This is a genomic window from Micromonospora sp. AMSO1212t (assembly GCF_008868145.1).
In the GTDB taxonomy this organism is placed as follows: Bacteria; Actinomycetota; Actinomycetes; order Mycobacteriales; family Micromonosporaceae; genus Micromonospora; species Micromonospora tulbaghiae.
Window position 1 is genome coordinate 1 of sequence record NZ_WBKS01000042.1, and the last position, 40,454, is coordinate 40,454.

Annotated in this window: 42 protein-coding genes and 2 tRNA genes; 26 read left to right on the plus strand and 18 right to left on the minus strand. The window is 73.3% G+C overall.

From position 1 onward, the window contains the following. Positions 1-19 precede the first annotated feature (19 nt). Positions 20-1,204 carry an ROK family transcriptional regulator gene (locus F8279_RS13620; RefSeq protein WP_151500119.1) on the minus strand — a complete coding sequence of 395 codons (1,185 nt, stop codon included), beginning with the start codon at positions 1,202-1,204 and terminating at the stop codon, positions 20-22. A gap of 96 nt (positions 1,205-1,300) precedes the next feature. Beyond that, a complete protein-coding gene (locus F8279_RS13625) occupies positions 1,301-1,687 on the minus strand; it encodes a hypothetical protein (RefSeq protein ID WP_091421552.1) in 387 nt (128 codons plus the stop codon). Between the two features lie 267 nt (positions 1,688-1,954). Here F8279_RS13625 and F8279_RS13630 point away from each other — a divergent pair. The 4 genes from F8279_RS13630 to F8279_RS13645 all read left to right on the plus strand — a co-directional run bounded on the left by F8279_RS13630 (position 1,955) and on the right by F8279_RS13645 (position 5,763). Then, positions 1,955-2,027 (plus strand) — tRNA-Asn (locus F8279_RS13630). A gap of 178 nt (positions 2,028-2,205) precedes the next feature. After that, positions 2,206-4,341, plus strand: a complete 2,136-nt coding sequence (locus F8279_RS13635; RefSeq protein WP_151500120.1) for an MMPL family transporter — start codon at positions 2,206-2,208, stop codon at positions 4,339-4,341. After that, positions 4,334-5,569, plus strand: a complete 1,236-nt coding sequence (locus F8279_RS13640) for an NAD(P)/FAD-dependent oxidoreductase (RefSeq protein WP_151500121.1) — start codon at positions 4,334-4,336, stop codon at positions 5,567-5,569. Before F8279_RS13635 ends, F8279_RS13640 begins: the two co-directional genes overlap by 8 nt. A 120-nt stretch (positions 5,570-5,689) precedes the next feature. After that, positions 5,690-5,763, plus strand: a tRNA-Ile gene (locus F8279_RS13645). 1,243 nt (positions 5,764-7,006) lie between these two features. Here F8279_RS13645 and F8279_RS13650 read toward each other — a convergent pair. Continuing rightward, positions 7,007-7,216: a hypothetical protein gene (locus tag F8279_RS13650; RefSeq protein ID WP_139135462.1), complete on the minus strand. Its 210-nt coding sequence runs from the start codon at positions 7,214-7,216 to the stop codon at positions 7,007-7,009. Positions 7,217-7,544: 328 nt separating this feature from the next. Here F8279_RS13650 and F8279_RS13655 point away from each other — a divergent pair, with 328 nt between their 5' ends. Next, a complete protein-coding gene (locus tag F8279_RS13655; protein WP_225853267.1) occupies positions 7,545-7,862 on the plus strand; it encodes a hypothetical protein in 318 nt (105 codons plus the stop codon). Positions 7,863-8,181: 319 nt separating this feature from the next. After that, positions 8,182-8,664 (plus strand): hypothetical protein, encoded by a 483-nt coding sequence (locus F8279_RS13660; RefSeq protein WP_091421536.1) that lies wholly within the window; start codon positions 8,182-8,184, stop codon positions 8,662-8,664. Positions 8,665-8,891: 227 nt separating this feature from the next. Here the strand turns inward: F8279_RS13660 and F8279_RS13665 are convergent, their stop codons facing one another. After that, complete coding sequence (locus tag F8279_RS13665; RefSeq protein ID WP_091421533.1) at positions 8,892-9,683, minus strand: aminoglycoside N(3)-acetyltransferase; 792 nt, start codon at positions 9,681-9,683, stop codon at positions 8,892-8,894. Positions 9,684-9,819: 136 nt separating this feature from the next. Here F8279_RS13665 and F8279_RS13670 point away from each other — a divergent pair, with 136 nt between their 5' ends. Then, entirely contained in the window at positions 9,820-10,326 is a 507-nt protein-coding gene (locus tag F8279_RS13670; protein WP_091421530.1) for a SigE family RNA polymerase sigma factor, read from the plus strand. Positions 10,327-10,957: 631 nt separating this feature from the next. On the opposite strand, the gene F8279_RS13675 is transcribed toward F8279_RS13670, so the two are convergent. Continuing rightward, a complete protein-coding gene (locus F8279_RS13675; RefSeq protein WP_091421527.1) occupies positions 10,958-11,392 on the minus strand; it encodes a hypothetical protein in 435 nt (144 codons plus the stop codon). Between the two features lie 64 nt (positions 11,393-11,456). On the opposite strand from F8279_RS13675, the gene F8279_RS13680 reads away from it, so the two are divergent. Continuing rightward, positions 11,457-12,041, plus strand: coding sequence for a GNAT family N-acetyltransferase (locus tag F8279_RS13680; RefSeq protein WP_091421524.1), 585 nt, complete (start codon positions 11,457-11,459; stop codon positions 12,039-12,041). Positions 12,042-12,047: 6 nt separating this feature from the next. Here F8279_RS13680 and F8279_RS13685 read toward each other — a convergent pair whose 3' ends face one another. Both F8279_RS13685 and F8279_RS13690 read right to left on the minus strand, forming a co-directional pair. Next, the gene (locus tag F8279_RS13685; protein WP_091421521.1) at positions 12,048-13,235 is read right to left on the minus strand and encodes an aromatic acid exporter family protein; all 1,188 of its coding nucleotides are present in this window, start codon (positions 13,233-13,235) and stop codon (positions 12,048-12,050) included. Positions 13,236-13,285: 50 nt separating this feature from the next. Next, positions 13,286-13,753, minus strand: a complete 468-nt coding sequence (locus tag F8279_RS13690; RefSeq protein WP_091421518.1) for an SRPBCC family protein — start codon at positions 13,751-13,753, stop codon at positions 13,286-13,288. An 85-nt stretch (positions 13,754-13,838) separates the two neighbouring features. Here F8279_RS13690 and F8279_RS13695 point away from each other — a divergent pair, with 85 nt between their 5' ends. Continuing rightward, entirely contained in the window at positions 13,839-14,609 is a 771-nt protein-coding gene (locus F8279_RS13695; protein ID WP_151500122.1) for an N-acetyltransferase, read from the plus strand. Positions 14,610-14,669: 60 nt separating this feature from the next. Beyond that, a complete protein-coding gene (locus F8279_RS13700) occupies positions 14,670-17,810 on the plus strand; it encodes a BTAD domain-containing putative transcriptional regulator (RefSeq protein WP_151500123.1) in 3,141 nt (1,046 codons plus the stop codon). Between the two features lie 36 nt (positions 17,811-17,846). Here the strand turns inward: F8279_RS13700 and F8279_RS13705 are convergent, their stop codons facing one another. Both F8279_RS13705 and F8279_RS13710 read right to left on the minus strand, forming a co-directional pair. Next, complete coding sequence (locus F8279_RS13705) at positions 17,847-18,674, minus strand: ABC transporter permease (protein ID WP_151500124.1); 828 nt, start codon at positions 18,672-18,674, stop codon at positions 17,847-17,849. Next, positions 18,671-19,627, minus strand: coding sequence for an ATP-binding cassette domain-containing protein (locus tag F8279_RS13710; RefSeq protein ID WP_151500125.1), 957 nt, complete (start codon positions 19,625-19,627; stop codon positions 18,671-18,673). The genes F8279_RS13705 and F8279_RS13710 overlap by 4 nt, the downstream gene beginning before the upstream one ends. Positions 19,628-19,753: 126 nt before the next feature. Between F8279_RS13710 and F8279_RS13715 the strand changes: the two genes are divergently transcribed. Further along, a complete protein-coding gene (locus F8279_RS13715; RefSeq protein ID WP_151500126.1) occupies positions 19,754-20,137 on the plus strand; it encodes a hypothetical protein in 384 nt (127 codons plus the stop codon). 9 nt (positions 20,138-20,146) lie between these two features. Here the strand turns inward: F8279_RS13715 and F8279_RS13720 are convergent, their stop codons facing one another. Both F8279_RS13720 and F8279_RS13725 read right to left on the minus strand, forming a co-directional pair. Further along, complete coding sequence (locus tag F8279_RS13720) at positions 20,147-20,677, minus strand: SRPBCC family protein (protein ID WP_151500127.1); 531 nt, start codon at positions 20,675-20,677, stop codon at positions 20,147-20,149. A 3-nt stretch (positions 20,678-20,680) separates the two neighbouring features. Continuing rightward, complete coding sequence (locus tag F8279_RS13725; RefSeq protein ID WP_013475589.1) at positions 20,681-20,989, minus strand: metalloregulator ArsR/SmtB family transcription factor; 309 nt, start codon at positions 20,987-20,989, stop codon at positions 20,681-20,683. Between the two features lie 87 nt (positions 20,990-21,076). Here F8279_RS13725 and F8279_RS13730 point away from each other — a divergent pair, with 87 nt between their 5' ends. After that, complete coding sequence (locus F8279_RS13730; protein WP_151500128.1) at positions 21,077-22,006, plus strand: LLM class F420-dependent oxidoreductase; 930 nt, start codon at positions 21,077-21,079, stop codon at positions 22,004-22,006. A gap of 334 nt (positions 22,007-22,340) precedes the next feature. Here F8279_RS13730 and F8279_RS13735 read toward each other — a convergent pair whose 3' ends face one another. Further along, positions 22,341-22,730, minus strand: a complete 390-nt coding sequence (locus F8279_RS13735; protein WP_151500129.1) for a hypothetical protein — start codon at positions 22,728-22,730, stop codon at positions 22,341-22,343. 67 nt (positions 22,731-22,797) lie between these two features. On the opposite strand from F8279_RS13735, the gene F8279_RS13740 reads away from it, so the two are divergent. Further along, on the plus strand, positions 22,798-24,024 hold the full coding sequence (locus F8279_RS13740) for an FAD-binding protein (RefSeq protein WP_151500130.1): 1,227 nt from the start codon (positions 22,798-22,800) through the stop codon (positions 24,022-24,024). Between the two features lies 1 nt (position 24,025). On the opposite strand, the gene F8279_RS13745 is transcribed toward F8279_RS13740, so the two are convergent. The 3 genes from F8279_RS13745 to F8279_RS13755 form a co-directional block, all read right to left on the minus strand. Next, complete coding sequence (locus tag F8279_RS13745) at positions 24,026-25,165, minus strand: site-2 protease family protein (RefSeq protein WP_151500131.1); 1,140 nt, start codon at positions 25,163-25,165, stop codon at positions 24,026-24,028. An 83-nt stretch (positions 25,166-25,248) separates the two neighbouring features. Continuing rightward, positions 25,249-25,455 carry a DUF397 domain-containing protein gene (locus F8279_RS13750; protein ID WP_151500132.1) on the minus strand — a complete coding sequence of 69 codons (207 nt, stop codon included), beginning with the start codon at positions 25,453-25,455 and terminating at the stop codon, positions 25,249-25,251. Positions 25,456-25,468: 13 nt separating this feature from the next. Further along, positions 25,469-26,305, minus strand: coding sequence for a helix-turn-helix transcriptional regulator (locus F8279_RS13755; protein WP_151500133.1), 837 nt, complete (start codon positions 26,303-26,305; stop codon positions 25,469-25,471). 272 nt (positions 26,306-26,577) lie between these two features. Here F8279_RS13755 and F8279_RS13760 point away from each other — a divergent pair, with 272 nt between their 5' ends. The 4 genes from F8279_RS13760 to F8279_RS13775 all read left to right on the plus strand — a co-directional run bounded on the left by F8279_RS13760 (position 26,578) and on the right by F8279_RS13775 (position 27,911). Next, positions 26,578-26,892, plus strand: coding sequence for a DivIVA domain-containing protein (locus F8279_RS13760; protein WP_151500134.1), 315 nt, complete (start codon positions 26,578-26,580; stop codon positions 26,890-26,892). Beyond that, the gene (locus tag F8279_RS13765; protein WP_151500135.1) at positions 26,889-27,143 is read left to right on the plus strand and encodes a hypothetical protein; all 255 of its coding nucleotides are present in this window, start codon (positions 26,889-26,891) and stop codon (positions 27,141-27,143) included. The genes F8279_RS13760 and F8279_RS13765 overlap by 4 nt, the downstream gene beginning before the upstream one ends. A 76-nt stretch (positions 27,144-27,219) precedes the next feature. Continuing rightward, positions 27,220-27,504 carry a hypothetical protein gene (locus F8279_RS13770; RefSeq protein ID WP_151500136.1) on the plus strand — a complete coding sequence of 95 codons (285 nt, stop codon included), beginning with the start codon at positions 27,220-27,222 and terminating at the stop codon, positions 27,502-27,504. Further along, entirely contained in the window at positions 27,501-27,911 is a 411-nt protein-coding gene (locus tag F8279_RS13775) for a PIN domain-containing protein (protein ID WP_151500137.1), read from the plus strand. Before F8279_RS13770 ends, F8279_RS13775 begins: the two co-directional genes overlap by 4 nt. Before the next feature lie 7 nt (positions 27,912-27,918). On the opposite strand, the gene F8279_RS13780 is transcribed toward F8279_RS13775, so the two are convergent. After that, a complete protein-coding gene (locus tag F8279_RS13780; RefSeq protein WP_151500138.1) occupies positions 27,919-28,770 on the minus strand; it encodes an alpha/beta hydrolase in 852 nt (283 codons plus the stop codon). A 139-nt stretch (positions 28,771-28,909) separates the two neighbouring features. On the opposite strand from F8279_RS13780, the gene F8279_RS13785 reads away from it, so the two are divergent. From F8279_RS13785 to F8279_RS13805, 5 genes are all read left to right on the plus strand, one after another. Further along, positions 28,910-29,653, plus strand: coding sequence for an SDR family NAD(P)-dependent oxidoreductase (locus F8279_RS13785; RefSeq protein ID WP_151500139.1), 744 nt, complete (start codon positions 28,910-28,912; stop codon positions 29,651-29,653). Between the two features lie 107 nt (positions 29,654-29,760). Next, on the plus strand, positions 29,761-30,651 hold the full coding sequence (locus tag F8279_RS13790; protein ID WP_151500140.1) for an ABC transporter ATP-binding protein: 891 nt from the start codon (positions 29,761-29,763) through the stop codon (positions 30,649-30,651). A gap of 23 nt (positions 30,652-30,674) precedes the next feature. Continuing rightward, on the plus strand, positions 30,675-31,475 hold the full coding sequence (locus tag F8279_RS13795) for an ABC transporter permease (protein WP_151500141.1): 801 nt from the start codon (positions 30,675-30,677) through the stop codon (positions 31,473-31,475). A gap of 21 nt (positions 31,476-31,496) precedes the next feature. Continuing rightward, positions 31,497-32,651: a sensor histidine kinase gene (locus F8279_RS13800; protein WP_151500142.1), complete on the plus strand. Its 1,155-nt coding sequence runs from the start codon at positions 31,497-31,499 to the stop codon at positions 32,649-32,651. Further along, positions 32,648-33,268: a response regulator gene (locus F8279_RS13805; RefSeq protein ID WP_151500143.1), complete on the plus strand. Its 621-nt coding sequence runs from the start codon at positions 32,648-32,650 to the stop codon at positions 33,266-33,268. Before F8279_RS13800 ends, F8279_RS13805 begins: the two co-directional genes overlap by 4 nt. Before the next feature lie 6 nt (positions 33,269-33,274). Here F8279_RS13805 and F8279_RS13810 read toward each other — a convergent pair whose 3' ends face one another. Both F8279_RS13810 and F8279_RS13815 read right to left on the minus strand, forming a co-directional pair. Further along, on the minus strand, positions 33,275-34,165 hold the full coding sequence (locus tag F8279_RS13810; RefSeq protein ID WP_151500144.1) for a L,D-transpeptidase: 891 nt from the start codon (positions 34,163-34,165) through the stop codon (positions 33,275-33,277). 73 nt (positions 34,166-34,238) lie between these two features. Then, the gene (locus F8279_RS13815; RefSeq protein WP_151500145.1) at positions 34,239-35,684 is read right to left on the minus strand and encodes an alpha-amylase family protein; all 1,446 of its coding nucleotides are present in this window, start codon (positions 35,682-35,684) and stop codon (positions 34,239-34,241) included. Between the two features lie 236 nt (positions 35,685-35,920). On the opposite strand from F8279_RS13815, the gene F8279_RS13820 reads away from it, so the two are divergent. The 4 genes from F8279_RS13820 to F8279_RS13835 all read left to right on the plus strand — a co-directional run. Further along, positions 35,921-37,582: a ferric reductase-like transmembrane domain-containing protein gene (locus F8279_RS13820; protein WP_225853268.1), complete on the plus strand. Its 1,662-nt coding sequence runs from the start codon at positions 35,921-35,923 to the stop codon at positions 37,580-37,582. After that, on the plus strand, positions 37,579-39,045 hold the full coding sequence (locus F8279_RS13825) for an NADH-quinone oxidoreductase subunit NuoF family protein (RefSeq protein WP_091421442.1): 1,467 nt from the start codon (positions 37,579-37,581) through the stop codon (positions 39,043-39,045). The genes F8279_RS13820 and F8279_RS13825 overlap by 4 nt, the downstream gene beginning before the upstream one ends. A gap of 16 nt (positions 39,046-39,061) precedes the next feature. Further along, complete coding sequence (locus F8279_RS13830; protein WP_091421439.1) at positions 39,062-39,658, plus strand: redoxin family protein; 597 nt, start codon at positions 39,062-39,064, stop codon at positions 39,656-39,658. Continuing rightward, on the plus strand, positions 39,655-40,454 hold an 800-nt coding region (locus tag F8279_RS13835; protein WP_151500146.1), incomplete at its 3' end, for a cytochrome c biogenesis CcdA family protein. The genes F8279_RS13830 and F8279_RS13835, both read left to right, overlap by 4 nt.

The window sequence follows — 40,454 nt, forward strand, 5'->3', positions numbered from 1 at the left end:
TGTGAATAAGAGACGGGGGCTAGCGGGCGGCGTAGGACTGGGTGCTGACCAGGTGGGCTGCGCCGATCAGGCCGGCGGTGTCGCCCAGGTCGGACAGGACGATCGGCATGCTGCCGGTGGCCAGCGGCGTGGAGCGCCGGTAGACCACGCCCCGGATCTCGGCGAGCAGGACCGGCCCGATCCCGGCCGGCGCGCCGCCGATGATCACGATGGCCGGGTTGACGAAGCTGACCAGCCCGACCAGCACCCGCCCGAGCCGGCGGGCGGCGTCGCGGACGAGCGTCTGCGCCGCCGCGTCGCCCTCCGTCGCGGCCGCTGCCACGTCGGCCACCGACAGCGTCCCGGCCGCCGCCAGCCGGTCCGCCAGCGCCGTCGAGCGCCCGGCCCGCGCGGCGGTCACCGCCTCCCGCACCAGTGCGACATCCCCGCAGTACGCCTCGACGCACCCGTTGTTGCCGCACCCGCAGAGCGGCCCGTCCTCGGTGAGCTGGAAGTGGCCGATGTCGCCGGCCCCGCTGGCCGCACCACGGTAGAGCGATCCGGCGAGCACCAGTCCGCAGCCGATCGCCTCGCCCAGCTTGACGTAGAGGAAGTCGTCGAACGGCCGGCCGGTGCCGGCGTGCCGTTCGCCGAGGGCCATCGCGTTGGCGTCGTTGTCCACCTGCACCGGGCAGCCCAGCTCGGCGGCGAGCGTGTCGCGTACCGGGAAGCGGTGCCAGCCGGGCAGGGCCGGCGCGGAGACCGGCGAGCCGTCGCGGACCTCGACCGGCGCGGGCAGCGCGACGCCGACGCCGGTGAGCGACGACAGTCCCGCCTCGACGCGCAGCTTGCCGAGCAGTTCGACGATGCGCCCGACCACCACGTCCGGGCCGAGCCGGACGTCCACCGGCTCGTCGTGCCGGGCGAGCGGGTTCAGTTCGCCGTCGGTGAGCGCGACCCGCAGGAGGCCGTCGCCGACGAGCACCGCGCCGAACCGGACCTGCGCGCCGACGCGCAGCAGCGACGACCGGCGGCCGCCCCTCGACGCGGCCGGCCCGGCGCTCTCCACCAGGCCGAGCGTGGTCAGCCGGTCCACCTCGGCGGCGAACCGGGCCCGGGGCAGGCCGAGGAGGTCGGCCAGTTCGACCCGGGAGCGTGGGCCGTCGTCGCGCAGCAGACGCAGCAGCCGCGCCTGATCCGCCGTCTCCGGTCCGACCATCGGCATGTGGTCACCTCCCCACCGAGAATGTGCCACATCCGTGCCCGCGCAGACGGGAGCGGGCCGGTCACCCGGAGGTGACCGGCCCGCTGTCCGCTTGCGTCAGAGCGTGTTGCCGGTGGACGGCTTGCTGCTCGTGCCGGTCGTGGCCGACCCGGTCGAGCTGGTCGAGCCCGTGCCGTTGGCGCTGCGGCTGCCGACCGCGGCCGGCGTGCCGGCGAACGGCTTGTCGGCCTCGGTCATGCCCTGCTTGCCGCCGTTGCCGGTGGCGAGCTTCTCGCCGATCTTGGTCTGCCCCAGCTTGTCCTTGCCCTCTGAGTAGAGCCGGGTCGCCTGGGCCTGCGCGACCCCGGCCGCCTCCTGGACGGTCGGGTGGTCGAGCACCTTGCGCCCGCGGACCACCAGCTCCTCGTACTTCTCCCGGCCGGCACGGGCGCCCAGGACGAATCCCGCAGCCAGCCCGCCAAGAAACATGATCTTTCCGCGCATGGCGGCTCCTTCCGTACCTGACGCTCTCGCCGGTCTCCGCCGGTTCGGCGGAACGACCGTCTCGCGCCTGCGTTCTCTGTCGACGGCTAACTACCCATCCTGCTCTCCGCTCATGCCTCCCTGTGCCGAGATGACGATTTGTCCGTAATTCTGGCGCGTCAGCCGGTCAGGTCCGGTCCGGTAACCCCCTGGCGCGCCACCCCCCGATGTCCTGTACTCTTGTCCCCGTCGCACGGAGCGGAGAGATCCGGACCGAGCGGTGCACGGTCCCCTGTAGCTCAATTGGCAGAGCAGCCGGCTGTTAACCGGCAGGTTATTGGTTCGAGTCCAATCGGGGGAGCTTCACTACGCGTTCACGCCCGTCGGCATCGCCGGCGGGCGTTCGTCGTTCCCGTGCCCCGGTATGTGCTCCGGCTGCCTGGTTTCCGCCCGCGGGTCACCGTTCGCCCGGCAGGATGGTCGGCGTCGACCTAGACTCCCGCTGCGTCGATTGATGCGTCGATTCGAGGACGGTGGAGATGGCCGCAGGACGCAGCCGCTGGACCGCGACGCTGATCGCGGTGGCGGTGGTGCTCGGCTGGCTGGTCGTCGGCGGCATCGCCGGCCCCTACTCCGGCAAGCTCGGCGAGGTCTCCACCAACGACAACGCCTCCTTCCTGCCGGCCGACGCCGAGGCCACCCGGGCGCAGGACCTCGCCGCCGGATTCGTCGACCGGGAGACCACCCCGGCCCTCGTGGTCTACGAACGCCCCGGCGGCCTCACCCCGGCCGACCAGCAGCGCATCCAGGCCGACGCGGCCCGCTTCGCCGAGGTGCCGGGCGTGGTCGGCCCGCTGCCGCCACCGGTCGTCAGCCAGGACGAGCAGGCCGCCCAGGTGATCGTGCCGATCGACAGCGCCGAGGGCGAACAGGTCCGGTCCGTTGTGGAACGCCTGCGCGACATCGCCGGCCCGGACCGCGACGGACTCACCGTCGACGTGGCCGGACCCGCCGGGCTGCTCGGCGACCTGATCGAGGTGTTCAGCGCGATCGACGGGCCGCTGCTGCTGGTCACGCTCACAGTGGTGCTGGTCATCCTGCTCGTCGTCTACCGCAGCCCGGTTCTCTGGATCTTCCCGCTACTGGCCGCCGGGATGTCGTACTCGCTCGCCGCCGTCTTCGTCTACCTGCTCGCCGACCACGACATCGTCAAGCTCAACGGGCAGGCGCAGGGCATCCTCACCGTGCTCGTCCTCGGCGCCGGCACCGACTACGCGCTGCTGCTCATCGCCCGCTACCGGGAAGAGCTGCACCGGCACGAGCGCCCCTGGGACGCGATGCGGACCGCCTGGAAGGGCGCCGCACCGGCCGTCATCGCCTCCGGCGCCACAGTCATCGTCAGCCTGCTCTGCCTGCTGCTGTCCAGCCTCAACTCCAACCGGGCGCTCGGCCCGGTCAGCGCCGTCGGCATCGCCGCCACGCTGCTGGTGATGCTCACCTTCCTGCCCGCGTTGCTGGTCCTCGGCGGCCGCTGGGCGTTCTGGCCCCGGCGACCCCGGTACGACCAGGCCGACCCGCGCACCGAACACGGCATCTGGGGGCGGATCGCCGGCTTCGTGGCCCGGCGCGCGCGTACCGTCTGGGTCGTCACCGCAGTGGTGCTCGCCGCCCTCGCGATCGGGGTGACCCAGCTCGGCGCCACCACGCTCGGCCAGTCCCAGCTGTTCACCCAGCGCACCGATTCGGTGGCCGGGCAGGAGGTCATCGACAGGCACTTCCCGGCCGGCACCGGCAGCCCCGCCACCATCTTCACCACCCAGGCCACCGCGCGGCAGGTCGCCCAGGCGGCGCAGGGCGTGCCCGGGGTCGCCTCGGTGCTGCCGCTCGGCCAGCGGGGCGAGAACGCGCCGCCCGACCCGGACTCGCCCCCCAAGGTGGTCGACGGGCGGGTCCAGCTCGACGTCACGCTCGCCGACCCGCCGGACAGCAACGGTGCCGAGCGGACCATCCGCGACCTGCGCGAGACCGTGCACCGGGTACCCGGCGCCGACGCCGTGGTCGGCGGCTTCACCGCGATCAACGTGGACACCGCCGACGCCTCGGTACGCGACCGCGACGTCATCATCCCGGTGGTGCTGCTGGTCATCGCGGTCATCCTGGCCCTGCTGCTGCGCGCCCTCGTCGCACCGGTGCTGCTGATCGCCACGGTGGTGCTGTCGTTCCTGGCCACGCTGGGCCTGTGCGCGCTGCTGTTCCGGTACGTCTTCGACTTCCCCGGCGTCGACCAGTCCTTCCCGCTGTTCGCGTTCGTCTTCCTGGTCGCGCTCGGCATCGACTACAACATCTTCCTGATGAGCCGGGTCCGGCAGGAGTCGGTCCGCCGCGGCACCCGCGCCGGTGTGCTCGCCGGACTGGCCGTCACCGGCGGCGTGATCACCTCCGCCGGCATCGTGCTCGCCGCCACGTTCTCCGCGCTCGCCGTCCTGCCGCTCGTGGTGCTCGTCGAGCTGGGCGTGGCGGTTGCCGTCGGCGTACTGCTCGACACCATCGTGGTCCGCTCGCTGCTGGTGCCCGCGCTCGCGTACGACATCGGGCCGAAGGTCTGGTGGCCGGGCCGGTTGTCGCGGTCGCACCGCGAGGGCGACCGCGCCGGGGCGGGGGTGGACCGTGCCTGACACGGACGTGGTGGTCGTCGGCGGCGGCCTGGCCGGTCTCGCCGCCGCCCGGCGGCTGCACCGCGCCGGGGTGCCGTGGCGACTGCTGGAGGCGGGCGACCGGCTCGGCGGGCGGGTCGCCACCGACCGGGTCGACGGGTTCCTGCTGGACCGGGGCTTCCAGGTGCTCAACACCGCCTACCCGCGGCTCACCGGCCTGGTCGACGTCGGCACTCTCAAGATGGGCTGGTTCACCTCTGGCGTGCTGGTCCGTCGCGGCGACCGGCTGGAACGCCTGGTCAACCCGCTGCGCGAACCCACCGGAGCGCCCGGCACGCTCACCGCGGGCATCGGCTCGCTGACCGACCGGCTGCGGTTCGCCGCGCTCGCCGCCGGCTACGCCACAGTGCCGGTCGGGCGGCTGCTGGACACGCCCGAGACCAGCGCGGAGAAGGCGCTGCGCCGGGCCGGGCTCTCCGACGCGATGATCGAGGAACTGCTCCGGCCGTTCCTGTCCGGCGTGCTTCTCGACCGCGAGCTGGCCACCTCCAGCCACGTCCTCGCCGTCGTCATGCGCTCCTTCGCCCGCGGCCGGATCGGCCTGCCGGCGGACGGCATGGCGGCGCTGCCCCGGGCGCTCGCCGCGCCCCTGCCCGCCGAGCTGATCGAGCTGAACACCCCGGTCACCCAGGTCGCGCCCGGCCGGGTCCGCACCCCGTCCGGCGAGATCACCTGCCGCGCCGTCGTGGTCGCTGTCGATCCGCCGGCGGCGGCCACGCTGCTGCCAGGGCTGCCACGGGTACGCATGCACGCGTACACCACCTACTACCACCGCACCGACACGGCGCCGCTGGACGAGCCGATCCTGCTGCTCGACGGCGACCGGCGCGAACTCGTCGCCAACACGGTGGTGGTGAGCCGGGCCGCGCCCACGTACGCGCCCGACGGCGAGCACCTGATCGCCACCTCGGTGGTCGGCCCGCAGGCACCGCCCGAACCGGTGATCCGGCGCGAACTGGACCGCCTCTACGGCCGCCCCACCGCCGACTGGACCCACCTCACCACAGTCGCCGTGCCGGACGCGCTACCCGCCGCACCGCCACCACAGGGCCGGCTGCGCAAGCCGGTGGCGCTCGGCGACGGCCTGTACGTGGCCGGCGACCACCGGGACAGCCCGTCCATCCAGGGCGCGCTCGCCAGCGGATGGCGTGCGGTCGGCGCGGTCCTCGCGGACTTGCGGCGCGGGTGAGCCATCGGCGGGTAGCGCGTTGTTATCCTCGCGTTGCCCATCGTGCTGTCGCGGCCGTGTTTCCGCCCGGTAGGTGGTGGTCCGCGCAACGATCGGCGGGTTACGATCCGGCGCGGTCACGGGGCGGTAGCTCAGCCGGTTAGAGCAGGGGACTCATAATCCCTCGGTCGCGGGTTCGAACCCCGCCCGCCCCACTACCCGTTTTCCGTGGTCGGCCATGCCGGCGGCGCCTTCCTGGGAACTTGGCGGGTCGGTTCCGTCGCACGGGACACCGATACCTAGCTGTACTTGCGCCGTCTGCCCCCGCGACCGAATTGTGAGCGGTAGGCAGGTTGCCCGCGCAACCCACGTGCCGCCGACGAAGGCCAGCCACTGAGATTGGTCGTCGACAGGTGCGCAGGCGCGCACACGGGCGCGCACGGCTGGCACCACTGACGAGCCCCATCCGAGACGCGCCCTGTCCTCCCAGCCGGATGCCACCCGAAGATCGACCACTGCGCCGCCGCGTACGACCAATCCCCATTTGGCGAACAGCCGGGCTGCCGGGTCCGGTTGCCCCGATTCCTCTGCTTGAAGCACCGGCCGGTCAGGTACCGCGACGTCCTCTCCCACGAGCCGATAACCCGCCGGCGGTTCCTGCATCGCATCGATCGATACAGTGCATGACTCCTGCCTGGCGCTCACGTCAGTTGACGGGGACGCGCTCGGGTCAGTACCCAGAGATGCAGTTGGTGCGGGTGGTCGGGCCTCACCCTGGCCGGAACCACTTGAGGACGTACAGGCTGCTGGCGTCACCATCAGGCAGACGCTGAGCGGCCACCACAACATGCGGCTGGTCCATCGCACGCGCGTCACCTCCTGGACGGCGAGGCCTTCGTCGGTTAGGGCGCGACCCGTGAAGCGTCACCGTACCGAAAGGCGGGATGCGTTCGATGCCGCCCGCCCTGCCACGCGAGACGCCCTGCTCAGCCGAGCTACCAGTACCTGCCGCAGGTCGGCTCGAGCTTGTCGACCGCGCTCTCCAGGTCGCCCGTGTCGCTCGCCACCTTCACGAGCCCATCCGCATTCGAGAGCGTGGGCTTGATCGAGCGGCGCGGCCACACGCCGACGGTGAGCAGCGTCGCGCGACCGCCACGCAGAGCCCGAACCGTCGTACCGTCACGTCGTATCCCATCTCGCGATCTTGCGGGAGCGTGACGGCACATCACCGAGTGACTGATCGGTCCTCAAGCGTCTCGGGCGCGAAGGGGCCTGTGGGATGCCATCAGTCAGGCGATCGGCGAGGAGGCGGTGGAGAAGATCGCTGCGGCAGTGCCGCCGTTCCCGGACGCCCCTCCCGAAGACGTGAGGCGGCTTCGGTGGGAGCTGTCAGCTCGGCGGAAGGCGCGCGGTAGGTAGCCGGCTCTCCCGCGGACGGGCTGGATGGAAGCGGTCGAATCAGTGATCGGGCAGGGCGTACCAGCGGCCGGCCCGTATCTCTCGCAGTTCGCCCAGCTCGGACAGGTGGACGCATGCCGTACGCAACTCCTCGACCGAGGGGCGCGCGCCCGACTTCCCGTCCAGGAAGCGCGTGATCCGCCAGGCGTCGAAGGCCTCGGCGCCGTCGACCAGGTCGACGTCGACCTCCTGGCCATGCTGATCCGTCATCCGGCAGCCGGCCCCATGGACGGAGTACTCGATACCCGTGCTCGACGTGCCCTCCCGAGGCATCGTTCGCGTATGCCTCACTGCCGCCATCAGATCCGAGACGCATCCGAGATCCGCGTACGCGTCGAGCAAACGCGACCGAATGCGCTTCAGAGCGGCTGCGTAGCCTCGGACTCCTTCGATCGCTGACTCGGCGGGATCGTCCACCTGATCAGTATTCCCGTCTGTCAGCCCGTAGCGTGCCCGTCGGCACGGACGCCAGGGCCAGGCAGCACGGCCCGTCGGGTGCGCTCTTCCTAACTCGTGCTTGCTTCGGCATGCTGATCGAATGGAGAACCTGCACGTGTCGGCGCCGCTCGCTCTGCACCTGTACTGCAGAGTCGACGTCCTGGTCACCAACGCGGAGGCTCTCACCGATCGCGCAGTCGCCGAGCTGCGGGACGCGGATGTCGACTGGTCGACGGAAGACGACGACCTCGAATCGGCGGTCGGAGAACTGCGCGGCAGCGTCGCCGACTCACTCGGGGCGATGGTCGACATCAGCCGCCTGATCGAGGGAGTCCCCGGAGTCGAGTTCCGAGGCGGTTGGTGCCGGGCCGAGCCGGGCCCGCCGCGGGAGATCCCCGCTCCTGAGCGCCGGCAGTAGGCGGCAACCGCGTCGCCGGAGAGTGTGGACGGTCTCTGCCCCTTCCGTCCGGCCCCGATCAGAAAGGAGTACGGCAAGCCTGACAGCTCTCCGCCCGGTCTACGCTTCCGGCGCGATGCCGTCGGCTTCCCACTGTTCGCGCCGGTTGCTGACAGCGGGCACTTCGAGCCGAACCCAAGGGACCGCTAGGAAGCGGCGAGCCCGAGCGCTCAGGCTGGACGGCGCGTCAGCGGGTCGCCGCACGAGCGCAGCCCATTCGATCGCCTTCGCGCACGGGCTCGGCAGGAACCGACCGTCCCCGACGGTGTAGAACTACGCCGTGGACCCATTGGTGCTCGGTCGTGCCCTCGACGAAATGTTCGACCAGGCGCTCGTCTACCACGGGTTCACCGATTACATGCGGGACTACGAGGCCATCGTCTACGTGACTGCGGATCCTCGCACCGGGGTGGCGCCGAAGTATCTGCGTTACCTGTTCCGGTACTGCGTCGAGGCGCGCTGTCGGACCTCAGTGGCGCCGTCGACGTGGCGCGAGTCGCTCGACGACCGCCTGACCGACCACCGGACCGGAGTCGACCTGGAAGGCTATGTCTGGGGCGTGAAGTGGCAGTCGCTCTATCCGGGTGCCCGGATCGTGGAGGAGTCGCCGGCGGCTCAGCGCTGGGCTGAGGCGATCGGGCTTGAATTCCACGAGGTGCGGATCGAGACCAATACCCACGACCTCACGCTGCTGTTCTCGGACCTACAGGTCGGTGAACCGCCGCCGGGGTACCGTCCGTTCGCTGTCGACCAGGACGGCTAGACGTATTCGGCGTGGCGTGGCGTCCGCGAGATGGTCGTCTTCGAGCGCTACGTCCGGCAGGTCGAGAACCGCTCGCCGGCCTGGGCAATGAGCTGCCCGATCGGAGATCGGTGACGGGAGCCGCGTGGACCCACCTCTGCCCGGCGGAGTGGGATCTACGCCAACCCCGCCGTAACCCCCTTCGCTCCCAAGCCGGACTGAACAAGCGCTCCGTCGCGGTGGGGCGGTCACTGCTCGCGGTTTGCGGCCATCCAGGCGGTGGCGAAGTCGACCAGGGCGCGTTGGCGCATCAGCCGGGCCGTCGCGCCGCCCACCCGGCCGGTCGTCGTGGCGCCTGTCGCCTCGAAGTCGGCGCCCAGCTGGTGGAAGTCGTCCTCGTCGGTGACGACGTCGGTCCACGTGCTCCACCGGCTCGTTCCGTCCGGCAGCCGTACCGCCGAGCCCGTCACCGCCCGCGGCGCCGCCGCCTGCCGCCATTCCGCCAGGTGCAGCGAGGTGTTGGAGCTGTGGTCGCAGCCGAGCAGCAGCACCTTGCCGTCGAGCCGGTACACGGCGCCCAGCGGGGAGTGCTCGCCCAGCGCGTCGTCGAGTCGGTGGCCCTCGACGATGTCGGCGGCGTGCGCGCCGAGCGCGGCGAAGGACACCTGCGGGTGATTGCTGCGGCGGGCGCCCGGCCAGGTGCGTACCGTCTCGGCGACCGCGCCCATCCACCGGCTCGGCGTGCGGGCCGGGTCGAAGCCGGGCGTCTGTTCGCGGATGACTGGCCACCACGCCTCGGGTACGGGCGGATGCCGCCACCCGGCCGGGTCCGTGTTGTCCGGCGTGTGCGTCGGCACGACGAGGGTGCCCTCCGGTCCGAGCGCGTCGAGCAGCGCCCGGACCACCGCCTCGGTGCCACCGGCGACGAACCCGAGACTCCGGTACGACGAGTGCAGCAGCAGGACGTCACCCGGGACGATGCCGAGCACCCGCAGGTCGTACGCGAGCGAGCTGACGGTGTGCGGTGCGGCCTGGTCCACGCGGCGCAGTGTAGGCGGGGCCGAGCCTGCACCGGGGACTGTGCCCGCGCCCGCGGAAACCGATTCGCCGATCTCGGGATAGCGGCGGCGTCCCCGCGCGTCTGTCACTGGTGAACGAGGAGACGAGGGTGGTGCGGTGGACGAGGACGAGCGGGCGGTGCTGGCCGAGTTCGTGGCGAGCCGTGCGCCGGCGCTGATACGGGTCGCCTACCTGCTCACCGGTGATCGAAGCAGCGCCGAGGATCTGTTCCAGTCGGCGCTGTCGAAGATCATTCCGAAGTGGCGGAGCATTCGGCACGCCGACCCGGAGGGCTACCTGCGTGCCGTCATGTACCGGGAGCAGGTGAGCTGGTGGCGGCGGTTGCGTCGTCGTCGGGAGTCACCGGTCGGCGTGCACGAGCCGGTGGTGGCCGACCCGGCCGGCGGTACGGATCTGCGGCTGGCGTTGCGGGCGGCGCTGTGGCAACTGCCACCGGCGCAGCGCACCGTCGTGGTCCTGCGCTACTACGAGGACCTGCCGGAGGCCCAGGTCGCCGAACTGCTGGGCTGCTCGGTCGGCACGGTGCGCAGCCGGACCCACCGCGCGGTCACCCGACTGCGTCAGATCCTGCCGGACAGCGAGCTTCTGGAGATGCAGCGATGAGTGATCCGTTCGAAGGTCTGCTCCGCTCCACCCTCACCGACATAGCCGAGGAGGCACCGACTGTGCGGGACTCATTGACCAGGGCGGAACGGCGTGCGCGCAGCCGTCGACGCAACACGGTGGCGGCGGGCGCGGCGGGCATCCTGGCGGTGCTCGTGATCGGGGCGCCGTTCGCCTACGCCAGCCGGGGCGAGGACACAGTGATCTCGCCGCAGCCGGGCACGAGCGTCCCCCAGCCGGACCGGAGCGAGCCCGTTCCGGCCCCGCCGGCCGTGGCGTCGCCCGTGCCGATCAGCCCGGAGGACCCGACCAGGCCGGACAGTGCGGTCCCGGCACCGCCGGGCGTGGCGTCGCCTGTCCCGGCGGACCCGGCGGACCCGGCGGACCCGGCGGACCCGAGCATGCCGGCCAGTCCGGTCCCGGCTCCGCCGGACACGCGGTCGGACGACCCCGCCGGCCCGCCGCCGAGTCCCGTCAGGCGTTGATCGACGCGCACCGGCCCGCCGGTACGAGGGCTGGACTCACCGGCCCAGCCCTCCCGCGCACATCGCGGACGGTCAGCCGGATCCGGCACGCCGTACAGATCCCGGGCCGGGTGCGCCGGCCGACCGGGATCCCGGCGGGGACGGCGTCACTCCCACGGCGGGGCATGCCGGTTCACGTAGTCGCGGGCGCGGGGGAGCGGATCACCCCAGTACCGGTGCGGCATGCGGTGACGCTGGGACTCGCAGAACGCGGCCAGGTCGTCGACGATCGTGATCCGGTCCAGTGGACGCCTTTCGAACTCCCGGTTGGCGGCGAGCAGATCCGCCTCCGGGTTCCATCCGGCGTGGTCGAACGCCCAGCCTGCCCAGGTCGCGTACACGTGGAAGACCTGGCGCTCGCCCGCGAACCGCAACCCCGCGAGGCCGATCGGCCGGTCGGGGTAGGTGTCCCGGCACACCCAGGCCAGGATGTGGCAGGCCCCGGCGGCGAAGAACGGCTGGTCGGCGCGCTCCCACGCGAGTCGCTGGTCGGCCCGTTCCCGTGGCGTACGCCGGAAGACGCCCGTCGCGGTCACCGCCATGGCTCGCACACTAGCGACACCAGGTCACTTGACACCAAGGGCGGGTGGCGATGGACAGTCGGGGATGCGCTTTCCGGCGTCCACACCGCCCGCCGTTCCCGCCGGCACGCTCACCACCGGCCCGCAACCCACGCTGTTCGCGGCCGACGGTCTGGTCCTGCGCCCCTGGGCGGACGAGGACGCACCGGCTGTGCTGGCCGCGTACCAGGATCCGGAGATCCGCCGCTGGCACACCCGCCGGCCCGCGTCGGAGAAGCAGGTGCGGGAATGGTTCGCGCACTTCCGCCGTGCCTGGCGGCAGGCGACGGGCGCGAGCTGGGCGGTGACCCGCGACGGCGAGGTGGTGGGCCGCATGGTGCTGGGCGGGGTGAACCTCGACGACGGCGAGGCCGGGTGCGCGTACTGGGTGGTTCCGGCCGCCCGCGGCGCCGGCGTGGCATCCGGCGCGTTGCGGGCGCTGAGCGCGTGGGCGCTCGGCGACGGCCGGCTGCACCGGCTCTGGCTGGACCACTCGACCGGCAACGTCGCGTCGTGCCGGGTGGCGGTCAAGGCCGGGTTCCGGCTGGAGGGCACCAAGCGCAGCGCGGCCGTGCACGACGACGGGCGGCACGACATGCACCTGCACGCCCGCGTCCGCGGGGACGACTGAACCGGGTCACGACTGCGCGGCGGCCACGTCCCGGATGCGCCGCAGCGCCTCCTCCCGGTCCATCCCGGTCGCCTGCATGATGTCGCTCGCGGCGGTCCGGACCTGCCCCACGATCACCGTGCCGGACAGCCCGGTCCCGGCCAGCTCCGCGCGCGTCGCCGCCGCCACCGCACGCAGCGCGTGCCGGCGGGCGTCCTCCGGGCCCTGGTCCGCGAGAACCTCCTCCTGTACGGCGTTCACTGCCTCACTGAGCGCCTCCACGGCGTCGGGCAGGCTCTCCGGGATCGGCTCCCCGTCCTCGATCAGCACGACGGCCCGCCGGGCCAGCACGCGGGTGTTCCAGACCGCCTGGTCTACGTCCGGCGCGCCGAGCTGGTAGTGCCGGACCGAACGCCGCCTCGGCCAGCGCGCCGGGGCGAGGTCGACCGTCTCCTTCGCGCCGCCGAAGACGTCCCAGAACCGGCCCAGGTCCGCGCCGATCGCCTGCGACCGGCTCAGCGCCCGGTCGGCCAGGTCGTGGTCACGTCGCCGCAGCGCGGCAGCGGTCGCCGCGAGCTGGCCGGCGAGCTGCCGCAGCGTCGGCGCGGCCACCCGCCGCACGACGCGCAGCGGGTTGATCGGCACCAGCAGCAACGTCACCACCAGTCCCACGCCGCCGCCGATCAGCGCGTCGACGAAGCGGGGGAACTCCAGCGTGTGCCGGGAGGAGGAGAGCGCGCCGAGCAGCACCGCCGTACCGCTGGCGTTGCCCACGATCCCGCCCCGCGTACTCAATGCCAGCGCGACCAGCACGGACGCCGTGACGATCACGCCGGTCTGCCACACGCCGGCGCCGACGGCGCCGATCAGCAGATCCGACACGATGATGCCGAGCGTCACCCCGGCGAGCAGTTCGACCGTGTTGGAGAGGCGTCGCCCGAAGGACGAGGTGATGACCGCGACCGCGGCGGCCGGGGCGAAGATCGGGCTCGGCATGCCGGTGAGCCAGCGCGCGACGGCCCAGGCCAGCGCCGCCGCCAGACCGGCCTGCACGGCGAGTACGGACTTGATCCGCAGCTGTTGCATCCGGTCCCGGCCGGCGGCGCGGCCGCGCTCGTTCACGCGCTCCCACGCCTCGTCGAACCGTTCCGCGTCCAGGCCGGCGCGCCGCGACGACCCCCGCCGGCCGCCGCGACCCTCCCGTTGCCCGGCCACCGTCGGCGGCTACCCGCAAAAACCGCCGGCAATCCCGGCGTCCGTCGTGGTCAGCCGCCTGGTTCGAGGTACGCGGCCAGGTGCGCCAGCGAGGACGCGATGCCCTCCTCGTGCACCGCCTGGTCGATGCCCGGCGGCACGCCGGTGGCGCTGACTGTCACAGCGGTGCCGTCGCCGACTGCGGCGAGCTGCCAGGTCATGGTCATGGTGCCCGCGTACGCCGGGTCGTCGGACTGGAACACGGCCGTCTGCACGACCCGGTGCGCCGGTACGAGTTCGGCGAACCCGACGTCGACCACGTCGGTGGCGTCCGACGTCTTGCCGGGGTTGCCGGTCGGGTCGAGATAGGTGAGCACCATCCGGAACCCACCACCGGGGCGCGGATCCCAGCGCTCGATCCGCCCGCGCATCCCGTCCGGCGGCAACCACGCCTCCAGGGCGCCCCGGTCGACGAGCGCGTCATAGACCGCCGCCGGAGTGGCGCCGATCGTCCTGCTGCCCCGATCGATCCTGCTCACCCCCCAACCCTAGGCCCGCACCCTCCCCGCCGCGGGCCGCGGAACCGGGGCGCCGGACCGGGGCGCGGCCGGTACGCTGCCGCGAATGCCGGTACGCCCGCACCCCGATGCCTCTGACGACTCGCTGCTGCTCGGTGACGACGGCGTCCCGCTGGCCCGGATGCGGCTGCGGGACGACGACGGCACAGCGGTCGCGGCCGACGTCCGGCCGCTGCCCGAGGCGCCGCTCACCCGGCTCGTCTCGCGGGTACGGCGCGATCTCGCCGGGCACCGGCTGGAGACGCCGGACGAGTCGCTGGCGGCGGCACTGGTGGCCGACGGGCTGAAGCTGAGCCGGGCCGCCACGGACATGCGGCACTACTTGACCGACGTACCCGAACCGGTGACGCTGCCGGAGGGCTGGTCGCTCGGCGCACCCGGCTGGGACGACGACCTCGCCGAAGGGCTGGACGCGGCGTACGGCCCGGACCACCCGGACGGCCGCTGGCAGCCCAGCGACACCCGGGAGGTGCGGGCGATGTTCGACACCGGTGAGCCGGTGCCGCCGCTGATCCCCGCCTCGGCCCGGCTGATCGACCCGGACGGCCGCAGCGCCGGGCACGTGCTGTGCGCCGGGCCGGTGCCGTGGACCGACGACGACTGCGTCTGGATCCTGAATCTGGGCGTGGCGCCCCGCGCGCAGCGCCGCGGGTTCGGTCGGGCGCTGCTCGTCCACGCGCTGCGCGGCGCGTGCGAGGTGGGACTGCCGTCCGTCGGCCTGTCAGTGGTCGACGGCAACCCGGCCCGCCGGATGTACGACGCGGCCGGCTTCCGCGTCCTCACCCGGGTGCTCACGGTCCGGATTCCCGACGCGTAGACCGCTCGACCACCGCTATGGTGCCGCCGTCGGGTCGACGGGGGATGAGAGAGTGACACGGTGCGGGTGGGGATCCTCGGGCCGCTTGAGGTCCGCGACGGCGATCGGCCGGTCGACGTCGCCGGGGCGCGGCTGCGGGCCCTGCTGATCCGCCTCGCCCTGGACCCGGGCCGGCCGGTGAGCGTGCCCGCGCTGGCCGAGGCGCTCTGGGGTGACGAGCCGCCGACCGACACCGCAAACGCCGTGCAGACGCTCGTGTCCCGGCTGCGCCGGGCGGTGCCCGGGCTCGGGGTGCGCAGCGGCCCGGCCGGCTACCGGCTCGACCTCGACCCGGACGACGTGGACGCCGGGCGATTCGAGCGGCTGACCCGGCAGGGACGGGCGGCGCTGCGCGACGGAGACGCGTCGGCGGCGCGGACGACGTTGCGGGACGCGCTCGCGCTGTGGCGGGGACCGGCGCTTGCCGAGGTCGCCGACGCGCCGTACGCGGCGGCAGCGGTGGTGCGGCTGGCGGAGCTGCGGCTCACCGCGCAGGAGGACCGGATCGAGGCGGAGCTGCGGGCCGGGCGGCCGGAGCTGATCGTCGCCGAGCTGGGGGAGCTGACCGACGCGCATCCGCTGCGGGAGCGGCTGGCCGAACTGCACCTGCGCACGCTCGCCGCGGCCGGACGGCCCGCCGAGGCGCTGGCCGCGTACGAGCGGATCCGGCAGCGGCTCGCCGACGAACTGGGCGTCGACCCGTCGCCGCAGCTGCGGGCCGCGCACCTGGAACTGCTGCGCGGCGAGGCGGTCCCGCAGCAGCCGGCGCCCGCGCGGCGGGGCAACCTGCGGTCGGCGCTCACCACGTTCGTCGGGCGCGACGAGGACCTGGCCCGGCTCACCGGGCTGCTCGCCGGCAACCGGCTGGTGACCCTGCTCGGGCCGGGCGGAGCGGGCAAGACACGGCTGGCGAGCGTGGCGGCGGGCCGGCTGGCGGACGCCGTACCCGGCGGGGCCTGGCTGGTCGAGCTGGCGCCGATCACCGATCCGGCGGACGTGCCCCGGGCCGTGCTCGACACACTCGGCCGCCGGGACCGGACGCTGGAACCGGTACGCCCACCGGCCCGCGACACGCTCGGCCGCCTGGTGGAGACGATCGCCACCGACGAGACGCTGATCGTGCTGGACAACTGCGAACACGTCGTCGAGGCGGCCGCCCGGCTCGCCGAGGAACTGCTCGGGCACTGCCCGGGACTGCGCGTCCTGGCCACCTCCCGGGAGCCGCTGGGCATCGTCGGTGAGGCGCTGGACCCCGTACCGCCGTTGCGCCTGCCACCGGCGGACGCGACGCCGGGCGACGCGCTCGCGTACCCGTCGGTGCAGTTGCTGCGCGACCGGGCCGCGGCCGTGCGGGCCGGGTTCGCGGTGACCGGCGACAACGTGGCGGCCGTGGTGGAGATCTGCCGGCGGCTCGACGGCCTGCCGCTGGCGATCGAACTCGCCGCGGCGCGGCTGCGGACGCTGTCGCCGCAGCAGGTCGCGGCCGGGCTGGACGACCGGTTCCGGCTGCTCACCGGCGGCAGCCGCACCGCGCTGCCCCGGCACCGCACGCTGCGGGCGGTGGTGGACTGGAGCTGGGGGCTGCTCACCGACGACGAGCGACGGCTCGCCGAACGGCTCGCGGTCTTTCCTGCGTCGGTCACCGCCGACTCGGCGGCCGGCGTCGCCGGCCCGGCCGCCGCCGCGCTGCTCGACGCGCTCGTCGACAAGTCGCTGCTCCAGGTCGTCGGCGACGGGCGGTTCCGGATGCTGGAGACCATCCGGGAGTACGGGCTGGAACGGCTCGCCGCCGCCGGGGCGGTGGCCGGGGCGCGCGCCGCGCACGCGGCGTACTTCCGGGAGCTGGTCCGGACCGCGGAGCCGCACCTGCGGACCGCCGGTCAGCTGCCGTGGCTGCGCCTGCTGGAGGCGGAACGGGAGAACGTCGTCGGCGCGCTGCACTACGCCTGCGACGCCGGTGACGCCGACACCGCGCTGCGGATCGGCGCGGGGCTCGCGTTGCCGCTGGTGATCTGGGGCGACGACGGTGGCATCGGCGGTGACGTGCTGGCCCGGGCGCTGGCGCTGCCCGGCCCGGCACCGGCGGAGGAGCGGGCGGTGGTGCTCGCCATCCGCATCGGTTCGGAGCTGGCACGCGGCGAGCAGGGGCCGACGCCGGAGCAGATCGCCGAGCTGACCACGACCCTGCGGGCGGCGGAGGGGACCAAGCACCCGATCGTGGGGCTGCTCGCACCGATGCTGTCGATCTTCGGCGACGACACGGCGGCCGGGATCGCGGCGATCGACCGGGCGCGCGGGCACCCCGACCCGTGGACCGACGGCACGCTGCTGGGGATACGCGGCAAGTTCAAGGAGAACGACGGCGACGCCGAGGGCATGCTCCGCGACCTGACCGACGCCGCCGCGGAGCTGCGCGCGGTCGGCGAGCGGATGAGTCTGTCGCACGTGCTCAGCGAGTACGCGGACGCGCTCACCAAACGCGGCGACTTCGACGCGGCGACCGCGGCACTGGAGGAGTCGGTGCGGCTGGCCCGGGAACTCAACCCGGCCTCCGAGCCGGGCTTCCAGCTGATCTGGCTCGCCGCCATCCGGGCCCGCGCCGGTGACGTGGCCGGCGCCAAGGCCGAACTGCGCCGGTTCGTGACCGACCGGGACGGCCGGGACGGTGCGTTCGGGCTGATGATGCTCGGCAGCATCGCCCGCTCCGACGGCTCGCTGGACGAGGCGCAGGAGTGCCTCGCCGAGGCGATGCGCCGCCAGGCCGAGACGCCGCTTGTCGCCCCGCAGTTCCGCGGCCTGCTGCTGGCCGAGATGGGCCACCTGGCGCTGGCCCGCGATGACCTGGCGGGTGCGCGCCGGCACCTCGACGAGGCGACCACGCGGGCACTCGCCGCCCGGGACATGCCGGTGATCGCGATCGTCACGGTCGGCTGGGTGGCGTTGGCGGCGGCGGAGGGCCGGTACGAGCGGGCGGCCGAACTGCTCGGCGTCTCCGACTCGCTGCGCGGTCGGCCCGACCGGTCCAACCCGGACGCGCAGCGGCTCGCCGAGCGGCTGCGCGCCGAGCTGGGCGAGGAGGGCTACGCCGCCGCGTACGCCCGGGGCAACGGCCGCAGCCGGGCCGACGCCCTCGCGTTCGTGGGCGGCGACCCGGCTCGGTGATCGTCGTGCCGCGTGGTCAGGAGCGGCGCGGGCGGCTCAGGCGCGGCGTCGGTAGGCGCGGACCGCGAGCGGCGCGAAGACCGCGATGATCGCCACGGTCCAGAGCAGCGACCGGGTCACCGGCCCGGCCACCGGGCCACCGACCATCAGGCCCCGGGCCGCCTCCATCACGTCGGCCACCGGGTTGACCCCCACCCACCACTGCAACCAGCCGGGCAGCGTGTCCGTCGGCACCATCATGTTGGTGCCGAAGGTCAGCGGGAACAGCAGCAGGAACGCCGTGCCCTGCACCGCGCCGGGGCTGCGCATCAGCACCCCGAGCAGGACGCCGATCCAGCTGACCGCGAACGCGAACGCGATGGTCAGCAGGCAGGCGGCGAGCGCGGACAGCGGGTCGGTGCCGATCCGGAAGCCGAGCGCGTACCCGAACCCCAGCAGCACCACGATGGAGACCACGAACCGGACCAGGTCGCCGACCACCGAGCCGACGAGCGGCGCGGACCGGGCGATCGGCAGGCTGCGGAACCTGTCGAAGACGCCCTTCTCGACGTCGGTGTTGAGGCTGACGCCGGTGGCGATGGACGCGAACAGCACGGTCTGCACCATGATCGCGGGAAGCAGGAACTGGAGGTACTCGTGCTGCGAGCCGGCGACCGCGCCGCCGAGCAGGTAGACGAAGATCAGCACGAAGACGATCGGCTGGAGCGTGACGTCCAGTAGTTGCTCCGGGGTCCGGATCGTCTTGATCAGGCTGCGGCCGGCCAGGGCGAGGCTGTGCCGGGCCATCCCGAACGGACGGCCGGCGGCGTGGGCGGTGCCGGCCCGGGACGGCGTCGTCGCCGCCGTACGTGTGGTCGTGGTCATGCCGCCACCTCCGTTGGCTCCTCGGCGCCGTGGCCGGTCAACGTGAAGAACACCTCGTCGAGGCTGGGCAGCCGCAACGCCAGCTCGACCACTCCGATGCCGGCCTCGTCGAGCCGGCGGACCACAGTGGTGAACGTGGCGTCGCTGTCCACCGGCACGGTGAGCAGTCCCGGCCGGGGCAGCTCGGGATCCGCCCCGGTACTGGCGCGCAGGATCTCGGCGACCGCGCCGATCCGGCCCGGATCGGTCGGCCGGACCACGATCGTCTGGCTGCCGGCGATCCGCTTCAGCTCGCCGGGCGTACCGTGCGCGATCACCCGGCCGTGGTCGATCACCGAGATCTCGTCGGCGAGCGCGTCGGCCTCGTCCAGGTACTGCGTGGTCAGCAGCACGGTCGACCCGTCGTCGACCAGCGAGCGGACCACGCCCCACATCTCCTCCCGCTTGGCCGGGTCCAGGCCGGTCGTCGGCTCGTCCAGGTAGATCACCTCCGGCCGGCCGACCAGGCTCGCGGCCAGATCCAGGCGGCGGCGCATACCCCCGGAGTACGTCTTGGCCGGGCGCCCGGCCGCCTCGGTCAGGCCGAACCAGGCGAGCAGCTCCGCCGCCCGCACCCGGGCCTCGCGGCGGTTCAGGTCGAGCAGCCGGCCGATCAGCACCAGGTTCTGGGTGCCGGTCAGGTCCTCGTCGACCGAGGCGTACTGGCCGGTCAGCCCGATCAGCCGGCGTACCCGGGCGGCGTCGGTGACCACGTCGTGGCCGCCGACAGTGGCGCGGCCCTCGTCGGGGCGCAACAGTGTGGCGAGGATCCGCACCGCTGTGGTCTTGCCGGCGCCGTTGGGCCCCAGCACCCCCAGCACGGTCCCCCGGCGTGCGGCGAGGTCGATCCCGGCCAGCGCGGTCGTCGTACCGAACCGCTTGACCAGGCCCTCTGCCTCGAATGCGTAACTCATGACGCCGACGATGGCCGGGGCCGCTGGCATCGGGCGCACACGCCGCGCACACCGCCGTGTGCGCGGCGGCGGAATCGAGTACGCGTGCTCATTCGCCCAGGCCGCCGGCCGGGCAGGATCGGAGGCGTGACGACGAGACGTACGCTGCTCGGCGGTCTGTTCCTGGCGCTGGCCACGGCCGGTGCCTGGATGGCCTGGCTGAGCTGGGAGTCCGGCTGGACCGTGGACCCGCAGACCGGCGACATGAGCGGTCCGTACGCGGTCTGGCAGGTCGCCGCCGCGGTGCTGACCCTGGGCGCGCTGGCCGCCGTCGCCGGCTGGTGGCTGAACATCTGGCTGGTGGCGACAGTGATGACAGTGGCGTTCACCGTCCCGTGGGCGGTGCACGCCGCCTCGACCGACGACACCGGCCTGTGGGCGGTCGGGGCGGCGCTGGTGGCCATCGGCACCACCATCGGGACGACGCTCGTCGGCGGGGCGGCCGGCTGGCTGCGCCGCCGGGCCGGGTGACTGCAGGCGTCAGCCGTGGTTCAGGCGTTCGGCGTACGCGTCGCGCAGTTCCGCCCAGCCGAAGTCCTTCGCCTCCGCGCCCCGGATCGGGCCGACCGGGTCGCCGTCGAGCAGGTGCGCGGCGACGTCGAGGCAGAGGTGCCAGCCCGCGGCTGTCATCGGGGCGAAGGCGGGCCGGCCGACCCGGTGCCGCAGCGTGAGCGTGGTGCCGTCGCCGGTCGCGGTCAGCTCCCAGCGGAGCAGGTCGTCGCCCCAGGTGTACTCCAGCAGGTTCGGCCGGTCCGCGCGCAGCACCCGGGCGGGCGCCGGGTGACTCTGGTCGCCGTCGACGGTGCTGAGCACGGCGTCACCGGTACGGCCCAGGTCGCGGTCGGCCAGGAACGGCGCCCATCCGGCGAGCTGATCCGGGTCGGTGAGCGCGGCCCACACCTTCTCCGGCGGGTGCCGCAGGTCGCGGACGAAGACCAGGTCCCACCTGTCGTTCGCGGGTTCCAGCTCCACCCGGGCGAGCGGGCCGGGACGGAACGTGTCGCGGTCCATCTGTCACTCCTGACTGTCGAGATGGCGTTCCAGGGCGTCGAGGTGCGCGGTCCACATCGACCGGTACGGCCCGAGCCAGTCGTCGACTGCTCGTAGCGGCGCGACGTCGACGCGGTAGATCCGCCGCTGCGCGGCGGTACGGCAGGTGACCAGGCCGGCGTCGCGGAGCACCCGCAGGTGCTTGGAGACGGCCGGCTGGCTCATGCCCAGCGCGTCCACCAGCTCGCCGACGCTGCTCTCCGCCCGGCGCAGCCGGTCGAGGATGCGTCGCCGGGAGGGCTCGGCCAGCACGGTGAAGGCGTCGACGGTCACTCCAGCAATATGCCTCACCAGTTATATGCCTGGCAAGGAATGACAGGTCGCGCTGCCGGGGCCCGGTAGGCTCCATATGCTCGGGGGATGGAACTCCGGATCTTCACCGAACCCCAGCAGGGCGCCACATACGACCAGCTCCTCGCGGTCGCCCGCCGCGCGGAGGAGACCGGCTTCGCCGCGTTCTTCCGCTCCGACCACTACCTGAAGATGGGTTCGGTGAGCGGCGACCCCGGCCCGACCGACGCGTGGACCACGCTCGCCGGCCTGGCCCGCGACACCACCCGGATCCGGCTCGGCACGCTGATGACCGCCGCCACGTTCCGGTTGCCGGGCCCGCTGGCGATCACCGTGGCGCAGGTCGACCAGATGAGCGGCGGCCGGATCGAGCTGGGCATCGGCACCGGCTGGTACGCCGAGGAGCACACCGCGTACGGCATCCCGTTCCCGCCGCTGGGGGAGCGGTTCGACCGGCTGGAGGAGCAGCTCGCGGTGATCACCGGGCTCTGGTCCACCCCGGCGGGCTCCACATTCGACTTCCCCGGCACGTACTACCCGGTCAGCGACTCGCCCGCGCTGCCCAAGCCGGCGCAGCGCCCCCGCCCACCGATCCTGCTCGGCGGCATGGGACCGAAGCGCACGCCCCGCCTGGCCGCCCGGTACGCCGACGAGTTCAACCTGCCGTTCGCCTCAGTCGAGGACACCGTGGCGCAGTTCCGGCGCGTGCGCGACGCCTGCGCCGAGATCGACCGCGATCCGTCCACGATGACCTGGTCGAACGCGCTCGTGCTCTGCTGCGGCCGCGACGAGGCCGAGGTGAAGCGCCGCGCCGAGGCGATCGGCCGTGACCCCGACGAGCTGCGCGCCAACGGCGCCGCCGGCACGCCCGCCGAGGTGGTCGACACGATCGGCCGGTACGCCGAGGCGGGCAGCTCGCGCGTCTACCTCCAGGTGCTCGACCTGACCGACCTCGACCACCTGGAGCTGGTGGCCGCCGAGGTGATGCCCCACCTCTGACCCGGCCCCTGCCCGCCGCCCGTCCCGCCTCCCGGCTCCCGGCTCCCGGCTCCCGGCTCCCGTCGAGATCTTGGTACGAAACGGCCCCCATAGGGGCCCTTTCGTACCAAGATCTCCATCGGTCCCACCTTGCGGAACGGCAATCTCGCGTTACGGGAGACGCACGCCCGCACCACCCCACAAACCCCGCGATCTTGCAGTCGCAGCCCTTTCGGTGCCGGATTTACGGCTCTTGTCGGGGCAGTAACTGCATGATCAACGGTGTGGGCGCCCCCGCGGAAGCTGTACCCGTTCGCCGGGCCATCCTCGGCGGTACGCGTGAGCGGCGGACGGGTCAGCTCGCTGTGGCGCGGCGGACGGTGTCGAGGCGGCCGTCGCGGTCGCTGTCCAGGTACGTCACGTCGGCCACGCCGTCGCCGTCGAGGTCGGTCACCACCTCGACGGAACCGTCCAGGTGCCGGGTCACGATCGACCGGCCCGGCGCCTGGCGCGGCGGCGGCCCCGGGTGGGGAACCGGGTCCGGCTCGGGCTCTGGCGTCGGCCCCGGCACCGGCGCGGTCGCGGTGGGCGTCACCCCTACCGCGGCAGGCGTCACCCCCACAGCGGCGGGCCCCGCAGCGGCGGGCGGCATCTCCGAAACGTCGGGGTCCACGCCGGTCGGGTCGATCTCCTCCTCCGACGGGTACACGTCGCCGCGGAGGCTCGGGTCGCGGTAGCTGCTCATCCCGCCAGGATTCCCGCCGAGTGGCCGGGGCAACCCTGCCGGCGCATGATGGCGCATGATGGCGCGCATGACGGACACCAACTGGGCCGGAAACGTCAGCTGGTCGGCGCGTACCCGATCGCGGCCGACCTCGACCGACGAGCTGCGCCGGCTGGTCGCGGAGGCCGACCTGGTCCGGGCCGTCGGCACCGGCCACTCGTTCAACCGGCTCGGCGACACCACGGGCACCCAGATCGCCCTGGACGGCCTGCCGCCCACCGTCGCGCTCGACCCCGATCGCGGCACCGTCACCGTCGCGGCCGGCCTGCGCTACGGCGACCTGGCCACCGCGCTCCAGGCTCAGGGGTACGCGCTGGCGAACCTCGCCTCGCTGCCTCACATCTCGGTGGCCGGCTCGGTCGCCACCGCCACCCACGGCTCCGGCGCGCGGAACCGCAACCTGGCCGCCGCCGTCGCCGCGCTGGAACTGGTCACCGCCGACGGCGACCTGATCACCGTCGACCGGGCCGACCCGCGGTTCGCCGGGCTGGTGGTCAACCTGGGCGCGCTGGGCGTGGTCACCCGGCTCACGCTCGACGTGGTGCCCACATACGCGGTGCGCCAGCATGTGCGCCTCGGCCTGCCCCGCGCGGCGCTGAACGAGGCGCTCGACGCCGCGTACAGCGTCAGCGTCTTCACCTCGTGGCGCTCGGAGCGCCTCGACCAGGTGTGGGTGAAGCAGTACGCCGACCAGGCGCCGCCGCCCGCCGACTGGCTGGACACCGTGGCCGCCGACTCGCCCCGGCACCCGGTGCCCGGCATGTCGCCGGAGCACTGCACCGCGCAGCTCGGCGAGCCGGGGCCGTGGCACGAGCGGCTCCCGCACTTCCGGCTCGGCTTCACCCCGAGCAGCGGCGACGAGTTGCAGTCGGAGTGGCACGTGGCCCGGGGTGACGCGACGGCGGCGCTCGCCGCGCTCGACCCGGTCGCCGAGCGGATCGCCGCCGTGCTCCAGATCTGCGAGCTGCGGACGATCGCCGCCGACGAGCTGTGGCTGAGCCCGAACTACCGGCGCGACTCGCTGGCGCTGCACTTCACCTGGATCGGCGACCCGGTGGCTGTCGCGCCGGTGCTGGCCGAGGTGGAGGCGCGGCTCGCCCCGTTCGCGCCACGCCCGCACTGGGGGAAGCTGTTCGAGCGCGATCCGGCCGCCGCGTACCCCCGGCACGCCGACTTCGCCGCGCTGCTGCGCGAGTTCGACCCGAAGGGGAAGTTCCGCACCGCCGAGATGGACCGCTACTTCCCCCGGGATTGAGTCAGCGCCCGACGGGCGTCTGCTGGCGCAGGCTGCCGCGCTGCACCGCGCGGCTGATGTCGCTGGGCGAGACGATGCCGACCAACTGGTCGTCGATCACCACGAGCGCCCGGCCGTCGGTGCACTCGTTGAGGCGGGGCAGCAGGTCGGTGAGCTGCTCCTCCGGGCGGGCGAGCACCAGTTCGTCGGCCCGGCAGGACACCTCGGCCAGCGTGGTCGAGGCGCGGCGGTCCGCCGCGATGCCGCGTACCCGAGCGAGCGTGACCAGACCGACCGGCCTGCCGTCAACGGTCAGTGGCAGCGCCGAGTGCCGGTACGCGAAGAGGTAGTGGTCGACGAAGTCGGCCACGGTGAGGTCGCCGGACGCGGTCTGCGGCTGCGGCGTCATCACGTCGCCCACCCGGATGCCGCGCAGCGCGTCGCCCATCCGGGCGGCGCGTTCCTCCTGGCCGGCGGCGCCGAGCAGGAACCAGCCGATCAGCGCCAGCCACAGCCCGCCGAACCCGGCGCCGGTCAGGAACCGCCACAGCCCGAGCCCGATCAGCACGACGCCGAGCACCCAGCCCGCGCGGGCCGCCACCACCGACGCCTTCGTCCGGTCGCCGGTGAACTTCCAGACCGCCGCGCGCAGCAGCCGCCCGCCGTCCAGCGGCGCGGCGGGGAGCACGTTGAAGATCGCCAGCAGAACGTTGATGCCCGCCAGCCAGGCCAGCGCGCCCAGCAGCAGCCCGTGCCCACCCGCGGCAGCCACCGCCACCGCGATCGCCGCGAAGACCACACCGATGATCAGGCTGACCAGCGGCCCGACCCCGGCGATCCGCAGTTCGGCGCCCGGGTCCTTCGCCTCGCCCTTCAGCTCGGCCACGCCGCCGAACAGCCAGAGCGTGATGCCCTCGACCTCGATGCCGTTGCGCTTGGCGACCACCGCGTGCGCCACCTCGTGGGCGAGCAGGCCGAGGAAGAAGACCACAGCCGCGGCCAGACCGGCCGCGACGTAGGCGACGGGGGAGTGACCGGGGTACGAAGCCGGGAACAGGCTCGCCGACAGCGCCCACGCGATCAGCACGAAGATGACCAGGACACTCCAGTTGACGCCGACCGGTACGCCCGCGATCCGGCCCAGACGGAAACTCGCCCTCATGTTCCCGTCATACCCGGCGGATCCACCCGCACACCAGGGCCGGGTGGCATCTCACAGGGCGCCAGGGCAGAGCCATCAGGGCGTCAGCGGCGGAACGACCGCTGTTTGACGCTCGCGATGAAGGTCGACCAGGCTGCCTGGTCGAAGGCGAGGGCCGGACCGGCGGGGTCCTTACTGTCGCGTAGCCCGACCACGCCGGGCAGGCCGTCGGCGACTTCGACGCAGTTTCCAGAACCGTTGCTACGGGTGCTCTTGCGCCAGGTCACCGTCGCCTGGTTGACCTCTTCCACCCGCGCCGTCCTCTCACAGCTCGTCGATCGCCCCCAGGATCAGGTCGTGCGACTCCCGGGCGCCGGCCGCCGTGGCGACCAGGTGCTCGAAGACGCGGCTGTACTCCCTGACCTGTTGGCCTTCGAGATAGAGGCTACCCGCGCGGGTCTCGACGTAGACGACCCCCGGATCGGCCGGCTCGGGGAAGGTCAGCACGCTGAAGGCGCTGCCCATCGACCCGTACTCGCCCGCGCCGAACGTCAGGATCTGGATGGTGCGGCCGGGCCGGTCGGCCTCCTCGGCCAGTCGCCGCAACTGCGCCGCGAACAGCTCCGCGCCGCCGACCGGCCGCCGTAGTGCGGCTTCGTCCAGCACCACCCAGAGCTTCGGCGGAGTCTCGGTGTCCTGTCGGCGCATGCGCAACTCCACCCGCCGGTCCACCTCGTCGCTTGGCGCGTCCGGGTGCTCGGCGCGGATGACCGCGCGGGCGTAGTCGGCGGTCTGGAGTAGACCCGGAACCAGTTGCGGCTCGAACGCGCGGATCTCGGACGCCTCGGCTTCCAGCCCGACGTAGACCTCGAACCAGTCCGGCAGCACGTCGTCGTACGCCTGCCACCAGCCGCGCTTGCGTGCGTCGCGGGCGACCTGGACGAGTGCGTCCACCTCGTCGCCCTCCACGCCGTACAACTCAAGGAGTCCACGGGCGACCGGCGGCATGACGGATACCTGGGCGTTCTCGATGCGGCTGATCGCCGACTTCGATATGCCCACCTCCTTGGCGGCCTGGTCGGCGGTCATGCCGGTCTGCTCACGGAGGCGACGGAGGGCGGCGGCCAGGCGTCGACGTCGGACGGTCGGGCTTCCAGTCATGCCGGTCAGTGTGGCGGATCCGGACGAGCTTCGCAATGACACTCTCCCGAATCGGGAGTTGCGTAAAGGGTGCGGTTCACTGCACGATGAGTGAGTGGCCGGATCGGCTGGGTTACCGAGCCTGTCGACCTGGGCCACGCGTTGTGCCCTGCTGACGTACTGCCGGTCGAAGGCTGCGGTGGCAGGTGCCGGGGTGGGTCCGCCGGTGCGGGGCGGGCCGACGGGCCCACCCTTCCACGGTTCGATCTTGACGGTGAGGGGCAGGTTCTGTCATGCGCGTCTTCCTCCGGCGTGTCCAGCGTCGCGGTCGGTCGGTCCTCGGATCGACCTGCTACCGCTCGTCGGCTTACCACCCGCTGCGTCCCTGGCAGGTCCGCGAGCGGAACTTCCGGACGACCCCGCTGGGCCGGCGCGGGCTCGACCCGCAGGAGGTGCGGGAGTTCCTCGACCGGGTCGCCGGTGACCTGGCCGCCGTCTACGACGCGCTGGCCCAGAGCCGCCGGGAGACCGACCGGATCAAGAACGCGCTGCGTCGCTGGCAGTCGGAGCAGGCCCAGGCCCGAAACGAACGGGGGTACGACAGGTGACCGAGCGCTGGGTGATCCACCTGCCGGTCGTCGTCAACGACCTGCTCTCCGCTCAGCGGCTGGCCCGGGTGGTGGCGCACTGGACCCACGTCCTGCCACAGACCGAGCCCGGCGGCACCACGGTCTCGGCGGAGGACGACCAGAACGTCCGGCACTGGGTGTTCTGCGACCGGGTGCTGCCCGGTGGGCAGCGGTGTCTGCTCCGGCCCGGACACGACGGTGAGTGCTCCCGGCGGTTCCGGCCACGATGAACACCCGCCGGACCAGGGCCGGACGACACCCGAGTGCCACACCGCAAGCGGAGTATGCACGAGCTATGGTGAGAGTATGACGCGGCGCATCACGATCAGCCTGCCCGACGACGTGGCCGAGTACGTCGAGCGGTCGCAGGGGACGACGTCCGGCTTCATCGCCGACGTGCTTCGGCGCAAGATGCGGGCGGACGGCCTACGCGCCCGATGGGCCGAGCACGGCTACGTGGTGACCGACGAGGACGTCGAGCGGGCCCGCCGGAGGCTGGCCCAACAGCCGCCGATCACCGACGAGCAGCACGACCGGAACATGGAGTGGCTGCGCCAGTTCGGGGACGGTGACGGGACGGTCGCCGCGTGAACGGGCTCGTCCTGGACACGTCCGCACTGCTCGCGTACGCCGCGGGGGACAGCGTCGAGCCGGGTGCGCTGCTGACCCTCGCGCAGGAGGATCCCGAGCAGGAGGTGTGGATCCCGGCGCTCTGTCTGGGGCAGGCACAGCTTCAGGTAGCGGGCACCCCGGCCGCCGATCTGCTCGATCTGCTCCTCGACATGGACCGGGACATCCGGGTCGCGGTCTACGACGGCCCGACCAGCCGTCGGGTGGCCCGGATCGCGGCGAGTCGCAAGGTGCCGCTCGACGTGGCCCACGCGGTCGCCACCGCCGTGCTCTACCGCTGCTACCTGGTGACACGGGACGCCGAGACGGTGGCGGCGGCGGCCCCACCCGACCTTGAGGTACTCGACATCTCCGACTCCTGGGAGTAGGCCTGGGTCAGCGCCGTCGAGGGGCCTCGGCGACCACCGTCGGGGAGAACTCGTTCGCCGCCTCGACCGCCCACTCCAGCGCGAAGTCCGCCTCCTCCTCCCAGCCCGGTTCGCCGCCGACGAAGTGCGACCGGCCGGGGAACTCCCGGTAGCCGGTGAGCGCCGTCGAACTCCGGTAGAGGTTGGCGATCGAGCTGGCCAAGGTTGCGGGCACCACGTGGTCCTCGCCGCCCGCGGTGATCAGCAGCGGCGCGCGGTCGCTGCGCTTCTTGTCGATCTCGGTGGCCGAGTTCGGGTCCAGGTTGGCGAACGCCGCCTCGAACAGCACGTGCCCGGCGCCCGGTACGGCGTAGCGCTCCCAGGCGGCGTCGGACTGCTCCTGGCTGATGGTGTTGCCGAAGGCGTACCGGAAGTCCTCCGGGGTGAACGGCACCGCGCGGTGCCGGTTGGCCGGGTTGTGCAGGATCGAATATCCGGAGCGCAGCGTGCTGGGCGGCAGCTTGAGCACGCCCCGTACCGGCGCGGGGTGCACGGCGACCACTGCGGCGCCGAGGCTCCGGTCCAGCAGCAACTGGGCGACCAGGCCGCCGAACGAGTGGCCCATGATGATCGGCGGACGCGGCAGGTCCCTGACGATCGCCTCGTAGTGGTCGGCGATGTCGGCGATGCGCTGCGCGGCGATCGGCGCCGGGTCGGCCCGCAGCTCCTCGACCTCGCGGTCCATGCCGGGCCAGGCGGGCGTGAGCACCTGGAAGCCGCGCGCGGCGTACCGCTGCGCCCAGTGCTCCCAGCTCCGCGAGGTCATCCAGAGCCCGTGGATGAGCACGATCGTGTCGACCCGTCCCGTCGGTGCGCTCATGTCTAGTCTCCCCGTTTCGCCGCTGGACGGCCCGCGCGTACCCGGACTGGGTGCCGGCAATCCTGTCCGATCGAACGGACAGCAGATGGACGGGTGACCCGGACGATCAGCGTCCTGAGTCGACTGTCAGGATGACGGCATGACGGTCAGACTTGCCGACAGGGTTGCCCTGGTAACGGGCGGGAGCCGGGGTATCGGCGCCGCCGTCGTGCGCCGGCTGGCCGAGGACGGCATCCACGTGGCGTTCACCTACCGCACCGCGGAGGACAGCGCGAAGTCCGTGGTGGCCGAGATCGAGGCGTACGGCCGGACCGGCCTGGCGATCAATGCGGACAGTAGCGACGCGACGGCCGTGGTCGGCGCCGTGGAGCGGACCGTCGCCGAGTTGGGGCGGTTGGACATCCTGGTCAACAACGCCGGGGTGTTCGCGGGTGGGCCGATCGAGTCGGTCAGCCTCGACGCCCTGGACCGGGCGATCGCGGTGAACGTGCGCGGGGTCTACCTCGCCACCCAGGCGGCGGTACGCCACATGGGTGCGGGTGGGCGGATCGTCAACATCGGCAGCAGCTTCGCCAGCCGTGTCCCGGCTCCCGGGGTGAGCGCGTACGCGATGACCAAGAGCGCCGTGAACGGGCTGACCCGGGCGCTCGCCCGCGAACTCGGTCCGCGTGGGATCACCGTCAACCTGATCCTGCCCGGCTCGACCGACACCGACATGAACCCGGCGGACAGCGCGGGCGCGGACGGGCAGCGGTCGCACATCGCCCTCGGCCGGTACGCGGAACCGGAAGACGTGGCGGCGACTGTCAGTCACCTGGTGGGCGTCGGCGGACGGCACATCACCGGTGCGTCGATCGCGGTCGACGGCGGCGCGACAGCCTGAGCGGCCCGGGCGTCCGCCGTCGGCGGTGTGACCGCCTGACAAATGTCACGGCCGGAAGGTGACTGCCGCTCCGGGGAACCGGACACCGTACGCCGGAGCATCGGGGCATGACCGATTCCGCACCGGCCGTGGACCTGGCCGGACTCACCAAGACCTTCGGCCCGGTGACCGCCGTCGACGGGCTCGACCTGCGGATCGCCCCCGGTGAGGTGGTGGCGTTCCTCGGCCCCAACGGCGCCGGCAAGACCACCACCGTCGACATGCTGCTCGGGCTGGCCCGCCCGGACGCCGGCACGGTCCGCCTGTTCGGCGGCGACCCGGCCGACGCCGTCCGGCACGGCCGGGTCGCCGCCGTGATGCAGACCGGCGGCCTGCTCAAGGACCTCACAGTCGCCGAGACGGTACGGATGACCGCGCACTTCTACGGCCACACCCGGCCGGTGGCGGAGGTGCTGGAACGCGCCGGCATCGCCGGGATCGCCGACCGTGCGGCGGGCAAGTGCTCGGGCGGTCAGCAGCAGCGCCTGCGGTTCGCGCTCGCGTTGCTGCCCGACCCGGACCTGATGGTGCTGGACGAGCCGACCACGGGCATGGACGTCGAGGGCCGCCGCGACTTCTGGCAGGCGATCCGGGCCGACGCCCGCTCCGGCCGGACCGTCCTGTTCGCCACCCACTACCTGGACGAGGCCGACGCGTACGCGGACCGGATCGTGCTGATCCGCCAGGGCCGCGTGGTCGCCGACGGCACCACCGCCGAGATCAAGAACCTGGCCGCCGGCCGGGTCGTGCGGGCGACGCTGCCCGGCGCCGACCAGGCCACGCTCGCCGCGCTGCCGGGCGTCCGGTCGGTCGAGGTACGCGGCGACGTGGTGCTGGTGCACAGCGAGGACTCCGACGTGGTGGCCCGGCACCTGCTGACCCGCACCGGCGCCCGGGATCTGGAGATCACCTCACGCAACCTCGAGGACGCGTTCCTCACCCTGACCGCCGCCGCCTGAACCGACCCTCGGGGAGCCCTGCCATGACCGCCACGACCTCGTCCACCACCGGCGCCCGTACAGCCGACCGCCGGCCGCCCGCGCTCGGCGGCTTCTGCGCGCCGGTGCTCGGCATCGAGATACGCCGGGTGCTGCGCAACCGCCGTACGCTGCTGTTCATCCTGGTCATGCCGGCCGTGTTCTTCCTGCTGTTCGGGCTGCCCACGCGCGGCGAGAAGCTGGACAACGGGCTGCCGGTCACCGGCTGGATCATGATCAGCCTGGCCGTGTACGCGGCGATGGTCGCCACCACGAGCGCCGGCGCGGCTGTCGCCACCGAACGCGCGCTGGGCTGGAGCCGGCAACTGCGGCTCACTCCGTTGCGCCCGGCCGCGTACGTGGCGACGAAGGTCGCCACCGCGATGGTGCTCGGCCTGCTCGGCGTACTCGTGGAGTTCGCTGTCGGCGCCGCCTCCGGGGTCCGGCTGCCGGCCCATGTCTGGGTGGAGTCCGGCCTGACCGCCTGGATCGGCGCGCTCGTGTTCGCCGCGTTCGGGCTGTTCGTCGGCTACCTCGCCCCGGCCGAGAACGTCATGCAGTTCATGGGCCCGGCGCTGGCCATCCTGGCCATGCTCGGTGGCCTGTTCGTCCCGCTGGAGCTGCTGCCCGACGTGATGCAGCAGATCGCCAAGTTCACCCCGGTGTACGGGGTCGGTCAGCTCGCCCGCGCGCCACTGACCGGCACCGGGGTGGACTGGGCGGCGGTGGCGAACGTGACCGCCTGGACCGCGTTCTTCGGCCTCGGCGCGGCCCGGCTGTTCCGCCGGGACACCACACGCGTCTGAGGTGGCACTAGCGTGATCGGCGTGACGTCGCCGCCCGGCCCGCCCCGGCCGGTGAACCGCCACTGGCGGTTCACCGGCTGGCTGCTGGCGGCGGTCTGGCTGTTCTTCCTGAACATTCCGTTCACCACCGCCCTGCACCAGCCGCAGATGTGGCGGCGGCTGGTCGGGATCGGCTCGCTCGTCGCGTTCGCCGTGGCGTACGTGCTGATCTTCGAATGGTCCCGGGCCCGCCGGCAGCGCAACCTGCCGGTGTCGCCCGGCCGGGCCCGGCTGCTGATCGCCGTGCTGCTCGCGCTCGGACTGGCCGGGATCCCTGGCACCGGCGGCGACTGGCTGACCACACTGGTCTTCGTGGCCGCCGCCGCGGTGTTCCTGCTGCCGTCGGTGGAGGCGCTGGTCGTGGTGGTGCTCGCCGCGGCGGCACCACCGGTGACCGCACGTCTGGTGCCCGGCTGGGAGCACGAGAGCACCCTGGTCTTCGCGGTGCTGCTCGCCTCGTTCGCCATGTTCGGGGTGAGCCGGCTGGCCCAGCGCAACAGTGAACTCCAGGCCGCGCAGGAGGAGATCCGCCGGCTGGCGGTGGCGGAGGAGCGCGCCCGCGCCGCCCGGGACCTGCACGACATCCTCGGGCACTCGCTGACGGTGGTGGCGGTCAAGGCCGAGCTGGCCGGGCGGCTGATGGAGCTGGACCCGGCCCGGGCCGCCACCGAGATCGCCGACGTGGAACGGCTGGCCCGGGAGGCGCTCGCTGACGTGCGGGGCACCGTCGGGGCGTACCGCGGGGTGGATCTGGCCTCCGAACTGGCCGGCGCGCGGTCGGCGCTCGCCGCCGCGGGCGTCGTCGCGGAGCTGCCGGAGTCGGTGCCGCCACTGCCGTCGGACCGCGACGAACTGTTCGGCTGGACGGTCCGCGAGGGGGTGACCAACGTGGTGCGGCACAGCGGCGCCCGGCGGTGCGTCATCCGGGTCGAGCCGGCGGCGGTGGAGGTACGCGACGACGGCCGAGGTCCGGCGGACCAGCGGGGCACGACGGCCGGGCACGGCCTGGCCGGGCTGCGTGAGCGCGCCCGGCGGCTGGACGCCACGGTGACGGTGGCGCGGCCGGAGGACGGGCGTGGTTTCCTGCTCCGGGTGACGGTGCCCGCGGCGGATCCGGACGGAGGGGCGCACCTGTGACCGAGCGGATCAGACTGCTGCTCGCCGACGACCAGGCGCTGGTCCGGGGCGCGCTGGCGGCGCTGCTGTCGCTGGAGCCGGACCTGACGGTGGTGGCCGAGGTGAGCCGGGGCGACGAGGTGGTGCCGGAGGCGCTGCGCACCGGCCCGGACGTGGCGCTGCTCGACGTGGAGATGCCGGGCCTGGACGGGGTGGCCGCGACCGCCGCGCTGCGGGCCGCGCTGCCGTCCTGCCGGGTGCTGGTGGTGACCACGTTCGGCCGCCCCGGCTACCTGCGCCGGGCGATGGAGGCGGGCGCGAACGGCTTCGTAGTGAAGGACACCCCGGCCCGGCAGCTCGCCGACGCGGTCCGCCGGGTGCACGCCGGCCTGCGGGTGGTCGACCCGGCGCTCGCCGCCGAGACGCTGGCCACCGGGCCGAGCCCGCTCACCGAACGGGAGACCGAGGTGCTGCGTACGGCACGCGGCGGCGGCACGGTGGCCGAGCTGGCGGCGACGTTGCACCTGTCCGAGGGGACCGTTCGCAATCATCTCTCCGCCGCGATCGGCAAGACCGGCGCCCGTAACCGGGCCGACGCCGTGCGGGTGGCCGAAGCGAACGGCTGGCTGCTGGGCTGAGCCCGGTCAGGGCAGGCGGTCGACCACCACGAAGGCGGTGCCCGGCTCGACCTCGGTCAGGAGCAGGCGCTGGGCGCTGCGGGTCAGCCGGATGCAGCCGTTGGTGACGTTCCTGCCGAGCGTGTCGTCGTTGTACCAGCTGTGCAGTCCGATGTGGGCGCCCCGCAGCCCGGTCGGCACCGCGTCCGGGTCGTCGGGGATCGCGCCGAGGGCGAAGATGTCGACGCCGCCGTAGACGGCCTGCGGGGGCGGGGTGCGGCCCAGCACGAACGTGCGGCCCAGCGGGGTGAGCTGCCCGGACATGCCGAGGCTGACCGGCCAGGTGCGCATCGCGCGCCCGTCCCGGCTCCAGGTGAGGCGGTGGGTGCGCCGTTCCACCACGATCTGGTCGCGCAGCACCACTGTGGTCCAGCCGCCGGACGGCAGCCAGGCGATGGTGCGGTTGGCCGACGGCAGCAGCACCGCCGTCCAGCCGGAGCGGCGTTCGACGATCGGCACTGTCAGCCGTACGCCGCTGATGGTCGGCGCGAGGAACGCCAGCGGGCGGCCGCCGGGCGCGTCGTAGGCGGCCACGTTCCGGTTCGGGCGCAGCCCTTCGGCCAGCGGGCGGGTGTCGGCCGGGTCCGGGTCGGGCGGGAAGCCGCGCGGCGCCGGGTCGTAGGTGACCACCGGCAGGTCGTCCGGCGCGGGCGCGGCGGGCGGCACCGACTCCTGCGGCGACGGGCTCGGCGCGGCGGTCGTGGCCGGCGGCGCGGCGGCGGGCGGCGCGGACGGGCGCGCGGGCGTGGCCGTGAGCGCGCGGCCGACCAGCAGCGCGGTGACGAGCAGCAGCGGTACGGCGAGCGCGGCGATCAGCCAGCCGGGAGGCCGGCGCGTGGCGAACCGGTCGAACAGCACGAAATCGACTGTAACCGACCGGAAGCCCCCGTACCCGGTACTACGGGTACGGGGGCTTCGCGGCGCGGGTGGCTCAGCTCAGCTTCGCGCCGATGTGGATGGCGATCGCGTCGTGCGCGGGGACGTTCGCGGCGAACCAGCCGGCCGAGTCCACGGTGATCACCGGGCCGCTGCACGAGCCGTTGCTGAACGTGCCGTGGACGACGTCGCAGTAGCGGCCCGCCGGCAGCCCGGTCTGGTACGACCGGCCGTTCACCGCGGTGTCCTCGTCGTTGATCGTCAGGTAACCCTTGCCGGTACGGCTGAACGCGATGTGCTGGTAGCCGTTGTCGTACCAGTTGGAGACGCCGGCGCCCTCGGTGGCGTTGCGGAAGCCGACCATGTTGGCGATGACCGGCCAGCGGTGCTCGCACTCCCAGCCCGAGTAGCAGGTGACGTTGGTGATCCGGTTGCTGCCGTCGGCGGGCGGGCCCTGGTCCCGGCCGCTGTACGTGAAGCTCGACATCACCGCCGGGGTGCCGTACGGCCAGGCCAGCATGAACGCGTTGGCGAGCGCGTACGTGCCCCGGTTGCGGTAGGTGAGCACGCCGCCCTCGCGCTGCGTGTCGTGGTTGTCGGTGAAGACCACCGCCTTCGCGCTCGACAGGTAGCCCCAGGACTCGCCGAAGTTCCTCAGGTACGCGAGCCGCTCGTTGTTGAACATCCGGGCCAGGTCCTTGCCGTACCGGAACTCGTGCACGTCGCCGTTGCCGGTGTACTCGGTCGGCTGGATCGGCTCGCCGGCGCCGTAGATGACCTCCTGCACCAGGTACGCGCTGCGGGACAGCTTGGCCTTGATCGCCGCGATGTCGGCGGCCGGCATGTGCTTGCTGCCGTCCAGCCGGAAGCCGTCGACGCCGAGCGAGAGCAGGTCGTTGAGGTACGCGGCCAGCCGGCCGCGCACGTACTCCGACTCGGTCTTGAGGTCGGCGAGGTTGACCAGCTCGCAGTTCTGCACCTCGTACCGGTCGTTGTAGTTGGCGATGTCGTTGTTGCCGTTGCGGCCGCAGTAGTGGAAGTCCTGCGCCGAGTAGACGCCCGGGTAGTTGTAGTGGCCGTACGACGAGCCGGCCCAGCCGGTGCCGCCGCTCTCCTGCCCGGACATGTGGTTGACCACGGCGTCGACGATCACCTTGACGCCCGCGGCGTGGCACGTGTTCACCATGGACTGGAACTGCGCGCGGGTGCCCTTGCGGGACTCGATCCGGTAGCTGACCGGCTGGTACGACACCCACCACGGGCTGCTGTTGACGTGCTCCTGCGGCGGGGACACCTGGACGTAGCCGTAGCCCTTCGGGCCCAGCGTGCTGGTGCACTCGGCGGCCACCGAGGTCCAGTTCCACTCGAAGAGCTGGACGATGACCTTCTTGGCGCCCGGGGTGGCGGCGGCGGCCGGGGGTGCCGCCGCGGTGACGGGGACGAGCAGGCTCGCGGCCAGACTCAGGGCGAGCGCGGCGGCGCGGCATCGGCGTCGATGCATCAGGACTCCTGCGGGGTGCGGGGATGCGGGGGAGTGGAGCCTGGATCAGTGCTGGCTTTTTGCAACCAGCCTGAAATTTTGCGGCAAGGTTACGAGCCTGTTGCAAAGTCTGTCAACGTATGGGCATCCGTCGTTGCGTCAGGCGCTACACGCGCGTCCGGGCTGGACGGTTCGAGAATCCGGCCGAGAAATTCGCCACCGGAGGTGATCCGTCCGCGCCGTCCCTCCGTACCTGAGTGGGGAGCAGGGTCGGCCGGTGGGGGCGCCGCCGCGAGACGATCGAGGAGCAGATGGCCCGGGCACAGCAGAACGAGAAGGCGACGACAGTCCGGACCACCAGCACCAGCCGTGGTGCCCGGACGATGTCGAAGTCCGCGATGGTGGCGCTGACCGCCTCCGCACTCGGCCTCGCGTGGGCGGGTGTGGAGCTGGCCGGAGCCGGCGGCGTCATGTACTCGTACGGATTCTTCTTCACCGAGTTCTTCGCCGGGGTGGTCGCCCTGGTCTCGCTCAGCATCACGGTGATGCTGGGCCTGCTCGCCACCGACCGCCTGGTGCTGCTCATCCGGCACCGCGTGCTACTCCAGTCGGCGCACCGGGCCACCGGCGTGCTCGGCGTGGCCGGGCTGCTCTTCCACGTCATCACCAAGGTCGCGATCGGCCGGGCCGGGCCGACCGACGCGGTCGTGCCGTTCCTCAGCGGCAGCGGCCTCTACGTCGGACTGGGCACCGTCGCCGCGCTGCTGATGGTGGGCGTGCTCTGGACCGGCATCATCCGGGTCCGGTTCGCCGGGGTCGGCCCGAAGTGGTTCTGGCGCGCGCTGCACTCGATGGCGTACGTGTCCTGGCCGTTCGCGCTGGTGCACGGCCTCAACGCCGGCCGGCCCGCCGCCGCCTGGGTGATGCTGAGCTACCTCGCCTGCGTGGTGCTCGTGGTGATGGCGCTGCTGGTGCGCGTCTCGGTCCACCTCGGCAAGCGCAGCCGCGAGCAGCACCAGGCGGTCGCGCTCAACAAGGCGATGGCCGGCAAGGGCGAGGAGCGTACCGGCGTGTTCGCCGCGCTCACCCGGAAGAAGGCCGCCGACAAGGAGGACACCGGCGCCGGCCGGGGCCGCTGGGCCGAGGCGACCGCCACCTGGACCGCACCGGCCGGCACCGCCCGGCGACGCGATCCGGAGCGGTTCGCCGTACCCGTGGTGCCGGAACCCGGATCGCTGCGCGAGCCCGTCCGCGCGGCGGCCGCCCGGCGGCGCGACGCCGAGCCGGACGTGCCTGCCCGCCGGACCGACGGCGAGCGGCCCCGCCGCCGTCGCCGCGACGACGAGGAACGCGTGACCCGCCGCTCCCGGACCGAGGAGCGGGTGAGCCGCCGGTCCCGCGACGACGAGGACCTGGTCGCCCGCTACTCCGCGCCGCCGGAGAGCGGCGGCCGGCACTCGGCGCCGCCGGACACCGGCGGTCGCCACTCCGCGCCCCCGGACAGCAGCCGGTACGCCACCGCGGCCGAGGTGGCCCGCTACTCCGCGCCGCCGCGCGCGACCGAGGAGCCGGAGGAGCCGTGGGACAGCCCGCGCCGCTGGGAGACCCGCCCGGTCTCCGGTGAGCCGATCTCGGCCGGCCCGATCTCCGGCACCCCGGTCACGGCGGAACCGCTCAGCGGGTCCGGCCGGCGCTACCGGGACGAGGAGGAGGTGCCGGAGGAGCCGGACTACTGGCGTCCGCCGGCCCGCTACGCCGCCGACGAGGCGTTCGTCGACGACACGCCGACGCTCGTCGACCTCGCGTCCCGCCGGGCGATGCGCGCCGGCAAGGAGAGCCGGTCCGGCCGCCGCAAGCGGGCCGACGCGGACGCCGTCGACGGCGCGTACTGGGCCGGGCTGCGGGGTGAGGCCCGGTGACGCGCACGACGGTCCCGCCGGTCGCCTGTGTCGGCGAGCCCCGCCTGACCGCCGGGTTCGCCGAGTTCGGCCGGCTCGACCTGCTGGCCCACGAGGAGGTGCACGGCCCGATCGGCCCGATGGAACCGGCGGCGCTGCTGCGGCTCGCCGAGGCGATCGACCTCAAGGGCAAGGGCGGAGCGGGCTTCCCGTTCGCCCGCAAGCTGCGCGCGGTGCTGGAGTCCTGCGAACGGCAGGACCTCGGTGCGGTGGTGGTCGTCAACGCCACCGAGGGGGAACCGGCGAGCTGGAAGGACAAGGTGCTGCTCACCCGCGCCCCGCACCTCATCCTCGACGGCGCCGCGCTCGCCGCGTTCGCGCTCGACGCCGAGGAGATCGTGATCGGGGTGGCCGACGACGACGTGGGCCGGCCCTCGCTGACCGAGGCGTTGCAGGAGCGGCGGATGCCGGTGCCGACCACGATCGTCACGGTGCCGCACCGGTTCATCTCCGGCGAGGGCGGCGCGCTCGTCAACGGCATCAACGGCCTGCCGCACATCCCGCCCGGCACCAAGAAGCGGTCCAGCGACTCCGGCGTCGGCGGGCTGCCCACGCTGCTGTCGAACGCCGAGACGTACTCCCAGCTCGCCGTCGCCGCCCGGATCGGCCCGTACGAGTACGCCGCGCTCGGCACCGACGACGAGCCGGGCACCGTGCTGCTCACCGTCACCGGGTCCGCGAAGCGCCCCGCCGTGGTGGAGTGCGCCGCCGGCACCCCGCTGCGCGAGATCCTCGACCTGTGCGAGGTGCCGCCCGGGCCGGGCATCCTGATGGGCGGCTACCACGGCAAGTGGATCACCGCGGCGGCGGCGGACCGGGCCGAGGTGTCCCGCAAGGGACTCACCGCCGTGGGCGGCACGCTCGGCGCCGGCATCATCGTGCCGCTCGGCGCCGACACCTGCCCGCTCGGCGAGGCCGCGCAGGTGGTGCGGTACCTGGCGGGCGAGTCCGCCGGGCAGTGCGGTCCGTGCAAGATGGGCCTGCCCGACCTGGCCCGCTCGGTCGACCTCGCGGTCTCCGGCAGCGCCCCGGTCGAGCTGGTCCGGGCCGCGGCCGGCGACGTCAAGGGACGCGGCGCGTGCAGCCACCCGGACGGCACCGCCCGGTTCGCGCTGTCCGCGATGGAGGTGTTCGCCGACGACCTGCGGCTGCACGCCACCGGTGAGGGCTGCGGCAAGCGGGTCAAGGGCATGATGGGCCTGCCCGGCGCGCCCGACGCCAACCCGCAGAAGCTCACCCTGGACTGGTCGCGCTGCGACGGGCACGGGCTCTGCGCGCACGTGGTGCCGGACTTCATCCGGCTCGACGGCAACGGCTACCCGGCGTTCCCGCCCACCCCGGTGCCGACGTGGCTGCGCGAGGGCGCGCTCAAGGCGGTCAAGGTCTGTCCCGAACTCGCGCTCCGCCTGGTCCGGGCCGAGTAGAACCCAGGAGCCGCCGATGCGCACCGCCGTTCGTGTGACCGCCGCCGCCCTGCTGGCCGTCACGCTCGCCGCCGCTACCGCCTGCGCGGCCGGACCCGAGGGCGGCGCACCGGCGGGCGCGGCGGCCCCCGCTTCCCCGGCCCCTGCGTCTCCGGCCCTTGCGTCTCCGGCTCTGGCCTCCCCGGCGTCCGCGTCACCCGCCCGGGTGCCGGCCACGCTGTCGTTCACCGGCAAGACCCTCGACGGTACGGCGTTCGACGCCGCCGCCCTGGCCGGGCGGCCGGTCGTGCTGTGGTTCTGGGCGCCCTGGTGCGCCACCTGCGCCAGCCAGGCGTGGACCGTGGCCGAGATCGCCCCGGCCTACCGCGACACGGTTCCCATCGTCGGCGTCGCCGGGCTCGGCGAGCAGAAGGCGATGAAGTCGTTCGTCACCGAGTTCGACCTGGGCGGCACGACGCAGATCGACGACCGCGCGGGCGCGCTGTGGCGCCGGTTCAAGGTGGCCGAGCAGAGCACCTTCGTCGTCCTGGACCGTGCCGGCCGGGTAGTCCACCAGGGATTCCTGGACGGCGAGGCGCTGACCCGGCAGATCGAGACGCTGGCCCGGGGATGACCGGCGCGCTGCTGCTCGCCCTGACCGCGGGCATGCTCGGCGCGGTCAACCCGTGCGGCTTCGCGATGCTGCCCGCGTACCTCTCGTTGCTCGTCGCCGGCCCCGACGGTGGGCGCGGCGCGGTCGGCCGCGCGCTCACCGCGACGGCCGGGCTGACCCTCGGGTACGTGCTGGTGTTCGGCGCGTTCGGGCTGGCCCTGGCGCCGGCGGCGGACTGGCTGCGGCCGCGGCTGCCGTGGCTCACAGTGACACTCGGCGTGCTGCTGGCGCTGGCCGGGTGCTGGCTGCTCGCCGGCCGTCGGCTGCCCGCGCCGCGCCCGTTGCGGCTCGCGCCCCGGCTCACCCGCACCTGGCCGTCCATGGCGCTGTTCGGTGCGGCGTACGCGCTCACGTCGCTGACCTGCGCGATCGCGCCGTTCCTGGCGATCGTGGTGACCAGCCTGCGGGCCGGGTCGCCGCTGCGCGGGCTGGCGCTGTTCGGCGCGTACGCGCTGGGGATGGCGCTCGTGGTCGGGGTGGCCGCGCTCGCCGTGGCGCTGCTGCGCGGGCGGGTGGTGGCGCGGTTGCGCGGCGCGGGCGCGTGGGTGCCGCGGCTGAGCGGCCTGGTGCTGCTGGTCGCGGGCGGCTACGTCGCCTGGTACGGCTGGTACGAGGTGCGCCTCGCTCAGGGCCGGTACGACGCCTTCACCGACCCGGTGATCCGCGCCGCCGCCCGAGCCCAGCAGACCGTGGTGAACGCCGTCGACACTCTAGGTCCCGCCGTCCTCGCGGCCCTCCTGGCCGCGCTCCTCCTCGC

Coding starts and splice junctions, on each gene's coding strand:
- F8279_RS13620 (WP_151500119.1), bottom strand. CDS start 1,204: ATGCCGATGGTCGGACCGGAGACGGCGGATCAGGCGCGGCTGCTGCGT.
- F8279_RS13625 (WP_091421552.1), bottom strand. CDS start 1,687: ATGCGCGGAAAGATCATGTTTCTTGGCGGGCTGGCTGCGGGATTCGTC.
- F8279_RS13635 (WP_151500120.1), top strand. CDS start 2,206: ATGGCCGCAGGACGCAGCCGCTGGACCGCGACGCTGATCGCGGTGGCG.
- F8279_RS13650 (WP_139135462.1), bottom strand. CDS start 7,216: ATGACGGATCAGCATGGCCAGGAGGTCGACGTCGACCTGGTCGACGGC.
- F8279_RS13655 (WP_225853267.1), top strand. CDS start 7,545: ATGGAGAACCTGCACGTGTCGGCGCCGCTCGCTCTGCACCTGTACTGC.
- F8279_RS13675 (WP_091421527.1), bottom strand. CDS start 11,392: ATGGCGGTGACCGCGACGGGCGTCTTCCGGCGTACGCCACGGGAACGG.
- F8279_RS13680 (WP_091421524.1), top strand. CDS start 11,457: ATGCGCTTTCCGGCGTCCACACCGCCCGCCGTTCCCGCCGGCACGCTC.
- F8279_RS13695 (WP_151500122.1), top strand. CDS start 13,839: ATGCCGGTACGCCCGCACCCCGATGCCTCTGACGACTCGCTGCTGCTC.
- F8279_RS13705 (WP_151500124.1), bottom strand. CDS start 18,674: ATGACCACGACCACACGTACGGCGGCGACGACGCCGTCCCGGGCCGGC.
- F8279_RS13710 (WP_151500125.1), bottom strand. CDS start 19,627: ATGAGTTACGCATTCGAGGCAGAGGGCCTGGTCAAGCGGTTCGGTACG.
- F8279_RS13720 (WP_151500127.1), bottom strand. CDS start 20,677: ATGGACCGCGACACGTTCCGTCCCGGCCCGCTCGCCCGGGTGGAGCTG.
- F8279_RS13730 (WP_151500128.1), top strand. CDS start 21,077: ATGGAACTCCGGATCTTCACCGAACCCCAGCAGGGCGCCACATACGAC.
- F8279_RS13735 (WP_151500129.1), bottom strand. CDS start 22,730: ATGAGCAGCTACCGCGACCCGAGCCTCCGCGGCGACGTGTACCCGTCG.
- F8279_RS13740 (WP_151500130.1), top strand. CDS start 22,798: ATGACGGACACCAACTGGGCCGGAAACGTCAGCTGGTCGGCGCGTACC.
- F8279_RS13745 (WP_151500131.1), bottom strand. CDS start 25,165: ATGAGGGCGAGTTTCCGTCTGGGCCGGATCGCGGGCGTACCGGTCGGC.
- F8279_RS13755 (WP_151500133.1), bottom strand. CDS start 26,305: ATGACTGGAAGCCCGACCGTCCGACGTCGACGCCTGGCCGCCGCCCTC.
- F8279_RS13760 (WP_151500134.1), top strand. CDS start 26,578: ATGCGCGTCTTCCTCCGGCGTGTCCAGCGTCGCGGTCGGTCGGTCCTC.
- F8279_RS13770 (WP_151500136.1), top strand. CDS start 27,220: ATGACGCGGCGCATCACGATCAGCCTGCCCGACGACGTGGCCGAGTAC.
- F8279_RS13780 (WP_151500138.1), bottom strand. CDS start 28,770: ATGAGCGCACCGACGGGACGGGTCGACACGATCGTGCTCATCCACGGG.
- F8279_RS13785 (WP_151500139.1), top strand. CDS start 28,910: ATGACGGTCAGACTTGCCGACAGGGTTGCCCTGGTAACGGGCGGGAGC.
- F8279_RS13790 (WP_151500140.1), top strand. CDS start 29,761: ATGACCGATTCCGCACCGGCCGTGGACCTGGCCGGACTCACCAAGACC.
- F8279_RS13795 (WP_151500141.1), top strand. CDS start 30,675: ATGACCGCCACGACCTCGTCCACCACCGGCGCCCGTACAGCCGACCGC.
- F8279_RS13815 (WP_151500145.1), bottom strand. CDS start 35,684: ATGCATCGACGCCGATGCCGCGCCGCCGCGCTCGCCCTGAGTCTGGCC.
- F8279_RS13830 (WP_091421439.1), top strand. CDS start 39,062: ATGCGCACCGCCGTTCGTGTGACCGCCGCCGCCCTGCTGGCCGTCACG.